52 protein-coding genes and 5 tRNA genes (1 of these 57 running past the window's edge) are annotated in these 55,457 nt (G+C 74.2%); 29 read left to right on the top strand and 28 right to left on the bottom strand.

Going from position 1 to position 55,457, the window contains the following annotated elements; genetic code table 11:
• Nucleotides 1–32: 32 nt before the first annotated feature.
• The 6 genes from AC5L3Z_RS18170 (at nucleotide 33) to AC5L3Z_RS18145 (ending at nucleotide 6,606) form a co-directional block, all read left to right on the top strand.
• Nucleotides 33–578: a plasmid pRiA4b ORF-3 family protein gene (locus AC5L3Z_RS18170; protein ID WP_494843513.1), complete on the top strand. Its 546-nt coding sequence runs from the start codon at nucleotides 33–35 to the stop codon at nucleotides 576–578.
• A 237-nt stretch (nucleotides 579–815) separates the two neighbouring features.
• Nucleotides 816–2,108, top strand: coding sequence for an ABC transporter substrate-binding protein (locus tag AC5L3Z_RS18165; protein WP_494843511.1), 1,293 nt, complete (start codon nucleotides 816–818; stop codon nucleotides 2,106–2,108).
• A gap of 110 nt (nucleotides 2,109–2,218) precedes the next feature.
• A complete protein-coding gene (locus tag AC5L3Z_RS18160; protein WP_494843509.1) occupies nucleotides 2,219–3,187 on the top strand; it encodes a carbohydrate ABC transporter permease in 969 nt (322 codons plus the stop codon).
• An 11-nt stretch (nucleotides 3,188–3,198) separates the two neighbouring features.
• Nucleotides 3,199–4,041, top strand: a complete 843-nt coding sequence (locus AC5L3Z_RS18155; protein ID WP_494843507.1) for a carbohydrate ABC transporter permease — start codon at nucleotides 3,199–3,201, stop codon at nucleotides 4,039–4,041.
• Nucleotides 4,038–5,471: a GH1 family beta-glucosidase gene (locus tag AC5L3Z_RS18150; RefSeq protein ID WP_494843505.1), complete on the top strand. Its 1,434-nt coding sequence runs from the start codon at nucleotides 4,038–4,040 to the stop codon at nucleotides 5,469–5,471. The genes AC5L3Z_RS18155 and AC5L3Z_RS18150 overlap by 4 nt, the downstream gene beginning before the upstream one ends.
• Before the next feature lie 88 nt (nucleotides 5,472–5,559).
• Nucleotides 5,560–6,606: a LacI family DNA-binding transcriptional regulator gene (locus AC5L3Z_RS18145; RefSeq protein ID WP_494843503.1), complete on the top strand. Its 1,047-nt coding sequence runs from the start codon at nucleotides 5,560–5,562 to the stop codon at nucleotides 6,604–6,606.
• A 133-nt stretch (nucleotides 6,607–6,739) separates the two neighbouring features.
• Here AC5L3Z_RS18145 and AC5L3Z_RS18140 read toward each other — a convergent pair whose 3' ends face one another.
• Complete coding sequence (locus tag AC5L3Z_RS18140; protein WP_494843501.1) at nucleotides 6,740–7,837, bottom strand: phosphotransferase family protein; 1,098 nt, start codon at nucleotides 7,835–7,837, stop codon at nucleotides 6,740–6,742.
• Nucleotides 7,838–7,985: 148 nt separating this feature from the next.
• Here AC5L3Z_RS18140 and AC5L3Z_RS18135 point away from each other — a divergent pair, with 148 nt between their 5' ends.
• A complete protein-coding gene (locus AC5L3Z_RS18135; RefSeq protein WP_494843499.1) occupies nucleotides 7,986–8,687 on the top strand; it encodes an ACT domain-containing protein in 702 nt (233 codons plus the stop codon).
• 88 nt (nucleotides 8,688–8,775) lie between these two features.
• Nucleotides 8,776–9,852, top strand: a complete 1,077-nt coding sequence (locus AC5L3Z_RS18130; RefSeq protein WP_494843497.1) for a GNAT family N-acetyltransferase — start codon at nucleotides 8,776–8,778, stop codon at nucleotides 9,850–9,852.
• A 40-nt stretch (nucleotides 9,853–9,892) separates the two neighbouring features.
• Here AC5L3Z_RS18130 and AC5L3Z_RS18125 read toward each other — a convergent pair whose 3' ends face one another.
• From AC5L3Z_RS18125 to AC5L3Z_RS18110, 4 genes are all read right to left on the bottom strand, one after another.
• Complete coding sequence (locus AC5L3Z_RS18125; RefSeq protein WP_494843495.1) at nucleotides 9,893–10,297, bottom strand: VOC family protein; 405 nt, start codon at nucleotides 10,295–10,297, stop codon at nucleotides 9,893–9,895.
• A gap of 32 nt (nucleotides 10,298–10,329) precedes the next feature.
• The gene (locus AC5L3Z_RS18120) at nucleotides 10,330–11,895 is read right to left on the bottom strand and encodes an aldehyde dehydrogenase family protein (RefSeq protein ID WP_494843493.1); all 1,566 of its coding nucleotides are present in this window, start codon (nucleotides 11,893–11,895) and stop codon (nucleotides 10,330–10,332) included.
• A gap of 459 nt (nucleotides 11,896–12,354) precedes the next feature.
• The gene (locus tag AC5L3Z_RS18115) at nucleotides 12,355–13,107 is read right to left on the bottom strand and encodes an LPXTG cell wall anchor domain-containing protein (RefSeq protein ID WP_494843491.1); all 753 of its coding nucleotides are present in this window, start codon (nucleotides 13,105–13,107) and stop codon (nucleotides 12,355–12,357) included.
• Nucleotides 13,108–13,441: 334 nt separating this feature from the next.
• A complete protein-coding gene (locus AC5L3Z_RS18110) occupies nucleotides 13,442–14,434 on the bottom strand; it encodes a hypothetical protein (protein WP_494843489.1) in 993 nt (330 codons plus the stop codon).
• Between the two features lie 568 nt (nucleotides 14,435–15,002).
• Here AC5L3Z_RS18110 and AC5L3Z_RS18105 point away from each other — a divergent pair.
• Complete coding sequence (locus AC5L3Z_RS18105) at nucleotides 15,003–15,512, top strand: DUF488 domain-containing protein (protein WP_494843487.1); 510 nt, start codon at nucleotides 15,003–15,005, stop codon at nucleotides 15,510–15,512.
• Between the two features lie 15 nt (nucleotides 15,513–15,527).
• Here AC5L3Z_RS18105 and AC5L3Z_RS18100 read toward each other — a convergent pair whose 3' ends face one another.
• From AC5L3Z_RS18100 to bioB, 3 genes are read right to left on the bottom strand one after another with little or no spacing between them, the layout of a single operon-like run.
• The gene (locus AC5L3Z_RS18100; RefSeq protein ID WP_494843485.1) at nucleotides 15,528–16,013 is read right to left on the bottom strand and encodes a GNAT family N-acetyltransferase; all 486 of its coding nucleotides are present in this window, start codon (nucleotides 16,011–16,013) and stop codon (nucleotides 15,528–15,530) included.
• 25 nt (nucleotides 16,014–16,038) lie between these two features.
• Nucleotides 16,039–16,242: a biotin synthase auxiliary protein BsaP gene (gene bsaP, locus AC5L3Z_RS18095; RefSeq protein ID WP_494843483.1), complete on the bottom strand. Its 204-nt coding sequence runs from the start codon at nucleotides 16,240–16,242 to the stop codon at nucleotides 16,039–16,041.
• An 8-nt stretch (nucleotides 16,243–16,250) separates the two neighbouring features.
• Nucleotides 16,251–17,246, bottom strand: coding sequence for a biotin synthase BioB (bioB, locus tag AC5L3Z_RS18090; RefSeq protein WP_494843481.1), 996 nt, complete (start codon nucleotides 17,244–17,246; stop codon nucleotides 16,251–16,253).
• 182 nt (nucleotides 17,247–17,428) lie between these two features.
• Between bioB and AC5L3Z_RS18085 the strand changes: the two genes are divergently transcribed.
• The 4 genes from AC5L3Z_RS18085 to AC5L3Z_RS18070 are packed head-to-tail and all read left to right on the top strand — an operon-like array spanning nucleotide 17,429 to nucleotide 21,576.
• Complete coding sequence (locus AC5L3Z_RS18085; protein WP_494843479.1) at nucleotides 17,429–18,565, top strand: 8-amino-7-oxononanoate synthase; 1,137 nt, start codon at nucleotides 17,429–17,431, stop codon at nucleotides 18,563–18,565.
• 57 nt (nucleotides 18,566–18,622) lie between these two features.
• On the top strand, nucleotides 18,623–19,327 hold the full coding sequence (gene bioD / locus AC5L3Z_RS18080; RefSeq protein WP_494843729.1) for a dethiobiotin synthase: 705 nt from the start codon (nucleotides 18,623–18,625) through the stop codon (nucleotides 19,325–19,327).
• Between the two features lie 54 nt (nucleotides 19,328–19,381).
• Entirely contained in the window at nucleotides 19,382–20,914 is a 1,533-nt protein-coding gene (locus AC5L3Z_RS18075; protein WP_494843477.1) for a sensor histidine kinase, read from the top strand.
• Nucleotides 20,911–21,576, top strand: a complete 666-nt coding sequence (locus AC5L3Z_RS18070; protein ID WP_494843475.1) for a response regulator — start codon at nucleotides 20,911–20,913, stop codon at nucleotides 21,574–21,576. The genes AC5L3Z_RS18075 and AC5L3Z_RS18070 overlap by 4 nt, the downstream gene beginning before the upstream one ends.
• Before the next feature lie 21 nt (nucleotides 21,577–21,597).
• Here AC5L3Z_RS18070 and AC5L3Z_RS18065 read toward each other — a convergent pair whose 3' ends face one another.
• From AC5L3Z_RS18065 to AC5L3Z_RS18050, 4 genes are all read right to left on the bottom strand, one after another.
• Complete coding sequence (locus AC5L3Z_RS18065; RefSeq protein WP_494843473.1) at nucleotides 21,598–22,398, bottom strand: ABC transporter permease; 801 nt, start codon at nucleotides 22,396–22,398, stop codon at nucleotides 21,598–21,600.
• Entirely contained in the window at nucleotides 22,395–23,318 is a 924-nt protein-coding gene (locus tag AC5L3Z_RS18060) for an ATP-binding cassette domain-containing protein (protein WP_494843471.1), read from the bottom strand. The genes AC5L3Z_RS18065 and AC5L3Z_RS18060 overlap by 4 nt, the downstream gene beginning before the upstream one ends.
• Nucleotides 23,319–23,806: 488 nt before the next feature.
• The gene (locus AC5L3Z_RS18055; protein ID WP_494843469.1) at nucleotides 23,807–24,970 is read right to left on the bottom strand and encodes a cytochrome P450; all 1,164 of its coding nucleotides are present in this window, start codon (nucleotides 24,968–24,970) and stop codon (nucleotides 23,807–23,809) included.
• Between the two features lie 9 nt (nucleotides 24,971–24,979).
• Nucleotides 24,980–25,651, bottom strand: coding sequence for a class I SAM-dependent methyltransferase (locus AC5L3Z_RS18050; RefSeq protein WP_494843467.1), 672 nt, complete (start codon nucleotides 25,649–25,651; stop codon nucleotides 24,980–24,982).
• Between the two features lie 178 nt (nucleotides 25,652–25,829).
• Here AC5L3Z_RS18050 and AC5L3Z_RS18045 point away from each other — a divergent pair, with 178 nt between their 5' ends.
• Nucleotides 25,830–26,663, top strand: a complete 834-nt coding sequence (locus AC5L3Z_RS18045; RefSeq protein ID WP_494843465.1) for a hypothetical protein — start codon at nucleotides 25,830–25,832, stop codon at nucleotides 26,661–26,663.
• A gap of 48 nt (nucleotides 26,664–26,711) precedes the next feature.
• Here AC5L3Z_RS18045 and AC5L3Z_RS18040 read toward each other — a convergent pair whose 3' ends face one another.
• Nucleotides 26,712–29,648, bottom strand: coding sequence for a M36 family metallopeptidase (locus AC5L3Z_RS18040; RefSeq protein ID WP_494843463.1), 2,937 nt, complete (start codon nucleotides 29,646–29,648; stop codon nucleotides 26,712–26,714).
• Nucleotides 29,649–29,878: 230 nt separating this feature from the next.
• Between AC5L3Z_RS18040 and AC5L3Z_RS18035 the strand changes: the two genes are divergently transcribed.
• A complete protein-coding gene (locus tag AC5L3Z_RS18035; protein WP_494843461.1) occupies nucleotides 29,879–31,072 on the top strand; it encodes an alkane 1-monooxygenase in 1,194 nt (397 codons plus the stop codon).
• Nucleotides 31,073–31,139: 67 nt separating this feature from the next.
• Here AC5L3Z_RS18035 and AC5L3Z_RS18030 read toward each other — a convergent pair whose 3' ends face one another.
• Both AC5L3Z_RS18030 and AC5L3Z_RS18025 read right to left on the bottom strand, forming a co-directional pair.
• A complete protein-coding gene (locus AC5L3Z_RS18030) occupies nucleotides 31,140–31,721 on the bottom strand; it encodes a TIGR03086 family metal-binding protein (protein ID WP_494843459.1) in 582 nt (193 codons plus the stop codon).
• A gap of 55 nt (nucleotides 31,722–31,776) precedes the next feature.
• Nucleotides 31,777–32,379, bottom strand: a complete 603-nt coding sequence (locus AC5L3Z_RS18025) for a TetR/AcrR family transcriptional regulator (protein WP_494843457.1) — start codon at nucleotides 32,377–32,379, stop codon at nucleotides 31,777–31,779.
• Between the two features lie 278 nt (nucleotides 32,380–32,657).
• Between AC5L3Z_RS18025 and AC5L3Z_RS18020 the strand changes: the two genes are divergently transcribed.
• The 3 genes from AC5L3Z_RS18020 to AC5L3Z_RS18010 all read left to right on the top strand — a co-directional run bounded on the left by AC5L3Z_RS18020 (nucleotide 32,658) and on the right by AC5L3Z_RS18010 (nucleotide 32,926).
• Nucleotides 32,658–32,730 (top strand) — tRNA-Gly (locus AC5L3Z_RS18020).
• Nucleotides 32,731–32,764: 34 nt separating this feature from the next.
• Nucleotides 32,765–32,835, top strand: a tRNA-Cys gene (locus AC5L3Z_RS18015).
• Nucleotides 32,836–32,851: 16 nt separating this feature from the next.
• Nucleotides 32,852–32,926: transfer RNA gene (locus AC5L3Z_RS18010), tRNA-Val, on the top strand.
• A 62-nt stretch (nucleotides 32,927–32,988) separates the two neighbouring features.
• Here the strand turns inward: AC5L3Z_RS18010 and AC5L3Z_RS18005 are convergent.
• Nucleotides 32,989–33,963, bottom strand: coding sequence for an ArsR/SmtB family transcription factor (locus AC5L3Z_RS18005; protein WP_494843455.1), 975 nt, complete (start codon nucleotides 33,961–33,963; stop codon nucleotides 32,989–32,991).
• A gap of 69 nt (nucleotides 33,964–34,032) precedes the next feature.
• On the opposite strand from AC5L3Z_RS18005, the gene AC5L3Z_RS18000 reads away from it, so the two are divergent.
• Nucleotides 34,033–34,851, top strand: a complete 819-nt coding sequence (locus tag AC5L3Z_RS18000; RefSeq protein WP_494843453.1) for an isocitrate lyase/PEP mutase family protein — start codon at nucleotides 34,033–34,035, stop codon at nucleotides 34,849–34,851.
• 107 nt (nucleotides 34,852–34,958) lie between these two features.
• Here the strand turns inward: AC5L3Z_RS18000 and AC5L3Z_RS17995 are convergent, their stop codons facing one another.
• Nucleotides 34,959–35,198: a DUF6458 family protein gene (locus AC5L3Z_RS17995; protein WP_494843451.1), complete on the bottom strand. Its 240-nt coding sequence runs from the start codon at nucleotides 35,196–35,198 to the stop codon at nucleotides 34,959–34,961.
• Nucleotides 35,199–35,382: 184 nt separating this feature from the next.
• Between AC5L3Z_RS17995 and AC5L3Z_RS17990 the strand changes: the two genes are divergently transcribed.
• Together AC5L3Z_RS17990 and AC5L3Z_RS17985 are read left to right on the top strand one after the other, a co-directional pair.
• Nucleotides 35,383–35,455 (top strand) — tRNA-Gly (locus AC5L3Z_RS17990).
• 9 nt (nucleotides 35,456–35,464) lie between these two features.
• Nucleotides 35,465–35,539 (top strand) — tRNA-Val (locus tag AC5L3Z_RS17985).
• A 296-nt stretch (nucleotides 35,540–35,835) separates the two neighbouring features.
• Here the strand turns inward: AC5L3Z_RS17985 and AC5L3Z_RS17980 are convergent.
• Entirely contained in the window at nucleotides 35,836–36,429 is a 594-nt protein-coding gene (locus tag AC5L3Z_RS17980) for a hypothetical protein (RefSeq protein ID WP_494843449.1), read from the bottom strand.
• A gap of 563 nt (nucleotides 36,430–36,992) precedes the next feature.
• Between AC5L3Z_RS17980 and AC5L3Z_RS17975 the strand changes: the two genes are divergently transcribed.
• The gene (locus AC5L3Z_RS17975) at nucleotides 36,993–37,997 is read left to right on the top strand and encodes a Rossmann-fold NAD(P)-binding domain-containing protein (RefSeq protein ID WP_494843447.1); all 1,005 of its coding nucleotides are present in this window, start codon (nucleotides 36,993–36,995) and stop codon (nucleotides 37,995–37,997) included.
• A 56-nt stretch (nucleotides 37,998–38,053) separates the two neighbouring features.
• Here the strand turns inward: AC5L3Z_RS17975 and AC5L3Z_RS17970 are convergent, their stop codons facing one another.
• Nucleotides 38,054–39,028, bottom strand: coding sequence for an Acg family FMN-binding oxidoreductase (locus AC5L3Z_RS17970; RefSeq protein WP_494843728.1), 975 nt, complete (start codon nucleotides 39,026–39,028; stop codon nucleotides 38,054–38,056).
• A 181-nt stretch (nucleotides 39,029–39,209) separates the two neighbouring features.
• On the opposite strand from AC5L3Z_RS17970, the gene AC5L3Z_RS17965 reads away from it, so the two are divergent.
• Nucleotides 39,210–39,848: a response regulator gene (locus tag AC5L3Z_RS17965; protein ID WP_494843445.1), complete on the top strand. Its 639-nt coding sequence runs from the start codon at nucleotides 39,210–39,212 to the stop codon at nucleotides 39,846–39,848.
• Between the two features lie 39 nt (nucleotides 39,849–39,887).
• Here the strand turns inward: AC5L3Z_RS17965 and AC5L3Z_RS17960 are convergent, their stop codons facing one another.
• The 8 genes from AC5L3Z_RS17960 to AC5L3Z_RS17925 form a co-directional block, all read right to left on the bottom strand.
• Nucleotides 39,888–41,561: a sensor histidine kinase gene (locus AC5L3Z_RS17960; RefSeq protein WP_494843727.1), complete on the bottom strand. Its 1,674-nt coding sequence runs from the start codon at nucleotides 41,559–41,561 to the stop codon at nucleotides 39,888–39,890.
• A 92-nt stretch (nucleotides 41,562–41,653) separates the two neighbouring features.
• On the bottom strand, nucleotides 41,654–42,664 hold the full coding sequence (locus tag AC5L3Z_RS17955) for an Acg family FMN-binding oxidoreductase (protein ID WP_494843443.1): 1,011 nt from the start codon (nucleotides 42,662–42,664) through the stop codon (nucleotides 41,654–41,656).
• 239 nt (nucleotides 42,665–42,903) lie between these two features.
• A complete protein-coding gene (locus AC5L3Z_RS17950; protein ID WP_494843441.1) occupies nucleotides 42,904–43,761 on the bottom strand; it encodes a universal stress protein in 858 nt (285 codons plus the stop codon).
• Complete coding sequence (locus tag AC5L3Z_RS17945; RefSeq protein WP_494843439.1) at nucleotides 43,758–46,160, bottom strand: phosphoketolase family protein; 2,403 nt, start codon at nucleotides 46,158–46,160, stop codon at nucleotides 43,758–43,760. Before AC5L3Z_RS17945 ends, AC5L3Z_RS17950 begins: the two co-directional genes overlap by 4 nt.
• 128 nt (nucleotides 46,161–46,288) lie before the next feature.
• On the bottom strand, nucleotides 46,289–47,119 hold the full coding sequence (locus AC5L3Z_RS17940; RefSeq protein ID WP_494843437.1) for a universal stress protein: 831 nt from the start codon (nucleotides 47,117–47,119) through the stop codon (nucleotides 46,289–46,291).
• Nucleotides 47,120–47,267: 148 nt separating this feature from the next.
• Entirely contained in the window at nucleotides 47,268–48,092 is an 825-nt protein-coding gene (locus tag AC5L3Z_RS17935; protein WP_494843435.1) for an oxidoreductase, read from the bottom strand.
• Nucleotides 48,089–48,652 (bottom strand): TetR/AcrR family transcriptional regulator, encoded by a 564-nt coding sequence (locus tag AC5L3Z_RS17930; protein WP_494843433.1) that lies wholly within the window; start codon nucleotides 48,650–48,652, stop codon nucleotides 48,089–48,091. Before AC5L3Z_RS17930 ends, AC5L3Z_RS17935 begins: the two co-directional genes overlap by 4 nt.
• A 228-nt stretch (nucleotides 48,653–48,880) precedes the next feature.
• Nucleotides 48,881–49,663, bottom strand: coding sequence for a PP2C family protein-serine/threonine phosphatase (locus AC5L3Z_RS17925; RefSeq protein WP_494843431.1), 783 nt, complete (start codon nucleotides 49,661–49,663; stop codon nucleotides 48,881–48,883).
• 81 nt (nucleotides 49,664–49,744) lie between these two features.
• Here AC5L3Z_RS17925 and AC5L3Z_RS17920 point away from each other — a divergent pair, with 81 nt between their 5' ends.
• The 6 genes from AC5L3Z_RS17920 to AC5L3Z_RS17895 all read left to right on the top strand — a co-directional run bounded on the left by AC5L3Z_RS17920 (nucleotide 49,745) and on the right by AC5L3Z_RS17895 (nucleotide 55,245).
• Nucleotides 49,745–49,981 carry an HTH domain-containing protein gene (locus tag AC5L3Z_RS17920; RefSeq protein WP_334525174.1) on the top strand — a complete coding sequence of 79 codons (237 nt, stop codon included), beginning with the start codon at nucleotides 49,745–49,747 and terminating at the stop codon, nucleotides 49,979–49,981.
• Nucleotides 49,981–50,559, top strand: coding sequence for a Clp protease N-terminal domain-containing protein (locus AC5L3Z_RS17915; RefSeq protein WP_494843429.1), 579 nt, complete (start codon nucleotides 49,981–49,983; stop codon nucleotides 50,557–50,559). The genes AC5L3Z_RS17920 and AC5L3Z_RS17915 overlap by 1 nt, the downstream gene beginning before the upstream one ends.
• Nucleotides 50,560–50,871: 312 nt before the next feature.
• Nucleotides 50,872–51,879 (top strand): diacylglycerol/lipid kinase family protein, encoded by a 1,008-nt coding sequence (locus AC5L3Z_RS17910; protein WP_494843427.1) that lies wholly within the window; start codon nucleotides 50,872–50,874, stop codon nucleotides 51,877–51,879.
• Nucleotides 51,872–52,873: a YihY/virulence factor BrkB family protein gene (locus AC5L3Z_RS17905; protein WP_494843425.1), complete on the top strand. Its 1,002-nt coding sequence runs from the start codon at nucleotides 51,872–51,874 to the stop codon at nucleotides 52,871–52,873. The genes AC5L3Z_RS17910 and AC5L3Z_RS17905 overlap by 8 nt, the downstream gene beginning before the upstream one ends.
• A 76-nt stretch (nucleotides 52,874–52,949) precedes the next feature.
• Nucleotides 52,950–54,440, top strand: a complete 1,491-nt coding sequence (locus AC5L3Z_RS17900; RefSeq protein WP_494843423.1) for a phosphatase PAP2 family protein — start codon at nucleotides 52,950–52,952, stop codon at nucleotides 54,438–54,440.
• Nucleotide 54,441: 1 nt separating this feature from the next.
• Nucleotides 54,442–55,245: an endonuclease/exonuclease/phosphatase family protein gene (locus tag AC5L3Z_RS17895; RefSeq protein ID WP_494843421.1), complete on the top strand. Its 804-nt coding sequence runs from the start codon at nucleotides 54,442–54,444 to the stop codon at nucleotides 55,243–55,245.
• A 200-nt stretch (nucleotides 55,246–55,445) separates the two neighbouring features.
• On the opposite strand, the gene AC5L3Z_RS17890 is transcribed toward AC5L3Z_RS17895, so the two are convergent.
• Nucleotides 55,446–55,457: the end of an alpha/beta fold hydrolase gene (locus AC5L3Z_RS17890; RefSeq protein WP_494843419.1), read on the bottom strand. 825 nt of this gene lie beyond the right edge of the window; the window shows 12 of its 837 coding nt (coding positions 826–837); the start codon falls outside the window, past its right edge; its stop codon occupies nucleotides 55,446–55,448.

Genomic DNA, 55,457 nt, shown 5'->3' with positions numbered 1-55,457 from the left:
CGGCAGCCTATGCGGTGGGAGGAGGGGGCAGCATGCCACGCCAGATCTTCCAGCTGAAGATGTCCCTCGCCGGGGTACGCCCGCCGGTCTGGCGGCGGGTGCTGGTGCCCGGCGGTTACACCCTCGACCGGCTGCACCGGGTGGTGCAGCACGCCATGGGTTGGCGCGACTGCCGACTGCACTCGTTCGAGATCGACGGGGTGCAGTACGGCGAGCCGGACCCGGACGGCGCGCTGTCGCTCCGCGACGAGCTGGACGTCCGGCTCGACGCGGTGCTCGGCAAGGGCAGCAGGTTCCGCTACGTCTACGACTTCGGTGACTGGTGGGAGCACGACCTGGTGGTGGAGGACGCCGTCACCGCCGATCCGGAGGAGCGGTACCCGTCCTGCCCGGACGGCGAGCGCGCCTGCCCGCCGGAGGGCGTCGGCGGCCCGTCGGGCTACCTGGTCCTGCTCGCGGCCCTGGCCGATCCGATGCACCCGGAGCACGCGGCGATGCGGGAGTGGGCGGGCCACGGCTTCGACCCCGCCGGGTTCGATCCGGGGCGGGCGAGCACGCTGCTGCGTCGCCTCTGCTGATCCCTTCCGGCCACCGGGCGAACGGTGGCGGGCGTTGGCGGTAACGATCTGGGAACGCTCCCATCGGTCTATTGACACCCCTAACCCCTCCCGGCACGCTCATGGGAGCGTTCCCAAGGCGTGGCGCGGATCACTACGCACCCGCCCGGCCGACCCGGCCCACCGGTCCGGCCCGGGAGCGCCAGCGCACCCCCCACCACACCCGAACCCAGCCTCACCACTGAAAGAGGGGTCAGGATGAGCGTCACCACGCGGCGTACCCGCCTCGCGGCCGCCGCCCTGGCCGCGGTCACCGCACTCGGCGGTCTCGCGGCCTGCGGCAAGGACGACGACGCCACGGCGTCCGGCGGGAAGCCCGCCAAGCTGGTCGTGGACACCTTCGGCGAATTCGGCTACGACGAGATCGTCAAGCAGTACGAGAAGGACACCGGCATCAAGGTCGAGCTGCGCAAGACCGCCCAGCTCAACGAGTACCGGCCGAAGATCGTCCGGGCGCTGGCCACCGGCAAGGGCGCGGCCGACGTGGTCGCCCTGGAGGAGGGCATCCTCAACGAGTTCAAGGCCAACCCGGCCAACTGGGCCGACCTGGCGCCGCTCGTGGCCGACCACAGCAAGGAGTACCTGCCCTGGAAGTGGGAGCTGGGCAAGGCGCCGGACGGCCGGCTGATCGGCCTGCCCACCGACGTCGGCTCGCTGGCCGTCTGCTACCGCCGCGACCTCTTCCAGGCCGCCAAGCTGCCGACCGAGCGGGACCAGGTCGCCGCGCTCTGGCCGGACTGGAACGCCTTCATCGAGACCGGGAAGAAGTACCGGGCGGCCACCGGCAAGGGGCTGCTCGACTCGGTCACCACGGCCTCCAGCGCGGTGATGTTCCAGCAGGGCGGTGACCTGTTCTACGACAAGCAGGACAACGTCGTCGCCGACACCAGCGCCTCGGTGAAGAGCGCCTGGGACACCGCGGTCGCGATGGCCGACGCCAACATCACCGCCGAGACGGCCACCTGGTCGCCGGAGTGGTCGGCCGGCTTCAAGCAGGGCACCTTCGCCGCGACCTTCTGCCCGTCCTGGATGCTCGGCATCGTGCAGGAGAACTCCGGCCCGGAGAACAAGGGCAAGTGGGACGTGGCGCCGGTCCCCGGCGGCGCGGGCAACTGGGGCGGCTCCTGGCTCGCCGTGCCGACCCAGAGCAAGCACCACAAGGAGGCGGCGAAGCTCGCCGAGTACCTGACCAACGCGCAGAGCCAGGTGGCGGCGTTCAAGGCCAAGGGCCCGCTGCCGACCAACCTGGAGGCGCTGAAGAACCCGGAGTTCCTCGCGTACACCAACGAGTACTTCAACAACGCGCCGACCGGCAGGATCTTCGGGGAGAGCGTCGCCAAGATCCAGCCGCTGCACCTCGGTCCGAAGCACCAGGCGGTGAAGGAGAACGCCTTCGAGCCGGCGCTGCGGTCGTACGAGAGCGGGCAGTCGACCAGGGACAAGGCCTGGGAGCAGTACGTCAAGGACGCCAAGACCCAGGGCGCCTTCTGAGCTGACCCCGCACGGCGGTGGCGTCCGGGTCTCCCGGGCGCCACCGGCCGCGTCCCGTCGCCCGTACCGCCCGCCCCACCGGCCCCGCCGGCGCCGGGAAAGGACACCGCATGAGCCTGTCGGCCACGACCGCGCCGCCGTCACCCACGGCGTCGCCGCCCCCACCCACCCGGCGCCGCAGCCGGACGTTGTCGCTCACCCGCCTCGATCTCAAGCTCTCCCCGTACCTCTACATCGCCCCGTTCTTCGTGGTCTTCGGCATCTTCGGGTTCTACCCGATGCTGCGCACCGCGTGGATGTCGCTGCACGACTGGGACCTCATCGGCGAGCACAGCTTCATCGGGGTGGACAACTACACCCGGCTCTTCACCGACGAGTACTTCTGGAACGCCACGGTCAACACCTTCGGCATCTTCCTGCTCTCCACGATCCCGCAGCTGCTGCTCGCGCTCTTCCTGGCGACCCTGCTCAACCGCACGCTGCTGCGCGCCCGGACGTTCTTCCGGATGGCGATCTTCATGCCGAACGTGGTCTCGGTCGCCGCCGTGGCGATCGTCTTCGGCATGCTCTTCCAGCGCGACTTCGGCCTGATCAACTGGCTGCTCGGCCTGGTCGGGGTCGACGCGGTCGACTGGGACGCGCAGCGGTGGAGCTCGTGGACCGCCATCGCCTCCATGGTCAACTGGCGCTGGACCGGCTACAACACGCTCATCCTGCTGGCCGGCATGCAGGCCATTCCGAAGGACCTCTACGAGGCGGCGGCCATCGACGGCGCCAACCAGTGGAAACAGTTCTGGCGGATCACCCTGCCGATGCTCACCCCGACCTTCGTCTTCGTGGTCACCCTCTCCACCATCGGCGGGCTCCAGCTCTTCACCGAGCCGCTCGTCTTCGCCAACGGCAACATCATCGGCGGCGACCAGCGCGAGTTCCAGACCCTGGCCATGTACATGTACGAACTGGGTATCGAGAACCTCAACACCGCCGGGTACGGCGCCGCCGTGGCCTGGGCGATGTTCGTGCTGATCGCGCTGGTCTCGCTGGTCAACTTCCTGCTCGTCCGCCGTACGGTCAAGTGAGGAGCGACCGGATGAACTCCGCTTCCCAGCGCCTCTGGCGCACCAGCCCGCTGATGTACGTCGCCCTCGTGCTGGCGGTGCTCTTCTCGATCTACCCCTTCTACTACATGGTCGTCATCGCCACCCGCAGCCTGGACTCGATCAACGACGTGCCACCGCCGGTCACCCCGGGCGGCGCGTTCGGCGACAACTTCGGCCGGGTGCTCGACAACGACGCGGCGAACTTCCTCACCGGCCTGCTCAACTCGATGATCGTGGCCGGCGTGGTGACCGTCTCGGTGGTGATCACCGGGTCGCTGGCCGGCTTCGCCTTCGCCAAGCTGCGCTTCCGGGGCCGCAACGTCCTGCTGCTGTCGATCATCGTGACCATGATGATCCCGACCCAGCTCGGCCTCATCCCGCTCTGGGGCATGATCCAGGACCTCGGCTGGTACGACACCCTCTACGCGGTGACCGTGCCCTTCCTGGTCAGCGCCTTCGGCGTGTTCATGATGCGGCAGTACGCCACCCAGGCCATCTCCGACGAGCTGATCGAGGCCGGCCGGGTCGACGGGGCCAGCACCTTCCGGATCTACTGGAACATCGTGCTGCCCGCGCTGCGCCCCGCCGCGGCCGTGCTCGGCCTGCTCACCTTCATGGAGACCTGGAACTCCTACCTGTGGCCGTACGCCGTGCTCACCCCCGAGAACCCGACCCTGCAGGTGTCGCTGGCGTTCCTGTCGTACGCCTACTACACCGACTACTCGCAGGTGTTCGCCGCGACCGCCATCGGTACCGTGCCGTTGGTGATCGTGTTCGCCCTGTTCGGCCGCCAGATCATTGGCGGGATCATGGAAGGTGCCGTCAAATCGTGAGCAACCCACACCACCCGCCCGCAGTCGGCGTACTCGACCAGGGGCCGGAACTGACCTTCCCGCCCGGCTTCCTGTGGGGCGCGGCGACCGCCGCGTACCAGATCGAGGGGGCGGCCACCGAGGGTGGCCGGACCCCGTCGATCTGGGACACGTTCAGCCACACCGAAGGGCGGGTCGTCGCCGGGCACACCGGGGACGTGGCCTGCGACCACTACCACCGGATGCCCGACGACGTCCGGCTCATGGCCGAGATGGGACTGAAGTCGTACCGGTTCTCGGTGGCCTGGCCCCGGGTGCAGCCGAACGGCTCCGGCCCGGCCAACCAGCAGGGCCTGGACTTCTACCGCCGGCTCGTCGACGAGCTGCTCGCCCAGGGCATCGAGCCGTGGCTCACCCTCTACCACTGGGACCTGCCCCAGCCGCTGGAGGACGCCGGCGGCTGGCCGGCCCGGGACACCGCCGCCCGCTTCGCCGACTACGCCCAGCTCGTCGCCGACGCACTCGGCGACCGGGTGCGGTACTGGACGACGCTCAACGAGCCGTGGTGCTCGGCTTTCCTCGGCTACGGCTCGGGCGCGCACGCGCCCGGGCGCTCCGACGGCGCCGACGCGGTCCGGGCCGGGCACCACCTGATGCTCGGGCACGGGCTCGCGGTGCAGGCGCTGCGGGCGTCCCGGCCGCAGGCGCAGCTCGGCATCACCGTCAACCTCTACCCGGTCACCCCGGCCAGCGACGCGCCCGGCGACGTCGACGCCGCCCGCCGGATCGACGGGCTGGCCAACCGGTTCTTCCTCGACCCGGTGCTGCGCGGGTCGTACCCGGCCGACCTGACCGCCGACCTGCGCGAGGTGACCGACTTCGGGCACGTCCGCGACGGTGACCTGGCGGTCATCTCCACCCCGCTGGACCTGGTCGGGGTCAACTACTACAGCCGGCACGTGGTCGCCGCCCCGATCGAGGGGGCCGAGCCGGAGAAGTACTGGCGGGCGCCGTCGTGCTGGCCGGGCAGCGAGGACGTCCGGTTCGTCACCCGGGGCGTCCCGGTCACCGACATGGACTGGGAGATCGACGCGCCGGGCCTGGTGGAGACGCTGCGCCGGGTCCACGACGAGTACACCGACCTGCCGCTCTACGTCACCGAGAACGGCTCCGCCTTCGTCGACGCGGTGGTCGACGGGCGGGTCGACGACGTCGACCGGCTGGCGTACTTCGACGCCCACCTGCGCGCCGCCCACGAGGCGATCGGCGCGGGGGTGCCCCTGCGGGGCTACTTCGCCTGGTCCCTGATGGATAATTTCGAATGGGCGTGGGGTTACACCAAGCGGTTCGGCATGATCTGGGTCGACTACGACACCCAGGCCCGCATTCCCAAGTCCAGCGCCAGGTGGTACGCCGAGGTCATCCGACGCAACGGTCTGGCCGCACAATAGGCGAAGCCAGCCAGTTCCACGGGCGGCCCCGCGTCCACCCGCTCCCCACGGGTGGTGGCGGGTCCGCCCGACGTCGGAGGAGCAGACGATGACAACGCAGCGCACCCGGTCGCTCGGGCGCCCGACCCTCGACGCGGTCGCCGCCCGCGCCGGCGTCGGGCGCGGGACGGTCTCCCGGGTGGTCAACGGCTCGCCCCAGGTCAGCCCCGAGGCCCGGGCCGCCGTGCAGCAGGCCATCGCCGAGCTGGGATACGTCCCGAACCGCGCCGCCCGGGCGCTGGTCACCCAGCGCACCGACTCGATCGCCCTGGTGGTCTCCGAGTCGGGGGAGCGGGTCTTCACCGAGCCGTTCTTCGCCGGCATCGTCCGCGGGGTCAGCTCCGGGCTGCTGGAGACCCCGTTGCAGCTCTGGCTCGCCATGGTGCAGTCCCCGATCGAGCGGGAACGCGTCGAGCACCACCTGACCAACCAGCACGTCGACGGGGTGCTGCTGCTGTCGCTGCACGACTCCGACCCGCTGCCCACCCTGCTGGAGGAGCGCGACCTGCCCACCGTGCTCGGCGGCCGGCCGGCCCGGATGCTCCAGCCCGGCGCCCAGCCGTCCTGGTTCGTCGACGTGGACAACGTCGATGGCGCCCGGCAGGCGGTGGAGCACCTCGCCGCCCGGGGGCGGCGGCGGATCGCCCACCTCGCCGGCCCGCAGGACATGGGCGCCGGCCTGGACCGGCTGACCGGCTACCGGGAGGCCGTCCAGGCCGCGGTCGGCCGGGTCGACCCCGCCCTGATCGCGTACGGGGACTTCAGCGAGGGCAGCGGCGCGGTGGGCATGCGGCAGCTGCTGGAGACCTGCCCCGACCTGGACGCCGTCTTCGTCGCCTCCGACCTGATGGCCTTCGGCGCGCTGCGCACCCTGCGCGACGCGGGTCGCCGGGTCCCCGAGGACGTGGCGGTGATCGGCTTCGACGACGCCCCGATCGCCCAGCAGTCCGACCCGCCGCTGACCACGGTGTTCCAGCCGGTGGAGGAGATGGGCCGGCAGATGGCGAGGTTGCTGGTCGCCCGCATCCGCGGCGACGAGATCCCCAACCCCCATCTCCTCCTGGAGACCAAACTCGTCGAACGCGCCTCCGCCTGACCCGCGGCGACGGGCAAGATCGCGCTGGATCCTGGAAGTAGTGGTGTCCGGGTCAGGGTGAGGGCACTACATCCAGGAAGTAGCACGATCAAGCGGGCGGCGGGCGGCGGGCCTGCGTTCTACGCGGAGCTCGTCACCTGTCGCGGAGCGCGCGCAGGCCGTGGTCGACCAGCGGTGACACCATCTCGCCGATCCGGTCGAAGCCGGCGCCGAGGGTCTGACCGAGGGTGTGCCGGTAGTGGATGCCCTCGCAGATGACCGCCAGCTTGAAGCAGCCGAGCGCCACGTGCCAGTGCAGCGGCCCGACGTCGACGTCGCTGCGCCCGCCGTACCGGTCGATCAGCTCGACGCCGGTGGGGAAGCCGGCCCGGGGGCCGATGCCGTCGGCGACCGGGTTGCCCTCGGCGAGGTCGCTGTCGCCGAGCACGTCCCAGTAGGTCAGCAGCAGGCCCAGATCGGCCAGCGGGTCGCCCAGGGTGGCCATCTCCCAGTCCAGCACGGCACGTACCGTCACCGGGTCGACGGTGGCGAGGAGGTTGTCCAGCCGGTAGTCGCCGTGCACGATCCGCCCGGTGTTGACGCCCTCCGGCACCGACGCGGCGAGCGCGTCGCGCAGCTCGTCGATGCCGGGCAGCGGGCGGCTGCGGGAGCGGTCGAGCTGACCGGCCCAGCGGCGCACCTGCCGGCCGAGGTACCCCTCCGGGCGGCCGAAGTCCGCCAGCCCGACCCGCGCCGGGTCGACGGTGTGCAACGCGGCGAGGGTGTCCATCATCGCCAGGGCCAGCTCGCGCCGCTGGTCGGCGCCGAGTGGGTCGGTCTGCGCGCGGCTGCGGAACACCTCGCCGCGGACCCGCTCCATCAGGTAGAACGGCGCGCCGATCACGTCGGCGTCCGCGCAGTGCAGCAGCGCCGCCGGGACCGGCACGTCGGTCTCGGCCAGCGCCGAGATCACCCGGAACTCGCGGGCCATGTCGTGCGCGGTGGCCAGCACGTGCCCGAGCGGGGGGCGGCGCAGCACCAGCTCCTGCCCACCGGCGTGCAGCAGGTAGGTCAGGTTGGACTTGCCGCCGGCGATCAGCGTGGCCCGCAGCGGCTCGGTGGCCAGCTCCGGCCGGTGGGTGCCCAGGTAGCCGGCGAGCCGGTCGAGGTCCAGGCCCTTCGGCGACCGGGCGGGCGCCGAACCGGTCGGGGCAACGGATGCCGGGTACGCCTCGACGGCCGGTTCGGTCATCCGAATAGTTGATGGCAGCTCAGCTTTCTTGTCAAGGCTGGAGTTTCCGCCCGGGACATGCCGCTGCAACAGGGGCGAAATGGTCAAACGGCAGGCTGGGACCAGCCTGCCGGCCGCGACGGCCGGCCCGCCGAGCGGAGGAAGAGACATGTTGCTGAGAGTTCGGGTGACCCTGCCGGACCGGCCCGGCACGCTCGGCCAGGTGGCCCGCACGCTCGGCGTCTCCGGCGCCGACATCGTCCAGGTGGTGGTCCTGGAACGGCTCGGTGGGCGGGCCGTGGACGACTTCACCGTGGTCTGGCCGGGCGCCGCCCGGGTGGAACGCCTGATGGCCGGCCTCGCCGCGATCCCCGGGGTACGCGTCGACGGGGTGTGGCGGGCGATCGGCGCCCCGACCACCACCGGTCAGGACGCCGAGCTGCTGGCCCAGGTCGCCGCCAACCCGACCGACGGGGTGGCCACCCTGGTCGACGCGGTGCCGGGGCTGCTCGCCGCCGACTGGGCGGTCGCCGCGGTGGTGCCGGTGGATTGGGCCTCGCGTACCGGTGGGGGGACGGCGACCGTCGGGCACGCCAGCTGGCGTGCGCCGCGACCGCCGGCGCTGCCCGAGATCACCCCGCTGCGGGCCCGGGCGCTGACCGGTGTGGACGGTGTCCACTACGCGGTGGCGCCGTTCGGCCGGGCCGGGCTGGTGCTGGTGGCGGCGCGGGAGCACACCGAGCCGCTGACCGCGGCCGGTTTCCACGCCACCGAGGTGGACCGGCTGGCCCAGCTGGTCCGCGCCGGCGCGGTGATCCTCGGCGACCGGCTGGACCTGGTCGGCGCGCCGCCGGTGACCAGCGTCACCTGAGCGCGGGCAACGGTCGCCGGGCCGTCACCGTCGGGCAACGGCACGGCAACAGCCGCCCGGCAGGGTCGTAGCGGGGAAGGGAGCGGACATGGCTTTGTGGCGGATCCGAGCGACCGTGGACGACCGGCCGGGCTACCTGTCGGTGCTCACGGCGAGTCTGGCGATGCGAGGGGTCAACATCCTCACCGTGCAGGTGCACACCACCGAGGCGGGCGCGGTCGACGATTTCCTCGTCGACGCGCCGGACACATTGGACCAGGGCGAGCTGCTGGCCGCTGTCGAGCGGGGCCGGGGACGGGACTGCTGGGTGGCGCGCAGCGAGGCGCGCGGCCTGGTCGACCAGCCGACGCGGGTGCTCGGCCTGGCCACCGGGCTGGTGCGCGACCCGGACGCGACCGGTGCGGCACTGCGCGTGCTGCTCGGCGCGGACGAGGTGACCTGGCGGGCGACGCCGGTCGCCCCGCACGCCGGGGTGGGCGCGGCGACGATGCTGCTCGCCGACCCGTCCGGCGGCTCGTTCACGCTGCGGCGGGCGGCGCCCAGCTTCACGCCGGCCGAGTACGCCCGGGCGCAGGCCCTGGTCGAGTTGGCGACCACCGCGTCCCGACGCTCCACCGACCAGGTGATCCTGGTCCTGCCCGACGGCGCGGAGCTGGCCGTACGCCCGGCCACCGGCGACGACCTGGCCGCCGTGGTCGAGCTGCACGAGCGCTGCTCGGCGCGCAGCCGGCAGCGGCGCTACCTGGGCGCGTCGGCGTCGCCCAGCCGGTTGCGCCGACTGCTGACACCGAACCGGGGGACGACCCTGGTGGCGACGGCCGGCTCCGGCGCGGCGGCGGAGCCGGTCGTCGCGATGGCGAACCTCCTCGCCGAGGGGGACGAGGCCGAGGTGGCCCTGCTGGTCCGGGACGACTGGCAGCGGCGCGGGCTCGGGTCGGCGCTGCTGCGGCGCCTGGTCGGGCACGCCCACCGGGCCGGCTACCGGGCCCTGGTCCTGCACACCCGGGCGGAGAACGCCCCGATGCTCCGGACCGTGGCCCGGCTGGACCGGCCGACGACGACGGACCGGGACGGCGGGCTGGTCACCGTGGTGCTGCCGCTGGACGTCGACGCGACGCGACGCGGGCGCTCGACCACGGGTGTGCCGGGCCCCCGCCGGCCGTAGGCCGGCCCGGGCCCGGCCGGCCCGGCCGCCGCCGGGGGTGTCAGCCGAAGACGGGCCCGGCGCGGCGGTGACCCGATACGCAGAACCGGTTCCCCTCGGTGTCGGCGAGGACGACGTACGGCGGCTGCCCGGGCTCGGGCTCGGCGGGGTAGTGCCGCCAGTCGATGCGCCGGGCGCCCAGCCCGAGCAGCCGCTCGACCTCCTCGTCCAGGTCCCGTTCCCCCGCGTGCAGGTCGAGGTGGACGCGGGGGAACTCCTCCACCGGGCTCCGGCTGACGTCCATGGCGATCGCCGCGCCGGGCTGCCCGGGTGGTGGCTCGACCACGATCCACCCGTCGCCGTCGTAGCGCGGTGGCCGGCGCACGTACCCGAGGGCCGCGGCCCAGAACCGGCCCGCCCGGTGGTCGTCGGTCACGCCCAACGAGATCTGCTCGAGTCTCGACATCGATCGAGGTTAGCCCGTCGGGCGCGGCCGGGTCAGGTGGCCGGGTAGCTGCTGTAGTCGGGGAAGTTGCCGTAGAGCCGGCCGTCGCCGCCCACGGTGACCGCCTGCACCAGCAGGTCACCGCCGACGAAGGCGCCCTTCCAGGAGGCGCCCCGGCCGCCGAACGGCTCGTCCCGGTCGCCCCGCGAGCGGGGCTTGTTGATGCCCACCTTGAACGCCTGGAGGTCGACCGCGAGCTTGGCCGCCTCGTCGGTGTCGTCGCAGGCCAGCGAGGCGACCAGCGCGCCGTTGGAGGCGTTCATCGCGGCCAGCAGCTCGTCGGTGGTGTCCACCACGACGATGGTGTCGACCGGCCCGAACGGCTCGGCGTGCATCAGCCGGGACCGGCCGGGCGGGGCGAGCAGCACCGCCGGCGCCACGTACGCCGAGGTGTCCTGCCCGTCGAGGAAGGGCGCGCCGTCGAGCTTGCCGCGGTGCAGGGGCACCGCGCCGCCGCGTACCGCCTCGTCGACCTTGCGGCGCAGCTCCTCGGCCTTGGCGCCGCTGATCAGCGGGCCGAAGTCCAGTTCGGGCAGCGGGTCGCCGGCCGACCAGTCGTCGCCGACGGCGAGCGGGTGTCCGAACCGGACCGAGCGCACCACCGGCAGGTACATGTCGAGGAACTCGTCGACCAGGTCGCGCTGGACCACGAACCGCGGGTACGCGGTGCAGCGCTGCTTGCCGTACTCGAAGCCCTTCTTCAGGTGGGTGGCGAGCAGGTCCCACTGGGAGAAGTTCCAGATGCCCCAGGCGTTGAGGCCCTCCTGCTCGATGAAGTGCCGCTTGTCGGTGTCGAGCAGCGCGGCGGCCACCTTGCCGCCGTTGGAGCGGCCACCCACGAAGGCCACCGCGCCGATCTCCGGCGCCCGGACCAGCACCTCGGAGAGTTCCTCGCCGCTGCCGGAGAGCAGCGTGGCGGGCAGCCCGGCGCGGTGCATCAGCGCGTGCGCCACGGTGAGGCAGACCGCGCCGCCCTGCGACGGGGTCTTGGCGATGACCGCGTTGCCGGCGAGCAGCTGCACCAGCTCGGCGTGGACCAGCACGCTCATCGGGTAGTTCCAGGAGGCGATGTTGCTGACCGGCCCGGGCAGCGGCTCCCGGCCGTCGGCGAGCATCCGGTCGATCTCGTCGACGTACCAGCGGACGCCGTCCAGGGCCCGGTCCACGTCGGCGCAGGCGAGCCGCCAGGGCTTGCCGATCTCCCAGACCAGCAGCAGGGCGAGCAGGTCGCGGTGCGCGGTGAGGGAGTCCAGGGCGTCGGTGACCCGCGCCTTGCGCTCGGCCAGCGGGGTCGCGGCCCAGTCGCGGTGCGCGGCGGCGGCGTGGGCGACCGCGGCGCGGGCGGTCTCGGCGTCCAGCTTGGGCAGGTTGACCAGGACGGTGTTGTCCACCGGGGTGCGGACGGGGCCGGGCGTCCCGACGGCCCGCCACTCGCCGGAGACCAGGTTGTGCAGGGTGGTGGCGCCGTCGGTGTCGGGCCCGAAGGCCTCCGGTGCGGCGGCGACCGCGCGGGCGAGGGTGTCGGACCAGGCGGTGCCGTCGGCGAGTCGTAGAGCCATCGCGTTTCTCCTCAGGGTCGGACCGGGGAGCGGCGGCGTCGATGGCACCGCTGGTGTGGCGTACTGTCCCGCGCCGTCGCGCGGGTGGGCAACAGTACGTTCGTATGCCGGAACGCCAGCTCCGCCGTCCGTCGGCCGGTGGATGCGGGTCCGGCCGCGCGTCACGGCGCTGAGCTGGGCGTACGAAGCCAAGCGATCGGCGAGTGTCGATGATGTGATGAATCTCCGGGCGACGTCGACCGGGTTACCCGTCAGTACGGACCATCGGTCCGGACGGATCAACGCGGGGTCGCTCCGGCGGTGCGCGCCGGGCGGAGAGCGCGCCGGGAGCCGGGGTCCGGGCGCGCGGGCGGGCGGGGATTCGGGCGCGTGGGCGGGGAGGTCCGGGTCCGGGGCGGCGGGAAGACGACCGGCCGCCGGACGGGTGTCCGACGGCCGGTCGTGTTGTCGCCGCTCTGATCAGCTGGTGAAGGTGACGTTTTCCCGGCGGCGACGCATCGCCACCAGGGTGGCGCCGCCACCGATGAGGCCGACGCCGACCAGGGCCATGGTGGTGGCGGCGGCGCCGGTGATGGGCAGCCCGCCCAGGTTGTCGTCACCGCCGCCGTTGCCGCCGTTGCCGCCGTTGCCGCCGTTGCCTGCCGACGGCGAGGCCGACGAAGAGCTGGACGTCGACTCCGACGGGTCGACCGACCCACCCGGCGTGGTCGGCGTCGCCGGGGTGCTGGGCGACTGAGACGCGCCCGTGCCGGTGCCGGCGCAGGTGTGGCTCAGGTTGAACTTGTCGGCCTGGCCGCTGATCGTGGCGCTGCCACCGGTCAACTTCCAGCCGGCCGGCGTGAACAGGTAGGCGTGCTTGACCTGCTTGTCCCCGCCGTTGGCAGAGAGGAAGTCGGGGTAGGCGTCCGTGGAGTCCGGCACCTTCACCGTCACGGTGCTGCCCGCGCTGTTCTTGAAGGTGAGGGTGAGGCTCTCGAAGTTGCCCGCCTTGTTGGTGGGGAGCACGAAGTGCCAGCCGTCGTGGCCGGCGGGCAGGCCGTCGAACTTCGGGTCGCCGCACTGCTGGGTGCCGAAGCCGGCCGCCGTCGAGCCCACGTGGCCCGGGTGGAGCGGAGCGGTGCTGCTCGCCCACGCCGGGGTGGCGAAGGCGAGGCAGGCCGTGGCGGCGGCTGCGGTGAGGGCCGCGCGCGCCACGTGCCGACGCTGTGGCATGTGGAATCCTCCGAGATCGGTAGAGGGGACGGCACATGATCCCATGCACGGCATCGAGAGTTCACATCGGATGTTCGGTCTGAGCTGGGCCGACGCGCCGGTGATGCGGTAGGAATCCGGCAGATCGGGGCCCGTTTCGCCGCGTGTCGGTGTAACGCGGACGGGACGCCGGACGCTCCGTTCCCGTCGCCGTACTGCCAGACCGGCGCGCCGGTGACCGCGACGGACATCCCCCCAACGCCACCCGCGCGCCCGTCGGTCACCGTCCCCCGCGCGGTCGCCTGACCAGATCTTGGACAGTTGCCGCTCGGTCCGGACGGCAACTGTCCAAGATCTACAGGTACGGTCGCCAGCCGGCGGCGGTGAGGGCCCGGCGGAGAGTGGTGGCGACCTCGGTGGGGCGGGTGCGGACGAGCCAGGCCGGGAAGCGGAGGATGCGGTCGCCCGACGTCCAGACGTCGTTCTGCCGTTGCATGTCGGCGGCCCAGTGCCGGACGTCCATGTGGTGCGCTCCGTCGATCTCCACGTGCAACCCCCACTCCCGCCAGTACGCGTCCAGCCAGCGGGTCCGCCCGGTGGCGTCGGTGCGTCGATGTTGCAGGTCGGGCCGGGGCAGGCTGTGGCGGCGGCACAACCGGACGAAGTCGATCTCCGACAGGGCCTCCGCTCCGCCGGCGATGTCGGCGACGGTCTGCCGGATCAGGAGGCGACGGGGGGCGCGGGGCAGCGCGTCGACCACCGCCCGGATCTCCTCCGGCGTGACCCGGCGCTGTTGGCAGCCGGCGGCGAGCGTCGACTGTGCCTCCTCGACGTCGCGCGCCCAGCCCACCGCGTCCACCAGTGCCCGAGCCGTCGTGGTGCGGGTGGGACGGCCGAGTTGCAGATGTGCCTCGGGCAGCACCGACGTGCGGTGCACGATGACGGGCGCCATGTCGATCGGCATCCGGCGCAGCACCGTCCGGGCGGCGCGGCGCGTCGCGGGTACCAGCACGTGCAGCGGCTCCCGCCGTAGTCCCCGCACCCCCGCCTCGGTGGCGGCGGTCGTACCGGCCAGCACCGCGTTCGGGCCCGCGGCGAGTACGGCCACCCACAACTGCTGGTCCCGGGTCAGCCGACCGTTGCCGGTGAGCAGGATCCCGCGGCAGATCGAACGCCAGCGGCCGGAGCGGACCAGACCCCGAACCGTGCCTTCGGTCAGGAGCCGGGTCGCCTGGGCGGTGGTGACCACGCCGGCCTGCTCGAAGGCGAGCCAGTCCAGCGCGTCGGCGTCGTCGGCCGGAAGAGTGAGCACCACCCGACCCTCGTCGGCGAGCCCCGACCACGCCACCAGATCTTGGACAGTTGCCGTCCCGGTCGGACGGCAACCGTCCAAGATTCAAAGCGGGCGGTGGTGCTCTTCGTCGTCTACGACGGGGTACGCACCTGACCGGCCCGCGTGGGGGACGGCTCGCGCCTGACCGGCCTGGGCCGCGAAGGCTCGCGTCTGACCGGGCCGTCGTCAGCGGTGGGCGGCCAGCGCCGGCGCGCCGGCGCCCTGCGTACCGGCCCGGGTTGGTCACGTTGGCGCAGCGCGACCAGCCCCCGCGGCGGCGAGCAGCCCCACCGACAGCCAGAGCCCGACCTCCCCTGCGCCGCAGTCGGCCAGCCCGCCCGAGAGCAGCGACCCGACCGCCTGATAGGGGTGGTCGGGTCAGTCGCTGGCAAACTCGACACCTGGCAGCCGCGGGTGGGTGAGCACTCCCTCCGCCAGGAGCCGCACCACGTCACGGAGGATGTCGCCTCGCCACGCCCGGGGGCAGCACCTCCTCGACGTTGCGCGGATCCTGCCGTCCGCTCGGCGGGTACGCGGTGCTGGTTCGGGGGATGCTGGGGGTGTGGCGGCAGGGTTGCTGACGGTGGGACACGGGGCGAGCGGTCGGGCGCGGTTGGGTGAGCTGCTCGCCGCGGCAGGGGCCACGCTCGTGGTGGACGTGCGGCGGTTCCCGGCCAGTCGGACCAACCCGGACGTCCGGCGGGAAGAGCTGGAGCAGTGGCTGCCCGCGGCGGGGATCGACTACCGGTGGGAGGACCGACTCGGCGGACGACGGCACGTCCCCGCCGGGCAGCCCGAGCCGGACAGCTGGTGGACCGTCCCGGCCTTCCGGGCGTACGCGGCGTACACCCGGACCCCCGACTTCCGGGCGGCGCTGCGCGCGGTGCTGGCCGACGCGGCGGCCCGGACCACCGCGGTGATGTGCAGCGAGAGCGTGTGGTGGCGCTGCCACCGCCGGCTGATCGCCGACGTCGCGGTCCTCGGCCACGGCGTCCCCGTGCGCCACCTGATGCCCGACGGTCGGCTCAGCCCGCACCGGCCCGCCGCCGGTGCCCGCCGGGCCCACGAACAGGACCTCGTCTGGGACGGCTGAGAAGGGCCGCCAGCGTCAGTCGGCGAGTTCGTCGGCGAGCAGGTCCATCAGCAGGCCGTCCTGCCAGCGGCCGTCCGCGCCCCGCTCGTAGCGGCGCAGGATGCCGACCGGGCGGAAGCCGACCTTGGCGTAGGCGCGGATGGCCGGGGTGTTGGCCGCCGCCGGGTCGATGGTGAGCCGGTGGTGGCCGTGCTCGTCGATCAGGTGCCGGGCCAGGGTGCGGACGGCGTCCCCACCCAGCCCGGCGCCGTGCACGGCCGGGTCGAGGAAGATGTCCAGCGCGGCGTGCCGGTAGTCCGGGTCGGACTCCTCGAACCACTGGATCGCCCCGACGACCCGGCCGTCGTGCTCGATGGCGTACACCGTGAGGTCGTCGTCGGCGAGGTCGGCGCGGACGGCCGCGGCGAGGTCGTCGCCCCCGCGCCACCAGCGGCGGACCTCGGGGGCGGCGCGGATCGCGGCGAGGGCGGACACGTCGGCGTCCGTCACCGGACGCAACATGACCGACCGCCCCCGCAGCACCGGTTCAGCCCCGCAGCTCGCCGTGCTCGACGCAGGCCGCCGACCAGCCGACCGGCAGCACCTGCACCTTCATCCGGCGCCGGCAGTGCCCGCAGTACCGGGGCGGCTCCAACGCCCGCGCCGTCGCGCACCCCGGGTGCGGGCCCGCCGCGGCGGATTCGCCGCAGCGGTCGCACCAGGTCGCCGTGGGTTCGGCCAACTCGGTCACCGGCTACCTCACAGGGTGACGGAGAGCGCCTTGACGGGCATCTTCAGGTCGTCCAGCAGTTCCAGGTCGGCGGTCGCCGGCCGGCCCAGCGTGGTCAGGTAGTTGCCGACGATCACCGCGTTGATGCCGCCCAGCAGGCCGTCGCGGGTGCCCAGGTCGCCGAGGGTGATCTCGCGACCGCCCGCGTACCGGAGGATGGTGCGCGGCATGGCCAGCCGGAACGCGGCGATGGCGCGCAGCGCGTCCTTGCCCTCCACCACCGGACGGTCACCCAGCGGGGTGCCCGGGCGGGGGTTGAGGAAGTTCAGTGGCACCTCGTGCGGGTCCAGCTCGGCGAGCTGCGCGGCGAACTCGGCGCGCTGCTCCACCGTCTCGCCCAGGCCCAGGATGCCGCCGCAGCAGACCTCCATGCCGGACTCGCGGACCATCCGCAGCGTCTCCCAGCGCTCCTCCCACGAGTGGGTGGTGACCACGTTGGGGAAGTAGGAGCGGCAGGTCTCCAGGTTGTGGTTGTAGCGGTGCACGCCCATGTCGACCAGCTCGTCGACCTGCTCCTGGCTGAGCATGCCCAGCGACGCGGCGACCTGGATGTCGACCTCCGCCTTGATGGCGGCGACCCCTTCGCGCATCTGCTTCATCAGGCGGGCGTCCGGGCCGCGCACGGCGGCCACGATGCAGAACTCCGTCGCCCCGGTCGCCGCGGTCTGCTTAGCCGCCTCGACCAGCGAGGGGATGTCCAGCCAGACCGACCGGACCGGGGAGGTGAACAGGCCGGACTGCGAGCAGAAGTGGCAGTCCTCCGGGCAGCCGCCGGTCTTCAGCGAGACGATGCCCTCGACCTCGACCTCCGGGCCGCACCAGCGCATCCGCACCTCGTGGGCGAGCTGGAGGGCGGCGGGTACGTCTTCGTCGGGCAGGTTCAGCACGGCGAGGACGCCGGCCTGGTCGAGGCCGACACCGTTCTCCAGCACCTGGGTGCGGGCCTGGTCGAGGATCTCTGGCATGGCTCGTACCCTACAAGGCCGCCCGGCGGGGAGAAATGGCCGCTTCCCCCGGCCCCGCCGGTTCGACGAGGTCGGGCGGCCGGCGAGGCCGAGGTCGAGGCGGACCGAGTGGAATCGCGGGGCCCACGGCGGGGGGTGGTAACTTCGCCCGGCGGAACTGGCCGACGGCGTGGGGAGTGACGGTGGCGGACTGGCTGGCGGCGCTCGACCGCCGGGCCCAGCTGCGGGCCAAGGCGGGGCTCACCCGCACCCTGCGGCCCCGCGCCGCCGGCGACGCGGTCGTCGACCTGGCCGGCAACGACTACCTCGGCCTGGCCACCCACCCCGAGGTCGTCGCCGCCGCGGCGCGGGCGTTGTCCGCGTACGGGCTGGGGGCGACCGGGTCGCGGCTGGTGCGCGGCTCCACCGCCGCCCACCACGCGTTGGAGGACGCCCTCGCCGCCTGGCTCGGCACCGACCGGGCCCTGGTCTTCTCCTCCGGCTACCTGGCCAACCTCGGCGCGGTCCGGGCCCTGGTGCGACCCAATACGCTGCTCGTCTCCGACGCCCACAACCACGCTTCCCTGATCGACGGTTGCCGGATCTCCGGCGCGGAGACGGTGGTCACCCCGCACGCCGACGTGCACGCGGTGGCCGCCGCGCTCGCCGCCGCCCCCGGCCGGCCCGCCGTCGTGGTCACCGAGTCGGTCTTCTCCGTCGACGGCGACCTGGCGCCGCTGGCCGCGCTGCACGCCGTCGCCCGCCGGCACGGCGCGCTGCTGCTGGTCGACGACGCGCACGCGCTCGGCGTCACCGGCCCGGCCGGCGCCGGCGGGGTCGCCGCCGCGGGTCTCGCCGGCCAGCCGGACGTGGTGGTCACCGCGACCCTCTCCAAGGCGCTCGGGGGCGCCGGTGGGGTGGTCGCGGGTCCGGCGGAGCTGGTCCGACACCTGGTGGAGACCGGCCGGACGTTCATCTTCGACACCGCACCGCCGCCGGCGGTCGCCGCCGGGGTGCACGCCGCCGTCGCGCTGGCCCGCGCCGGTGACGACCTGCGGGCGGAGTTGGCCGACCGGGCCGCCCTGGCGGTGCGCCGGCTGCGTGCGGCGGGGCTCACCGTGTCGGCCCCCGACGCGGCGGTGGTGTCGGTGACCGCGCCCGGGCCGGAGGCCGCCACCGCCTGGGCGGCGGACTGCCGTGACCGCGGTGTCGCGGTCGGCTGTTTCCGCCCGCCGTCCACCCCGGACAACCGGTCCCGGCTGCGGCTCACCATCTCCGCCGGGGTGTCGCGGGCGGACTTCGAACGGGCTTTGGAGATCATCGTGGAGTGCGCCCCATGAGCGTGGTGCCGTGAACGGGCCGGAGGTGTCGGCGTGACGACGCCGTGGAAGGGTGCGGTGCTGGTCACCGGCACCGACACCGAGGTGGGCAAGACGGTGGTGACCGCGGCGGTCGCGGCCGCCGCGCAGGCCGCCGGCCTGCGGGTCGCGGTGGTCAAGGCCGGCCAGACGGGTACGGCCACCGGCGAGCCCGGTGACGTGGACTCGGTGACGCGGCTGGCCGCCCCGCTGACCGGCCGCACCCTGGCCAGCTATCCGGACCCGCTCGCCCCGCTCGCCGCGGCCCGGGTCGCCGAGCTGGAGCCGCTGGAGCTCTACACCGCCGTCGACGCGATCCGCGAGGAGGTCGACAAGCACGACCTGGTGCTCGTCGAGGGGGCCGGCGGGCTGCTCGTACCGATGGGGTTGCGTCCCTCCGGTGAGCCGTGGACGGTGGCCGACCTGGCGGTCTCGCTCGGCGCCCCGGCCGTGGTGGTGACCCGCGCCGGGTTGGGCACCCTCAACCACACCGCGCTGACCCTGGAGGCGCTCGAACGGCGGGCCATCCCGGCCGGCGTGGTGATCGGCGCCTGGCCGACGGAGCCGGAGCTGGTCCACTGGACCAACCTCACGGACCTGCTGCCGAACCTGCTCGGCGCGCTGCCCACGGGCGCCGGGTCGATGGACCCGGGCGTCTTCCGGCGCTCCGCGCCCGGCTGGCTCACGCCGGCCCTCTACGGGGTGCTGGACGACTGGCGGGCCTGGGCCGAGGACATCAGCTGACCACCTGACCTTCGTCGGTGCCCGGGCCTGTCGGGCGTCGGTAGCCTGGCCGACGTGCGCGAACGTGGAATCCGGCGCCGGCAGGTGGCCGGCGACCTGGCGCTCTGGGCCGGGCTCGCCGCCCCGGTGGCGTACGCCCGGCTGACCCCGCCGTACGAGCGTTGGGTGGTACCGCTGCTGGTCGGCTCGGTGCTGCTGCTGGCGGTGGCGGTCGCGGTGGGCCGGCGGCTGCCGGCGGTGGCCGTGGTGCTGGTGCTGCTCGGTTCGGTGGTGGACGGCAACTTCGTCTTCGCCCTGATGGTGTTCAGCTACCTGGCCGGGCGGCGCGACGAACGGGCCGCCCCCGCCGGGGCGCTCTTCGCCGCGGTGGCGGCCGGTGGCACGGTGCTGCACCTGGCGCTGCTGGACACCGGCATGGCCACCTGGTTCCTGCTCAGCTGCGTGCTGCTGGGCGCCGGGGTGTTCCCCTGGCTGGTCGGCCGGTACCGGCGGCAGCAACAGGCGCTGGTGCTGGCCGGGTGGGAGCACGCCGAGGCGGTGCAACGGGAGCAGCGGGGCGCCGCCGAGCGGATCCGGCTGCGGGAGCGGGCCCGGATCGCTCAGGAGATGCACGACTCGCTCGGTCACGAGCTGAGCCTGATCGCGCTGCGCGCCGCCGCCCTGGAGGTCGCCGGGGACCTCGACCCGCGACACCGGGCCGCCGCCGGTGAGCTGCGGGCCAGCGTGGCGGGGGCCACCGAGCGGCTGCACCGGATCATCGGGGTGCTCCGCGAAGCGGACGCCCCGGCCACCACCCGCCCCGCCCGGGAGAGCGTCGCCGACCTCGTCGAGGGTGCCCGCGAGGCGGGCATGGCGGTGCGCCTGCAGGCCACGCCGGACGTCGCCGACCTGCCGGAGCTGACCGCGCACGCCGCGCACCGGGTGGTCCGGGAGGCGCTCACCAACGCCGCCCGGTACGCCCCCGGCGCCCCGGTCACCGTGACCCTCACCGGTGCCGAAGGTCTGATGCGGGTGCGGGTGGTGAACGCGCCACCGCCGGCCGGCCCGCTGCCCGGGCCGCCCGCGAACGGCTCCGGCCTGGTGGCGCTCCGCGAGCGGGTACGGCTGGCCGGCGGCACCCTCGACGCCGGCCCGACCGGCGACGGGGGCTTCGCGGTGGCGGCCGGGTTGCCGCTGGCGGCCGGTGCCCCGGATCTCCCACCACGTCCCGAACCCGGGGACACGGGACGGCCCGGGGAGCCCGGACGACTGCGCGACGCCCGGCGCGGGGTGCGGCGCAGCCTGCTCGCCGCGCTGGCCGCGCCACCGGCGGTGGCGCTGCTGCTCTCGCTGGTCTACTACCCGGTCGTCACCACCGGGGCGGTGCTGGACGGCCCGACGTTCGAGCGGATGCGGATCGGCACGCCCCGGGCGGAGCTGTCCGGGCTGCCCCGCCGGCAGGTCGAGCCGCCCGTCGACGCGCCGAGGCCGCCCGCCGGGGTGACCTGCGAGTTCTACACCGACGGCGACTTCCCGCTGGCCCAGCCGACCTGGCGGCTCTGCTTCGCCGACGACCGCCTGGCCAGCAAGGGACGGACGACGACATGACCGCCGACGACGGGCCGGTCAGGGTGCTGCTCGCCGACGACGAGGCGATGGTCCGGGCCGGGGTGCGGGCCATCCTCGCCGCCGACCCCGGTATCGAGGTGGTCGCCGAGGCCGGCGACGGGCGGGCCGCGGTGGAGCTCACCCGGGCCCACCGACCCCGGGTCGCGCTGCTGGACATCCGGATGCCGAAGCTGGACGGCCTCGCCGCCGCCGCGGAGATCCGGCGGCTGGTGCCCGCGACGGCCACCGTCATGCTCACCACGTTCGGCGAGGACGAGCACGTGGCCCGGGCGCTCGGTCACGGCGCCAGCGGCTTCCTGCTCAAGGCCGGCGACCCCCGGGAGCTGATCACCGGGGTACGGGCGGTCGCCGACGGCGGGGCGTACCTGTCGCCGCGGGTGGCCCGGCGGGTGATCGAGCTCAACGGCGACCGGATGGCCCGGGTGCCGGCGGCCCGGGACCGCACCGCCGGGCTCACCGACCGGGAACGCGAGGTGCTCGGCCTGGTCGGGGCGGGGCTGTCCAACGCCGAGATCGCCCGCCGGCTCTTCCTCACCGAGGGCACCGTGAAGGGCTACCTGACCAGCATCTTCACCCGGCTGGACGTGCGGAACCGGGTGCAGGCGGCGATCATCGCGTACGAGGCGGGGCTGGCCGGCTGACCGGCCGGCCCCGCCCCTGGCTCAGGCGTCGCGGCGGCGCAGCGCGGCCCGGCCGAGCGCCAGCGCCGCGACGGCCCAGCCGGCCAGCAGCGCCAGACCCACCACCGGCGGGTACGGGTCGGTCTCCCCGGCCAGGAAGTGCCCGCCGGCGACGCCGGGGAAGGCGTCGGAGATCCGGGTGAGCACGGTGATGTCCGGTTCCCGCAGCGACAGCGGCACGATCATCAGCACGGCGAAGAGCACGGTCAGGGTCAGCACCGCGCTGCGCAGCGCCGCCCCGAGGCCGAGGGCGAACACCCCCACCAGCGCCAGGTACGCCGCCGTGGCCAGCACGTCGCGGAGCGTGCCGGCCAGCGGCGCGCGACCCCACTCGCCGAGCAGCGGACCGGCCGCGAGGACCCCGACCAGGCCGAGCAGCAGCCCGAAGGCGAACGTCACCGCGCCGGCCACGGCCGCCTTGGCCAGCAGCATCCGCCCCCGCGACGGGGTGCCCTGCAGGGTGCTGCGGATGGTGCCGGTGGCGTACTCGCTGGTGATGGCGAGCAGGCCGAGCGCCAGCACCGCGTACTGGGTGAGTTCCAGCGCACCGAAGAGCACACTGCCCACGGTGACCACGCCCCGGTCGTCGGCCGGGTCGTCGTTGGTGTTGGCGTTGGCCGCGTAGATGGCCAGCTGCGCCGAGGTGGCGGCCATCAGCAGCACGCCGGCCAGCAGGGTCCACCAGGTGGCCCGCACCGACCAGAGCCGGGTCCACTCGGCGGCCACCGCGCCGGCGAGCCCGCCGCCCCGGCCGGCCGGGCGGTTGGGGGAGAGCGAGGTCACCGCGCACCTCCCGCCGCGTACTCGACCGCGTCGCCGGTCAACCGCAGGAACGCCTGTTCCAGCGTGACGGCCACCGGGGTCAGCTCGTGCAGCGGCACGCCCAGCTCGTACGCCAGGTCGCCGATCCGGGCGGCGGTGGCCCCGGCGACGGCGAGGTCCCGGGCGCCCTTGACCGTGACCGTGCACCCCTCGGCGGTGAGCCGTGCGGCCAGCGCGGAGAGCGCCTCCGGGCGTGGCCCGCGCACCCGCACGGCGGCGGTGGCCGCCGTGGCGAGCACCTCCGCGACGGGCGCGTCGGCAATCAGGCGTCCCTTGCCGATCACCACCAGGTGGGCGGCGGTCTGCTCCATCTCGCTCATCAGGTGGCTGGAGAGCAGGACGGTCCGTCCCTCGGCGGCGAGGCCGGCGGTGAGCTGCCGGATCCAGCGCACGCCGTCCGGGTCGAGGCCGTTGACCGGCTCGTCGAACATGAGCACCGGCGGGTCGCCGAGCAGCGCGGCGGCGATGCCGAGCCGCTGCGCCATGCCGAGCGACAGGGCCCGCCCCGGCTTGGCGGCGGCCCGGTCGTCGAGGCCGGCCACGGCCAGCACCTCGTCGACGCGGCCGGCCGGGATGCCGTTGCTGCGGGCCATCGCCAGCAGGTGCGCCCGGCCCGCCCGGGCGGGGTGGATCGCCCGGGCGTCGAGCAGCGCCCCCACTTCCCGCAGCGGATGGCGCAGCTCCCGGTACGCGCGCCCGCCGACCAGGGCCCGGCCGGCGGTCGGTTGGTCCAGGCCGAGCACCATACGCATGGTCGTGGACTTGCCCGCGCCGTTGGGGCCGAGGAATCCGGTGACCCGCCCGGGTGCGATGTCGACGGTCAGGTCGTCGACGGCCGTCACCGCCCCGAACCTCTTCGTCAACCCACGTAATGTGATCATGCGTTGACGGTAGGAACCGGCGGGCCGGCCTCGCCGCTGCCGATCGGCCTCCGCCCCACCCGACTTTCGTCAGGTGCTCCTGTCGCGCCGTGTGCCGTGTGCCGTGTGTCGTATGCCGTCGCACCGGCGGCCGGGGTCGGACGGCGCACCCGATTACCGGGAACCGCTCGGGTGCACCCGCCGGTCGGGCCGTTGTGGGGGTCGTCCGGTCGGCCGGCCGGACGACCGTGCTGCTCGTCCTTCAGAGCTGATGTCACGAACGACATCAGGCGCCTGGACGTTTGATGTCGTTCGTGACATCAGCTCTAAAGGATCCGGGCAAGGTGGCCGGCCCGGCCACGGGCCGGCGCCACCGGGTGGAGAGGGCCGCGTCGGCGTGGGGCGGTGCGACCGTCGGCGGTGCGACCCTCAGCGGTGCGACCCTCAGCGGTGCGACCGTGGGCGGTGCGACCGTCAGCGGGCCGCGATGTCCGGCACGGGCGGAGCGGTCAGCGCCGGCGGATCACGAAGGCGTCCGGCATCCGGAAGGTGAGGTTGTCCGGGCACCACGGTGGACGTACCACGGTCACCCCGTCGAGCAGCGGGGCGGCCTCGGCCACCACCACCGCCGCCTCCATCCGGGCCAGTTGCGCGCCGACGCAGCGGTGCGCGCCCGCCCCGAAGGCCAGGTGCCGGCGGGACCCGCGCTGCCCCGGCCGGAACGCGTCCGGCGTGGCCACCACCTCCGGGTCGCGTCCGGCGCGGGCCAGCCAGAGCACCACGCTGGTGCCCGCCGCCACCGCGGTCCCGCCCAGCGTGGTGTCCACCGCGGCCACCCGCCGCCAGGTCACGATCGGCGGTTCCAGTCGCAGCCCCTCCTCGACCACGTCGGCGACCGAGACGGTGCCCGCGCGCAGCCCGGCGCGGACCTCCGGCTCGCCGGTGAGCCGGTGCAGCAGCAGGGTGAGGAACTGCGAGGTGGTCTCCTGGCCGGCGACCAGCAGGAAGAACAGCGCGCCGACCACCACGTCGGGGGAGTGCCCGGCGGCCCGCAGCGACGCGGCCAGCCCACCCCCGGTGGCGGCGAAGTCTCGCAGCACGGTGTGGAACCGGCCCACTTCGGTGGCGAGGGCCTGCTGCCGGTCGGCGTCCAGCGGTGCCCAGAACAGCTCCAGCGCGGCCCGGGCGAACTCCTTGACCGTGCCGACCGGGGCGTCCGGCAGCGCCACCAGGCGGGCCAGCGCCAGCAGTGGGAGGTCGGCGGCGAGGGTGGCGTACAGGTCGACCGGCTCGCCGGCGTCCAGCGCGTCGGCCAGCCGCGCCACCCGAGCGCGGACCAGGTCGGTCAGCCAGGGTCGCAGGGCGGCCACCCGGTCCGGGTGCAGCGCCTCGGCGACGATGCCCCGGATCTGCGGGTGACCGGGCCCCGAGTTGTTGGCCAGGGTCGGTGGCAACCGGAAGCGGTGCCGGGCGAGGATCCGCAGGGCCGCCACCGGCATCGGGGTCACCGCGTCCAGGGCGTTCTCCGGCCGCCAGGTCGCCGGGTCGGCGAGGACCTGCCGGACCAGCGCGTGCCGGGTCACCACGAGATGGTCGACCCCGACGTGGTCGGCGACCGTGGCCACGTCGGGCCACCGTTCGTCGACGGACTCGTCCCAGCTCCGGAACAGCACGCGGACACGCTAACGGGCGGCTCCGGGCAGGGCCGCGTTCAGCTCCCAGACGGTGGTGCGCTTCACCCGTACGCTCTCCAGCGCCTCCGACACGGGGACCTCGTAGGCGGCCAGCTCGTGGAACCGTTCCCGGGGCAGGAAGGCCCGGCCCGGGTCGCCGACCAGCACCCGGGCGCCGCCGGAGCGGGCCGCCCGCAGCAGGAAGCGCAGCATCCGCCGCGCCATCGCCTCGCTGTAGAAGACGTCGCCCGCGAGCACGACCTCGGCGTCGCCGGCGTCGCCGTCGAGGATGTCGCCCAGCTCCGCGTCGACGCGTACCCCGTTGGCCTCGGCGTTGAGCGTGACCGCCGCGACGGCCCGCTCGTCCACCTCGACGGCGCGGACCGCGGCGGCGCCGGCGCGGGCGGCGGCGATCGCGACCAGGCCGGAGCCCGAGGCCAGGTCGAGCACCCGGCGGCCGGCGACCAGCTCCGGGTGGTCGGTGACGTACCGGGCCAGCCCCTGCCCGCCGGCCCAGGCGAAGGCCCAGAACGGGGGCGGCTGGGCGCTGCGGAACTCGCCCTCGGTCAGCTCCCAGAGCCCGATCGGCTCGTCGGCCTGGTGCAGCCGTACCTCGGGGACGAAGGCCACCGGGGTGAGCCGGGCGTGCAGCCGGACGAAGGCCGCGGAGAGGTCGGACATCCGAGGATTCTCCCCCGGCCGGCCCGCCCGGCGTGTCGCGGGTCGACCGTGACCGGTTCACCACTGTCGGTGATAACCGGCCCCGGACTTCACGATCTACGCGAACACGCCCGTCTACCGGCTTCCCCTGCCCGCTCATAGCGTGGCGGGTGGACAGGACCGACGAAAGGACGAGGCGGTGGTGACGGTGTGGCGGAACGCGCTGCGGGTCGGGGTGGTGCTGGCCTGCCTGTCGGGGACAGGGCTGGCGGCGCCCGTGCCGGCGTCGGCGGCGCCGGGCTTCGCCACCGAGCTGAGCGGCCTGCCCGAGGAGTTCACCGCGGGCGACCAGGTGCGGACGGTCTCCGCGGTGGTGTCCCGCGACAGCGGGCGCGGGTGTGTGAAGGTCCGCTGGTCGATGGTGCTCACCGTCGCCGGCGGCCTCCGGCTGGACCAGGTGAAGATGGACCGGGTCGAGGAGTCCGGCTCCTTCCCGCTGGAGATCCGCGCGGAGGGAGCCGTCGCCCGGCTCACCGACCGGCAGCTCGACCCCGGCACCCTCTGCCCGGACCGCACGGTCACCGCCCGCTACCGGGTGGCCTTCGCCGAGGACGTCACCCGGGGACGGTTGACCCTCGCCGCCGAGGCGTACGACGCCGGCCTGCGACTGCTCGCCAGCCGGACGGCGACCCGGGAGGTGGTGGGTCTCGCGACGGCGGACACCCCGACCCCGGAGCCGTCCGGGTCGACGGTGCCGGCCGAGCCGACGGTGGAGCCGACGGAGGAGGCGGCCGCCCCGACCGAGGAGGCGGTGGCCGAGGTGCCCCCGCCGGCCACGGCCAACCGGGCGGCGTCCCGCCCCGGCGGCTTCGGGCTGGTCCAGGCCGCCTTCCTGCTCGGCGGGCTGCTGCTCTTCCTCGGCGTGGGGCTGCTGCTGCGGCTGCGGCAGCTCACCCGAACGGCCGACGGGGCGCCGGAGGGCGGGCGGCCGTTCGAACGCGCACCGGGCCGCTGGACGTCGCCCCGGCGCTGATCCGGGGCCGCCGGGGCCGGGCGGCGGACCGCCCGACCCCGGCGGGGGTCACTTCGAGAACACCTGGAACTCGGCGACCCGGACCTGGTCGCGGGCCGGGCTGTTGGTCGCGCAGTCGGTGCTGGTCGCCGGGTCGTCGTCCTGCTCACCGGCGTACGCCGGCCCACCGGTGCACTGGCTGGTCAGCACCTCCAGACGCAGGTGGGTGGCGAGCGTCGTCGGCACCGGGAACGAGCGCAGGTTGATGTCCCGGGTGTACGCCCGGTACTTCCCGCCCGGGAACGCGTCGGCGGGGCTGGTGTGGATCCGTTCCCAGCGGGCCGGGTCGGCGCAGTCGGTGGTCTTCGCGTTGCAGGCGAGCACGGCGAACGAGCGCAGGGCGCTCAGCGCGTTCTGCCCGCCCGCGTCGGCGTCCCCGGTGATCGCCGGGCGGAGCATGGCGCTCACGTTGACCCGCTTGACCACCTGGGGCGCGTCGCCGGGCAGCGCCACGGTGACTCCCTTGCCGGCCACCCCGGTCAGCGACGCCCAGTTGGTGGCCTCGGTGTCGTCGCCGATCCGGTCCAGGTTGACCCCGTCGCCGGTGATGGTGGCGCCGGAGGCGGTGGAGGCCAGGTTGCGGCTCAGCCGCAGGTCGACGTACCCCTGTCGGCCCGCCTCGGCGACCACGCTGAGCCGCTGGTGGCCGAAGCCGGGCGCGACCGCCAGCAGCGGGTACGTCCCGGCGACCGCCTCGAAGGTGTCCGGCAGCGGGGTGGCCGGGTCGGTGTCGGCGATCGGGGTGGCCCGGGCCTCGTAGGCGCCGACGTAGAGCCGGATCGGCGCCTCGGCGCTGTCGCCCTTCGGGCGCAGGGTGAGGGTGGCGTTGCCGCCGGCCGGGCTGGCGAAGCTGGGCGTCGGGTCGGTGTCGGTGGCGCCGTTGGTGACGGCGTCCCGGCCCATCCCGGAGCGGGCGAACTCGGCCCAGATCAGCTCCTGGTTGGCCCCGCCGAAGCGGAGCAGGTCGGCGGTGAGCAGGTTGTCCCGCATGTCGAGCATGCTGACCTGGCTGGCGGCCTGGAGCAGGAACGAGTCGAAGACCAGCTGCGCCCAGCGCCGGTTGCCCGGGCACTGCTCCGCCGCGACCTTGCCCTGCGCGCACGCCAGCTGCCGCTGCGGGGTGCCCAGGCCGTACCGCTTGACCAGGGCGGAGCGGATCCGGAAGTTGGTGGCGCTCCAGATCTCGCCGTCGGCGTGCACGGCCGGGCCGGCGGTGTTGTAGCCGACGTCGGAGTAGTTGAGCGGGCTGCGGCTGAAGTCGTGGTTGCGGATGCCGCTGACCAGGTTGCCGGTGACGTACCCGCCGGTGACGAAGGGCGTTTCGCCGGGGGCCCGCAGGCCGTGCTCGTAGAGGTACTCCGCGGCGAGCAGGTCGCTCCACGACTCGCCCATGGCGCCACCCTGGTGGCCGCCGATGCCGCTGTCCGGGCCGGCGATCATCCGGTTGGTGATGGCGTGGGTGTACTCGTGCCCGATCACCGTCATGTCGTAGTCGCCGTCGACGCACGGCGGGTACGGTCCGCCGGCCTGCGGCTGCCACAGGTACATGTTGGTGGTCGGCGGGAGGCCGTCGCGGGGCGTGCCCTGGTTGGCGTTGTTGCGGTTGCCGCTGAGCGCGCCCTGCTGGGCCCGCCCCTGCTCGGCGTCGCCGCCGAGGCCGGCGGGGGTGAGGTTGACCGCCTGGAGGTTCCAGGTCGCCTCGGTGAAGCCCAGGTGCCAGGCCCAGTCGTGCATCCGGTTGTGCATGGCGAAGAGGTTCGCGACGGCGGCGTCGGCGTCGTTGCGCTGGGCGGAGGTGAAGACCGCCGGGTTGCAGCGGGCCTGGTGCCACTGGTCGGTGAAGGGGTACTCGTAGCGGCGTTCCGGGCTGGCCGGGGCCGGGAGCATCGGGCTGCCCGCGCCCCAGGAGACGACCGTGTTGGCGGAGTTGCCGCGGGTGGTGGCGGTCGTCGTGCCGGTGGCCGCGTCGACGTCCCAGGGCTGGCCGGTGGCCGGGTCACGGAAGGCGGCGGCGCAGCCGGGCGCGGGGTCGCCGCACCAGCGCACCCGCTCGTCGGTCCCGGGGGCGGCACCGGTGGGTGGGGTGGCCGGGTAGACCGCCCAGCTCGGGTTGTCCGAGTCGAAGTCGACCAGGTCCTCCCGGACCAGCACCTTCCCGGTGATCCCGTCGACGTAGGTGGTGAAGGCGGTCGGGTGGTCGCTCTCCGATCCGATCAGGCTCACCTCGTAGGCGGCCCGGTTGCCGTCGAGCGGGGTGGGCACCGCGACCGGCCGGACGGTGTGCCGGGCCACCTCGGCGGCGGCCAGGCCGGCGTCGGCGAGGGCGGCGGCGTACGCCTGCTCGTCGGTGAGGGTGGCCGGGGCCGGCGCCGAGGTGTCCCGGGTCAGCGAGGAGCTGACCGAGAGCACCGCGCGGTCGGCGAGCGCCACGGTGACCAGGCCGTCGTGCCCGGCGGGCAGGTCGCCGAAGCGCTGCCGCAGGGTGACCACCGCGCCGTCGCCGATCGGGCGGACGAGCACCCGGTCCATGGCGGCGACGGCCGCCTCGTCGAGGCCGAACAGGTCGCGGTTGTCGGTCAGGTAGCGCCGGGCGGCCGCTTCCGGGTCCGCCGGCAGGCCGGTGGCGAGCGGGGTACGGGTGGGGCCGAGCGCGTGCGGGGTGCCGAGCCGGTTCCACCGTACGCCGCTGTCGAGCCGGCGGGCGGTGCCGCGCTGGCGGGCGTCGGGCGCGGCCGTGCCGGCGCGGTTGTCGACGTCGGCGGCCTCGTGGTGGCCTTCGGCGAACGGGCCGGAGCGGCCCGGTGGCGTGGCCGACGCGTCGCCCGGCGCGGCGGCGGCGTTGGCGCCGCCGGGCAGCAGGGCGGCGACCACGGCGGCGGTCGCCAGTACGGGGACGAGCCGGCGTCGGCGCCGGCTCGTCGGTGCTGTCCACTCCGGTCTGGGCACGGGACCTCCTCGTGGGAGCGAGGGCCGGCGCGACGCCGGCCCGGGCAGGCGTGGTTACGCATGCGCATCTGTGGATACCAGTCCCGCCCGGGCCGCACAAGGTCACTGGTGACGGTGGGTGTCCCGGAAGTGACGGTCGGCGCTGAAGCCGCTTTACAAAATCCCATCCCTTGTAAAACGACGTGACTGGTGACACAGTCAGGAGCAGACGACGAGATCGGAGGTTGGCGATGGCCATCGGCACCGACGCGACGGTTTCTCCCGGCACCTGGCGCGACCCGCGCAAACCGCTCTGGCCGCTGGCCCTGCTCGTCCCGGTGCTGCCCTTCCTGGGCTGGCTGGGCTGGCGGAGCACCGGCGGCGCGTGGGCCTGGTGGCTCACCCCGGCGGTGGTCTTCGGGCTCATCCCGGCGATCGACCTGCTGATCGGCGACGACCGCCACAACCCGCCCGAGGAGGAGGTGCCCCGGCTCCAGGCCGACGGCTACTACCGCTGGCTCACCTACCTCTACCTGCCCGCCCAGTACGCCGCGCTGGTGCTCTGCTGCGCGGTGTGGGCCCGGGGCGACCTGTCCTGGGTCGGCGCGGCCGGGCTGGTGGCCACCGTCGGCGTGGTCAACGGCATCGCCATCAACACCGCCCACGAGCTGGGACACAAGCGGGAGACGGCGGAGCGCTGGCTCTCCAAGGTGGCCCTGGCGCCCACCGCGTACGGGCACTTCTACGTCGAGCACAACCGGGGCCACCACACCCGGGTCGCCACCCCGGAGGATCCAGCCAGCTCACGGCTCGGGGAGAGCTTCTGGGCGTTCTGGCCGCGTACCGTCTGGGGCAGCCTGCGGTCGGCGTGGCGGCTGGAGACCGGCCGGTTCCGCCTCCGCGGCCGGAGCCCGTGGACGCACCGCAACGACATCCTCAACGCCTGGGCGATGACGGTGGTCATCTTCGGCGTGCTGGTGATCGCCTTCGGTCCGGTGGTGCTGCCGTTCCTGCTGCTCCAGGCGGTGGTCGGCTTCTCCCTGCTCGAGGTGGTCAACTACCTGGAGCACTACGGGCTGGCCCGGCAGCGCAACGCCGCCGGCCGGTACGAGAAGGTCGACCCGCGGCACAGCTGGAACAGCGACCGGACCGTCACCAACGTCTTCCTCTTCCAGCTCCAGCGCCACAGCGACCACCACGCCAACCCGCTGCGCCGCTACCAGACCCTGCGCAGCTTCGACGTCTCACCACGGCTGCCGGCCGGCTACGCCACGATGGTCGTGGTCGCGCTGGTGCCGCCGCTGTGGCGGCGGGTGATGGACCACCGGGTGATCGCCCACTACGGCGGCGACCTCGACCTGGCCAACGTCCACCCGTCGGCCCTGCGCCGGCTGCGGGAGCGCCAGCGTCGTCGCCCCGCGGCCACCCAGGGGTACGCCCGCTGACGCCCCACCCCGAACACGCCGGCCGGACGCCTCCGCCCCCACGCGGCGTCCGGCCGGCGTTCGTGGGTCAGGCCGGCGGGGCCCAGTCCGGGTCGCGGCCGAACGCGGCGATCAACCGGTCCTGCGGGTCGGCGTCGGCCGGCACGTCGACCCCGGTCCGGACCAGGTCCGCCTGCTGGTAGTCGGAGATCCGCCCGGCGAACCACCGGGCGCAGACGTCGACCGCGTCGGCGTCCAGCCGCGGGTCCGCGCCGATCGCCACCGCCAGGTCCCACCCGTGTACGAGGTGCTCGGCGAGGAGTTGGTGCAGGTACTCCTCCGCCGGGGTCTCACCGGCGGAGAGGTGGACCGTGCGGTCCAGCGCGCCGGGGTGGTTCGCCGCCACCTCGGCCTGACCGGCGGCCTGCCGGGCGGCCTCCGCCGGGTCGTCGCCGAGCTGGTCGCCGTCGAACCGGTCACCGACCTCCGCGATGGTCCGGCCGGCGAGCAGCGGCACCGTCCACCGGTCCTCGGTCACCACGTGGTTGACCAGCGTGCGCACGTCCCAGTCGGCGCAGGGCGTCGGGTCCGACCACTGCGCCGGCGCGACCTGCTCCACCCGGTCGGTGAACTCGGTCAGGCTGCGTCGGTAGGCCTCCAGCAGGTCCATGCCGCCGATTGTTCCGGCTGCTCGTGCCGGCCCGCGCGGTTTTGCGCCGGGCGGGTCAGTCGAGTTGGGCGGGGTCGAGACCGAGTTCCCGGGCGGTGGCCAGGCGGATCCACTCGGCGAACTGGCGCCGTGAGATCACCCGGTCGTGCACCGCCAGCTGGACGGCCAGGCCGTCCATCACCGCGTGGATCCGCCAGGCGGCGCCCGCCGGGTCGGCGCAGTCGAAGGTGCCGTCGGCCACCCCGTCCGCGATGACCTCGGCCAGCTCCTGCCGCCAGCGCAGGTCCAGCCGGCGGGAGACCTTCTCCACCTCCGGGGTGCGCAGCGACTCCGACCAGCCGTCGATCCACATGGACCAGGAGGTCGACCGCCCGGCGGGGGTGTAGAGGCGGAGCATCCGGCGTAGCTTGGTCAGCGGCGGGGCGGAGGACCGGACCACCGTGTCGAGCCGGGCGAGGTCCTGCTCCGCCGCGTAGGCGAACGCCTGCGCGAGCAGCCGTTCCTTGGTGGCGAAGTGGTAGAAGACCAGGGCCTGGCTCACCCCCGCGGCCTGGGCCACGTCGGCCGTCCGGGTATTGGCGAGTCCGCGCTCGACGATCACGTCGCAGGCCGTGCGGAGGAGGGAATCCAGGCGGACATCCGCGGCACGTCTCGTCACGCGGTTACGGTAACCCACGGGTGTGACCACAGCGGGTGACGGAGCCGGCCGGCGGGGCCGTCCGACGGTCGGAAGCCGGACAGCTCCTTCCCGGCGCGTCGGCTATGGCGACGCGCCGGCGGGCCTCCGTCCGGACGTACGCCCCAGGAGCCCAGGTCAGGTTCCTAGGAAGCTTGAGCGGGTGTGGCGCCCGCCGCGCCGACGGCGGCCCCGATTTGGCAACCACCCGGCGGCTCGGCTAAAGTTCTCATCCGTCGACCGGTAACGCCGGATGACAAGCGGACGTAGCGCAGCTGGTAGCGCATCACCTTGCCAAGGTGAGGGTCGCGGGTTCGAATCCCGTCGTCCGCTCGGAGATGCCGCCACGCATGACGGGGGCAACCTCGGTGGGGTGGCCGAGAGGCGAGGCAACGGCCTGCAAAGCCGTGTACGCGGGTTCAAATCCCGTCCCCACCTCGGTAACAAAGAGCTAGGGCGATTGGCGCAGTGGGAGCGCGCTTCCTTGACACGGAAGAGGTCACTGGTTCAAACCCAGTATCGCCCACCAGCGGAAAGGCTCGTCACTCGACAGGGTGACGAGCCTTTCTCGTTCCGCCGTACCGGACGGCCTCAGGTCGAGGCGTTGAGCAGCGCCTCCCCGACGACACTCCGGCTGCTCAGCATGCAACGCCCCTGCCGGTGGGTGACGACCAGACCGGCGGCGCGCAGCGCCGCCAGGTGCTGCGACACCCCCGCCAGGGAGAGCCCGGTCCGCCGGGCCAGCTCCGTGGTCGACCGCGGCGCGTCGAGCTCCGCGAGGAGCCGGGCCCGGCCCTTCCCGAGCACCGCGCGCAACGCGTCCGGCGCCGTCGTCGGGCACTCCCACAGGGTCCCCAGCCCCTGCGCCGGGTACGCCAGCTGAGGCAGGTCACCGGCGGCGATGCTGAGCACCGACGGCCACACGAAGACCGAGGGGACCAGGACCAGGCCCGTCCCGTCCGGTACGTCCGGCGCGGTGCAGTGCCGCTGGCTGATCAGCAGCGCGTCGCCCTCCCAGCGGACCCGCTCGTGCAGGTCGTTGAGGAGTCCGGCCGCGCCGTCCTCGGCGAGCCGGCGGGCCCGCCGGAGCACCTCGGCGTCGAGCAGCGCGCGGATCCGGGGCCAGTCGGCGGCGAGCGCGACCCGCCAGTACGTCCCGATCTCCTCCGCCAGCACCCGCAGCCCGGCGTCCGGGTCGGCGTACAGGTCGGCCAGCGCCGGTGGGCGGGTGCCGGGGTAGAGGTCCAGGTGGGCGCGAACGGTGGCGGCCGGGGTGGCGCGCAGCGCCGTCAGCTCCTTCCCGAGGTCCGGGGTCAGGCCGGCCGCCGGTGGGGTCAGGAAGTCGGCCAGGTAGCCGGGGCCGGCCGGGACGAGGTGCCAGAGCAGGCTGCGGTCGAACAGCCCGGCCCGCGCCAGCCGGGGTCGGACCCGACGCACCCACGGCAGGTGGACCGCGTGGTCGCCGGGGTCGCGCAGCACGCGGACGCTGGCGACGACCTCCCAGAGGCAGGAGACCGCGAAGCGGATCCGGGCGACGGCGCTCGCCGACAGGCCGATCGCTACCACCGGACCCCCTTGGTTTCAGCTGGGACTGAAACACTACGGCCGGCGCCGGTCCGCTCCCAGACTGACCGGGTGACCGATCAACACCGCAGAGCAGAGCTCTTCCGTTCCCTGCACGTCCCCGGCCGGCCGCTCGTCCTCGTCAACGTGTGGGACGCGGCGAGCGCCCGGATCGTCGCGGCGGCCGGCGCCCCCGCGATCGCCACGACCAGCGCCGGGGTCGCCTGGAGCCTGGGCGCGCCCGACGGCGACCGCCTGGGCCGCGACGCGGCCGTCGACCTGGTCGGCCGGGTGGTCGCCGCGGTGCCGTCACCGGTCACCGCCGACATCGAGTCGGGGTACGGCGACACCCCCGACGAGGTGGCCCGGACGATCCGGGCGGTGATCGGGGCGGGCGCCGTCGGGGTCAACGTCGAGGACGCCCGGCACGACGGTGCCGGCCCGCTGCGCGAGGTGGACGACCAGTGCGCCCGTCTCGCCGCCGTCCGCGCGGCGGCCGACGGGACCGGGGTGCCGCTCTTCGTCAACGCCCGGGTCGACACCTTCCTCCGGGGCGCCGGCGGCGTCGAGGAGACGGTGGCCCGGGCCCGGGCGTACCTGTCGGCCGGTGCGGACGGGGTGTTCGTGCCCGGCGTGGTCGCCCCGGACGTCATCGCCGCCCTGGTGGAGGCCGTACCGGCGCCGCTCAACGTGCTCGTCGGGCCGGGCGCCCCACCGGTGGCGGAGTTGGCGGGGCTCGGTGTCGCCCGGGTCAGCCTGGGCTCCTCCGTCGCCGAGGCGGCGTACGCGGTGGCCCGCCGGGCGGCGGACGAGGCGTACGCCACCGGCACGTACGCGGCGCTCGCCGACGCGGTCGAGTACGGGGTCCTGAACGACCTGATGGCCGGCTGACCCCGTACGCGGAGGGAGCGTCGACCACCAGCGGTGGTCGACGCTCCCTCGGGTTCGTCGCGCGCGGACGATCAGCCCCGTCGGCCGGACGCGGCGGGCCGGTGCGGTCAGAGCGGCGGCGCGATGTCCCGGCGCTCCTCGACCCGCCGGTACTCCGTCGGCTCGGTCGTGGTGACCACCGCGCGGCGGCGGCCCCAGACCAGCGTGGTCATGATGAGCCCGAGCAGGCCGGCCGCCATGAGGATCCAGCCGACCACGTCGAGGTTGACGCCGCCGACGCTCGCGTCCAGCGCGAAGGTGAGGATCGCACCGACGGCGAGCAGGAAGATACTCGTTCCGATTCCCACGACAGCCTCCTTCAGGGGATGTGGTGTGCTGTCGAGGGAGGTCAGTACCCCGCCGGTGACCAGCGCAACCATGGCCCTCCATGCGCCGGGTGGATCGGTACGCGCGGATGCGGGCGGGGCGGCGGCGCGGCCGATCTTGTCGTCGGGTAGAGTTCTGTCCGTCGCCGGGGAAACCGGGCGGCACGCGGACGTAGCGCAGCTGGTAGCGCATCACCTTGCCAAGGTGAGGGTCGCGGGTTCGAATCCCGTCGTCCGCTCTCGACCACGGGCGATTGGCGCAGTGGGAGCGCGCTTCCTTGACACGGAAGAGGTCACTGGTTCAAACCCAGTATCGCCCACCAGGCGTACACGATCCGTCGTGAGAAGCCCCGGCTCATCAGAGCCGGGGCTTCCGTCATTCCCACCCCCGCCGCCCCTCGCCCCCCGGGTGCCATCGCCCTCGTGATCATGAAGTTAGCGGCGGTGTGGATCTCCATTCCTGCCGATAACTTCATGATCACCGGGGTGGGGTTGGGTTTGGGGACAGTTGTTGTCGCTCCAGCGACAACAACTGTCCACGATCCGGTCGGCGGGTGGGCAGACGGCGCTGGCCGGCACCCCGGGTTCGGGGTGCCGGCCAGCGGTCGGTTCGTGTGCGTCAGTTCCAGTGCTTGGCGACGAGGTCGGCGGCCTGCTGCTCCCACTGTGCGTAGTGGAAGGGGTAGGCCGAGACCTGCACGGTCTGGGCGGCCTCGGTCAGCGGCATGTCCTGCCACCCGTCGACCTGCTTCAGACCCTTCAGAAAGGCGAGGGTCGCGTACTCCGGGTCGGTGATCTGCTCCACCGTGCCCCAACCGCTGGAGGGACGCTGCTGGAACAGGCCCTGCGAGTCGTGGTCGTTGCGCTCACCCAGGTGACCCAGGTTCTCCAACTTCGACTCCTGCAGCGCCGTGGCGATCGCCACGACGGCGGCGCGCTCGTCCATGTCAGCCTTCTTCGTCGCCGCGATGATCGCCTTGACATTCCTGGTCTGCTCGGCGCCGAGGTCGATGCGCGACTGCTTGCCCTGCACACCGTGCGGGATCAGCTTGCTCTTGTCCACGCCCGGCTTGTCGGCCTGCACCGCGGCGGCGATGGTCGTGGCGTTCGGGGTGGTGGTGGGCTCGCCGTGGTTCAGCGGGCCGGCGGCGAGGCCACCGGCGACGGCGAGACCGGCGATACCGAGAATGCTCTTACGCATGATCGTGTTCATCAGAGAAGCTCCAATTCGGGGGTCGACGACGCGTCCCCATGGGGGTGGGGACACGGCGTGAGCACACGACAGGCGCTCAAAAGATCAGGGGGAAAGTCTTCAACCAGCGGGCCAGCAAGCCGGAGGGCTCGCGGCGCCGGACTGTGTGTAACGACTACCGGCCGGCTGTCATTCCGGAGGAGCGGAGGCTGCTCGCTCGCGGGCCGGGGGAGGTAACGACCACCGGCCGTCATTCCGCCAAGGGGCGGGGCTGCTCGTGCGATCGTCCAGGGGATGTAACGACCGGAGACCGGTGGCCATTCCACCAGCGGGCGGGCCACCCGGGCCGGCAGCAGATGCTGCTGCGGTCGTACAGGAGATGTAACGACCCCGGCCCCGCCACGATTCCAGCCTGAGGATGCCCCCGGTCACGGGACGCCCCGCGCCGAACCGGACAGACGGCACCATCACCCCGTCCCTGGCAGAACGCCCGAGCCGGAATTCCACCCCAAGCGCGGCGGAGCGCTTCTGCCGTCGGCAGATCCGCTACCGGTTGACAGGGGACACCGGGGAGGCTGGGGCCCATGAGGCTCCTGGTGCTCGGTGGTACGGGATTCGTCGGCGGTGCGGTGGTGGCCGAGGGGGTACGCCGCGGCTGGTCGGTGACGGTGTTCAACCGGGGGGTGCACGGCGTCGTCCCGCCGGGCGTACACCGGTTGCGGGGTGACCGGACGGCGCCGGACGGGTTGGCGGCCCTCGCGGGCGGCCGGTGGGATCTGGTGGTCGACACCTGGGACGGCGCGCCCCGGGCGGTCCGGGACGCGGCGCGCGCGCTGGCCGGCGCGGTGCCGCATTACGCGTACGTCTCCAGCGGGTCGGTCTACGCCCAGCCCGTGCCGGACGGCGTCGGTGAGGACGCCCCGGTGGTGGACGCCGCCCCCGACGCCGCCGGCGGCGACTACCCGCGGTGCAAGGCGGGCGGGGAGCGGGCCGCCGTGCAGGTGTTCGGCGATCGGGCGTTGCTGGTGCGGGCCGGGCTGATCCTGGGCCCGGGGGAGGACATCGGCCGGCTGCCGTGGTGGCTGCACCGGGTCGCCCGCGGCGGCGACGTGCTCGCACCGGGACCGCAGGACCTGCCGGTGCAGTACGTCGACGTGCGGGACCTGGCGGCGTGGACGTTGGACCGCGGCGTCGAGGGCGTCGGCGGGGCGTTCAACGTGATCAGCCGGACCGGGCACGCCACGATGGGCGAGCTGCTGGCGGCGGCCGTCGCGGTGACCGGGTCCGACGCCCGGCTGCGCTGGACCGACCCGGAGCCGATCCTGGCGGCCGGGGTGGTGCCCTGGAACGACCTGCCGATCTGGGTCCCGCCGGGTCACGAGTACCGCTGGATGCAGGAGCGGGGCGTCGACAAGGCGTACGCGGCGGGGCTGACCTGCCGTCCGGCGGCCGAGACCGTCGCCGGCACCTGGCGGTGGCTGCGGCAGGTCGGCGCCGTCCCGCCGCGCGCCGGGCGTCCGGCGCGGGAGCCGGTGGGGCTGGACCCGGAACGGGAGGCGGTGCTGCTCGGCGCCCTCCACCCGGCCTGACCCCCGCGCGCCCCGCGCCGCCCGTCCGGCGCAACCGGTCGGGCCGGCGGGACCGCTCAGGCCGACACCACGGGCAGGTCCAGCACGTCGTCCACGTCGCGCCGGGGGGTGACCACCCCGGGCTGGCCGTACCCGATCCGCATCACCATCTGCGGGGTGCCGTACCGGCCCAGCGACAGGCGCAGCTGCTCGCGGGCGCCCGGCACCTCGATCGGCTGGGAGAGCAGCGACACGCCCAACCCGGCGTCGGTCGCGGTCAGCAGCACCCGTTGCAGGGCCTGCCCGGCGAGGACCTGGTCGGCGGCGGTGTTGCCCGCCGCGCCGAGGACCGCGACCAGCGGCTCCGGCTCGAAGTCCCGACCGGGTGCGCGGTCGCGCCCGCCGAAGCCGCGCGACGGCAGCAGGTCCTGCGGTTCGCCGCGCGGTCCACCGGCGGCGGCCGGCACCCCGTCGGGGGCGGGCTCCCGGCGCATCCACTCCGCCCGCTCGTCCCGGTAGCGGGGGTCGCGCTCCAGCACCCGGTGGGCACTGTGGGCGATCTCGGCGAAGGCGTTGACCGCGCTGGTGCCGATCACCAGCTCCAACCAGCACTGTTCGGCGCGGGCCGCCTCGCCGAGCCGCCAGCGGACGTCCGCGGGCACCGGGTCGGGCCAGAACGGGGCCCGGTTGCTGAACCGGCGGGGGACGGCCGCGTGCAGGCTCTGCTCGGTCGGGGTGGCGCGGCGTGGCCGGTCGGGGACCAGCCGGGCCACCACGTCCGGCTCCGCCGGGTACGGCCGCAGCCGCACCGTGGCCGGGGTGCCCGCCATCGCCAGCGCAAGGCGCAGGTTGAACAGCGCCGCGCCGCAGGCGAGCCGGGCGGCCCAGCCGCTCGGGTCGGTGGCGGGCAGCCGCCGCGCCGGGTCGACCGACAGTTCGATCCCGCCGTGGCGCAGCCGGAACCGCCACGGCTGACAGTTGTGCAGGGAGGGTGCGCGGACGGCGTCCTCGACGGCGGCCCGCAGCTGCGCGACGGTGAAGCCGGTCTCCATGGTCATGCTCCTTCCGTGGCAGGTCATGCCGTCGGTGGTTCCACTCCACCGTGCGTCACCGCCAGCGGTGGCGGGCAGGGCCGGACGTCCCGTCCGCCCGGGCACCCCTGCCCGCTCCGAGGCGGCAGGGTAGGGACCTTCGGCCCGTGCGGGTGGTGACCCGGGCGGGTAGAAACGAGGCATGATCCGGGTGTTCCTCCTCGACGACCACGAGGTCGTCCGTCGTGGCCTCGCCGACCTGTTGCAGAGCAGCGGCGACATCGAAGTGGTCGGTGAGTCGGGCTCCGCGCCGGAGGCCGCCCGCCGGATCCCCGCCCTGCGGCCGGACGTGGCGATCCTCGACGCCCGGCTGCCCGACGGCAACGGCATCGACGTGTGCCGGGACATCCGGGCCGTGGACTCCTCGATCAAGGGCCTGATCCTCACCTCGTACGAGGACGACGAGGCGCTCTTCGCCGCGATCATGGCGGGTGCGTCGGGTTACGTGCTCAAGCAGATCCGCGGCACCGACCTGGTCGACGCGGTGCGCCGGGTCGCCGCCGGCCAGTCGCTGCTCGACCCGGCGATCACCACCCGCGTGCTGGAGCGCATCCGCAGCGGCGTCGAGCAGCCCCGCGAGTTGAAGACGCTCACCGAGCAGGAGCGCCGCATCCTGGAGTACGTGGCGGAGGGGCTGACCAACCGGGAGATCGCCGGGAAGATGTTCCTGGCCGAGAAGACGGTGAAGAACTACGTCTCCAGCGTGCTGGCGAAGCTGGGCCTGGAGCGGCGTACCCAGGCCGCGGTGCTCGCCGCCCGGCTGCTCGGCAAGGGGCACTGACCGTCCGCCGCGTCGGCGTCGGCCAGCCGACGTCGCCGGTCAGTCCCGCAGTGGGACGCACCAGTTCAGCTCGGTGCCGTGCGGCTCCACCCGGCGTACCTCGAACCCGCCGCCGTGCCGCTCGGCGCGTTCGCGCAGGTTGACCAGGCCGCCCCGGGCGGCGGCCGGGTCGCAGCCCACGCCGTCGTCGGTGACGGTGACGGCCACCTGGTGGGCGTCGACGCGGACGGCGACGGCGACCCGGCGCGCCTGGGCGTGCCGGACCGTGTTGGAGAGCGCCTCGCGGAGCACGGCGGTGAGGTCCGGTCGGACGGGGTCGGGCACGGCGCTGTCGATCGGCCCGTCCAGCTCCAGGACGGGACGGAAGCCGAGGGATTCGGCGGCCAGGTCGACGGCCTCGCGGATCTCGGTGCGCAGCGCCGCGCTCATCGGGGTGCGCAGCTCGAAGATGGTGCGGCGGATGTCCCGGATGGTGGCGTCCAGGTCGTCGACGGCCGCGTTGATGCGCTTGGCGACCTCGGGCCGGGCGGCCATCGGGGCGGCGCTCTGCAGTTGCAAACCGGTGGCGAAGAGCCGCTGGATCACCACGTCGTGCAGGTCGCGGGCGATCCGTTCGCGGTCCTCCAGGACCACCAGCAGTTCGCGTTCCTCCTGGCCGCGGGCGCGCTCCATGGCCAGCGCCGCCTGGCCGGCGAAGCTGCCGAGCAGGGTCACGTCGTCGTCGGTGGCCCGGCCGGCGCCCGGCCGGTGGGCGATGACCAGCACGCCGTGCAGGGTGTCCGCCGCGGCGAGGGGGGAGACCACCGCGGGTCCGGCGACCACCGGCACCGGCCACGGCGCGGCCTCGGCGAGGTTCGCCACCAGTTCGTGCCGGTGTTCGGTGACGGAGCCGGCGAAGCTGGTCTCGCCGGCCGGCAGCACCGCCGCGACCAGCTCCCGGGCGGCCCCGTCGGCCGAGTCGACCACCTCGACGGTGAACTGGCCGGCGTCGGAGTCGTAGAGCAGCACCAGGGCCAGCTCCGCCTCGGCGACCTCCCGGGCCCGGCGGGCGACCAGGGTCAGCGCGTCGGTGCGGCGTACCTCACCGAGCAGCACCGAGGTGATCTCGGCGGTGGCGGCGAGCCAGCGCTCCCGCCGGTGGGCCAGCGCGTAGAGCCGGGCGTTCTCGATGGCCACGCCGGCCGCCGCGGCGAGGGCGACCACGATCTCCTCGTCGTCCTCGCTGAACTCCGGCGCGCCCTGCTTCTCGGCCAGGTACAGGTTGCCGAAGACCTGGTCGCGGATGCGCACCGGCACGCCGAGGAAGCTGTGCATCGGCGGGTGGTGCGGCGGGAAGCCGTACGACTCGGGATGCTGGGTGATGTCGGGCATCCGCACCGGGCGCGGCTCGTCGATGAGCAGGCCGAGCACGCCCCGCCCGTGCGGCAGGTCCCCGATCGCGGCGTGCAGCTCCGGGTCGATGCCGTGGACGATGAAGTCGTGCAGCAGCCGGTCCGGCCCGATCACGCCGAGCGCGCCGTAGCGGGCGCCGACCAGCTCGCAGGCGGACCGCACGATCCGTTGCAGGGTGCTGCGCAGGTCGAGGTCGGAGCCGATGCCGACGACGGCGTCGAGCAGGGCGCGCAGCCGCTCCCGGCTGGTCATCACCTCGCCGACCCGGTCCAGCATCTCCTGGAGCAGCTCGTCGAGGCGGACCCGGGACAGCGGGCTCAGCCCCAGCGAGGGAGTGGGGTGCTCGGCGCGGGGCTTCGGTGCACTGGCCACCGGGGGATGCTATCGCCCGGTGGCCGTCCGGGAGGAGGCCGTCACGAGCGCTGGTCGCGTACCGCCGCGGTGTCGACCACCTGTTGCACCGGCAGCCGCGGCGTGTGCGGCGGGCCGGCGTGTGCCGGGTCCGCGATCCCCAGGCGCAGCACGAGGTACGGGAAGCCGAGGCCACGAAGCAGCTGACGCAGGGTCTGCCGGGTGCCGGGCACCTCCACCACCCCGGACAGCGGCATCATGGACACCCCGAGCCGGGTGGCGGTGAGCCAGGCCGCGGAGAGCGCCTCGCCGGCCCGCAGCCAGCTGTCCGGCTCGTCCTCGTCGCCGAAGAGCAGCGCGTACACGGCGGCCTTGTCGTGGCCGGGGCCGATCGGCAGCTCGCCGACGGGCCCGAAGTCCCGCCCCGGGACCGTGGTCTGCGGCTGCTGCTCCGGCAGCACCTCCGGCGGGAGGCCGGTGCCGGTGCCGGCCCGGCTGGTCCAGTACCGCAGCTCCTCGCGCACCTGCGGGTCCTCCGCCTCGACGGTGTCGGCGTGCGACGCCGCCGCGGCGAGCTCCAGCACCTGGTCGCCGTCGAGGATCTGCAACCGGACGCCCTCGGCGCTCACCGCCCGGGCGATGTCACCGACCGCGCTGGTGGGCACCGGCTCGTCGCTGACCGGTCGGCGGTCGGTGTGCCGGACCTGCATGCACTGCACCATGCGCATCGCGTCGGGGTCGGCTCCCGACCGGTCCAGACCGGTCAGCCGGGCGAGCAGGTCCGGCTGCGCCGGGTCGGGCAGCCGCTCCACCACCGCCGTCCACCCCTCGGCGGCGAGCGCCAGCCGGGCGTGGTGCAGCGCCGTCCCGCAGCTGAGCGTCGAGAGGCGTCCCTCCGGGTCGGTGGCGGCCAGCTGGCGGTCCCGGACCACCCACAGCTCCAGGGCGTCCGGCAGGACCCGCCAGCGCCACGGCTGCGTGTTGTGCACCGAGGGGGCGTGTCCGGCGGTGGCGGCCGCCTCCGCGAGCGCGGTGGTCAGCGGCCGGTCAGCGGCCGGCGTCTCGTGGCTCATCGTCAGGACCTTTCCGTGTCCCCGTCGTGCCCGCCCCGACGTCGCGCGGTGCGGGGCCTACCGCTCCATCCTGCGTCACCGCCCGACGGTCCGCACGGGACTCAGGTCCCGTCGTGCGGGCCTTCCGGCCCGCCCGGTTCCTCGGGATCGCCCCGTCCGGCCCCGATGCGGGCGACGACCCGGCGTACGGGCGGAGCGGTGTGGACCCGGAGCGCGGCGGCCAGCGGGGGTCGCCGCGGTCAGAGTTCCCGGGCGACCGCCACCGGGCAGTGCGCGTGCTGGAGGAGCTGCTGGCTGACCGAGCCGAGCAGCATCCCGCGCAGCCCGCCCCGGCCACGGCTGCCCACCACCGCCAGCTGCGCGTCCCGGCTCGCCTCGACCAGGACGGCCGCCGGGTTGCCGGGCGTGACGTCGACGGTGACCGCCACGTCGGGGAAGACCTGCAGGCACCGCGTCACGGCGTCGTGCACGGCGGCCCGCTCCCGCGCGGCCGCCGCCTCGACGTCGTGATCCGGGGCCCGACCGGGCGGCTCGGAGACCCGGACGACCCGCAGCGGCGCCTCCCGCCGGGCGGCGTGCTCCACGGCGAAGCGGAGCGCCACCTCGGCGGGCTCGGAATCGTCGACGCCGACCACCACCGGGCCCACCGCGCCGGCGCCGGTCTCCCGGACGACCACCACCGGGCAGTGCGCGTGCGCGGTCACCGCCAGCACCGTCGAGCCGGTCAGCAGCCCGGTGAAGCCGCCGTGGCCGCGGCTGCCGAGCACCAGCAGCCCCGCCCGCGCGGAGCGTTCCTGGAGCACCAGCGCGGGCGGGCCGTCGTGGACCTCGCCGTGCACGGTGACCGTGGGGCGGGCCGCGGCGGCGTCGGCGGCCGTCTTGCGGACCAGATCCTCGACCTGCCGGCGGGCGGTCTCGTCCGGCCAGACACCCGGGGCCGGTCCCGGCCCGATCCAGCCGGCCACGCTCAGCCACTCGAAGACGTACGCCAGGTGGACCGGCCGGGCGCTGCGTTCCGCCTCGTCGAGCGCCCAGTCCAGGGCGACGGTGGCGTCGGTGGAGCCGTCGTAGCCGACCAGGATCTCCGTCGAGGTCACTGTCCGGCCCGCAGCCCGGGGTCGGTCTCCCGGATCCACCGCCACTCGGCGACCCGCGGGTCGTCCTCACCGAACCGGCGGGTGTAATCCCGACACGACTGGCGGGCGTCGACCATGTCCTGACGCAGGTGGGCGGCGCGCGAGGCGAGCCCGGGCACCCGGTCGATGACGTCGATCACCAGGTGGAAACGGTCCAGGTCGTTGAGCATCACCATGTCGAACGGCGTGGTGGTGGTGCCCTCCTCCTTGTATCCGCGCACGTGCAGGTTCTCGTGGTTGGTGCGCCGGTAGGTCAGGCGGTGGATCAGCCACGGGTAGCCGTGGTAGGCGAAGATGATCTGCTTGTCCTTGGTGAAGATGGTGTCGAACTCCTTGTCCGACAGCCCGTGCGGGTGTTCCGAGGCGGGCTGGAGCCGCATCAGGTCCACGACGTTGACCACCCGCACCTTCAGCTCGGGCAGGTGCCGGTGCAGCAGGTCCGCGGCGGCCAGCGTCTCCATCGTCGGCACGTCCCCGGCGCAGGCGAGCACCACGTCGGGCTCGGCGCCCTCGTCGTTGCTGGCCCAGGCCCAGATGCCGAGGCCGCGGCGGCAGTGCTGGATCGCCTCCTCCATGGACAGCCAGTTCGGCGCCGGCTGCTTGCCGGCGACCACCACGTTGATGTAGTGCTGGCTGCGCAGGCAGTGGTCCATGGTGGAGAGCAGGGTGTTGGCGTCCGGCGGCAGGTAGACCCGGACCACCTCGGCCTTCTTGTTCATCACGTGGTCGATGAAGCCCGGGTCCTGGTGCGAGAAGCCGTTGTGGTCCTGCCGCCACACGTGGCTGGAGAGCAGGTAGTTCAGCGAGGCCAACGGCTGCCGCCAGGTGATGCCCCGGGTCACCTTCAACCACTTGGCGTGCTGGTTGACCATCGAGTCGACGATGTGGATGAACGCCTCGTAGCTGGTGAAGATGCCGTGCCGGCCGGTGAGCAGGTAGCCCTCCAGCCAGCCCTGGCAGAGGTGCTCGGAGAGGACCTCCATCACCCGCCCGTCGGGGGAGAGGTGGTCGTCGTCGGGCACCGTGCCGGCGACCCAGGCCCGGTCGGTGACCTCGAACGCCGCGCCGAGGCGGTTCGAGGCGATCTCGTCCGGGCCGAAGAGGCGGAACGTCTCCGGGTTGGCGGTGATCACGTCGCGTACCCAGGGGCCCAGCGCGCCGGTGGCGCCGGCGATGGTCTCGCCGTGCCGCTGCACGTCGACCGCGTACTCGCGGAAGTCGGGCAGGTTCAGCTCGCGCAGCATCATGCCGCCGTTGGTGACCGGGTTGGCGCTCATCCGCCGGTCACCCTTCGGGGGCAGGGCGGCCAGTTCGGCGACCGGGGCGCCGGTGGCGTCGAAGAGCTCCTCCGGTCGGTAGCTGCGCAGCCAACGCTCCAGCTCGGCCAGGTGCTCCGGGTTCTTGCGCACCGCGTCGATCGGCACCTGGTGGGCGCGGTAGGTGCCCTCGACCTGCTCGCCGTCGACGTCGCGCGGGCCGGTCCAGCCCTTCGGCGTACGCAGGATGATCATGGGCCAGCGGGGGCGTTCGACGGTGCCGCCGGAGCGGGCCCGGCGCTGGATGGCGGCGATCTCGTCGCACGCCCGGTCCAGGGTGGCCGCGAGGAGCTGGTGCACCTTCGTCGGGTCGTCGCCCTCGACGACGTACGGCTGGTGGCCGAAGCCGCGCATCATGTCGAGCAGGTCCTCGCCGGGGATCCGGTCCAGCACCGTCGGGTTGGCGATCTTGTAGCCGTTGAGGTGCAGGATCGGCAGCACCGCCCCGTCGCGGGCCGGGTTGAGGAAGACGTTGGAGAGCCAACTGCCGGCCAGCGGGCCCGTCTCGGCCTCGCCGTCACCGATGACGCAGGCGACCAGCAGGTCGGGGTTGTCGAACGCCGCGCCGTAGGCGTGGCTCAGCGCGTACCCCAGCTCGCCGCCCTCGTGGATCGAACCCGGCACCTCCGGTGCCACATGGCTCGGGATGCCGCCGGGGAAGGAGAACTGGCGGAACAGCTTCGCCAGGCCCGCCTCGTCACGGCCGACCCCGTGGTACAGCTCGCTGTAGGTGCCCTCCAGCCAGGTGTTGGCCACCAGGGCCGGGCCGCCGTGGCCGGGGCCGGTGATGAACATCGCCGACAGGTCACGGGCGACGATGATCCGGTTGAGGTGCGCGTAGAGCAGGTTCAGCCCGGGGCTGGTGCCCCAGTGGCCGAGCAGTCGGGGCTTGACGTGCTCGGGCGTCAGCGGTTCGCGCAGCAGCGGGTTGTCCAGCAGGTAGATCTGCCCGACGGTGAGGTAGTTCGCCGCCCGCCAGTAGGCGTCCAGCCGGCGCAGCTCGTCGTCGGTCAGTGCGCTGTGCGGGTCGAGAGCGGTCTCCATGCTGCGTCAGCCTCTCGCACGTCGGGGACTTCTGCATTCCGGAAGCGGACATCCGCCCCGGGGCCTGTCCAGCGTCGCCCGGCCCGGCGCGCGGCGATCAGGGCCGTTGGTCCCGCGACCGCAGGGCGTCATGACCCGTCCGGCGGCGTGTCGGCCAGGCCGCGGACGATGATGACCGGCGACGGCGCGTGGTACAGCAGGGACTGGCTCACCGCGCCCAGCATGCCGCGCCACGGTTCGTCGCCCCGGGCGCCGACCAGCGCCAGCTGCGCCGACCGCGACTGCTCGACCAGGACATCGCCGGGTTCGCCACGTACGGTGTGGCACTCCGTTGCGACCGTGGGATGGTGCCGGCCGGCCCGGGCCACCGCCTCGAGGAGCACGTCGTCGCCGTCGTCGGCGCGTCCCGGCTCGAGCACCCGCACCGCGAGCAGCCGGGCCTCCCGGCCGGCGGCGCAGTCGAAGGCGAAGTCCAGCGCGGTCCGCGAACTCGTCGACCCGTCCACCCCGACCAGCACCGGCCCGGAGACGGCCGGCTCGGGGCGGACCACCAGCACCGGGCAGCCGGCCCGGGCGGCGAGCTGCACGCCGGTCGCGTCGGCCGGCACGCAGTCCCCGCAGCCGGCCATCCCGCCGTCGCCGATCGCCAGCAGGAACGCCGTGTCGGAGCGGCGGATCAACGCGGTGACCGGAGCGCCCTCGACGATCTCGCCGCTGACCGTCACCGTCGGTTCGACCTCGTGGGCGACCTCGGCGGCCCGGTCGATGAGCCCCTCGGCCTGGTCGCGGGGCCGGGATACCGAGGGCTCCTCGAACGCCGCCTGCCAGTTGAAGGCGTGCAGCAGCACCAGGTCCCGGCCGTGCGCGGCGGCCTCCCGGGCGGCCAGCCGGACGACCTCCATGGCCTGCGGCGACGGGCTGATGCCGGCCACGACCGGCGTACCGGCGGATCCGGTCATCCGGCTCACCTCCCGGGCGCCCCGTACCGTACGGCCACGCCGACCCCACCGACGCTAGTCGCGCCACCGCCCCGCCGGGCCGGGATCGGCGCACTCGGGCAGGCCCGGACCGACGCCGGCGTGTCGGGGCGGCGGGGTGCCGGACGCCTCAGCGGAACTGGACCCGGGCCACCGCGTCGAAGACCCGCGCGCCGAGCAACCGGCGGGTGTGCACCATCGTCCAGGCGGCGGCGGTGACCAGGTAGCGGGTGCGGGGCCGGCCGGCGGTGACCGCCCGCTCGATCACCCGGGCCACCGCCTCCGGCGTCGCGGTGAGCAGCCGGTTCGAGTACGACCTGGCCATCGCCGCGTCGACCGAGGCGACCATCTTCCGGTACGGCCCGTCCTGCTCCGCACCCGCGCCGAGCGACTCGGCGGCCACCGCGCCGAACCCGGTGCGGATCAGTCCCGGCTCGACGATCGCCACGTCGATGCCGAACGGCCGCACCTCCTGGCGCAGCGCGTCGGAGATCGCCTCGACCGCGTACTTGCTGGCGTGGTAGTAGCCGCCGCCGGGGAAGACCAGCCGGCCCCCCATCGAGCTGACGTTGACGATCCGGCCCCGACCGGCCCGGCGCATGCCGGGCAGCACGAGCTGGGTGAGGCGGCTGAGCCCGAAGACGTTCGTCTCGAACTGGGCCCGCACCCGATCCATCGGGGCCTGCTCGATCGGGCCGTACTCGCCGTACCCGGCGTTGTTGACCAGCACGTCGACCTGGCCGTGCTCGGCTTCGACCGCGGCGACCGCGGCGCGCATGGACGCCTCGTCGGTGACGTCGAGGGGGAGCAGCCGGGTGCCGGTGTCGGCCAGGTCGGCGATGGCCTCGACCTTGCGGGCGGTGGCGTAGACGGTGAGCTCCGGCCGGCGGGCGAGCTGCCGCACGGTGGCGCGGCCGATGCCGGAGGAGGTGCCGGTGATCAGGACGGTGGTCATGACGGGGCTCCAGGCTGGGACAGCCCGGCGACGACCAGCGCGACGCCGTCGCGCAGCCGTTGCCGGGGCAGGTCGGGGTCGGTGAGGTCGGCCTCGAGGCCGCGGGTGAGCGCGACCAGCACCTCGGCGACGGAGCGGGCCCGGGGCCCGGCCGCGTCGGCGAGCGCGCCGGCCACCACGTCGGTCAACTCCCGGGTGTACGCCTCGACGAGGTCCCCGGTGAGCCTGGTGCTGGCGTCGAGCAGTTCGGCGGCGTGCCGGCTGTCCCGGTGCAGCTTCAGGGTCAGTTCGAGCTTGGCGCCGAGCACGCCGCACAGCCGCTCCCCGGTCGTTGACGCCGGGTCGGCGGCGGCGGCCCGGGCCTGGGCCAGCGAGTCGGCGAAGAGCCGCTCGGCGAGCCGCCGGTAGGCGTCGTCCTTGTTGCGGACGTACTGGTAGACGGCGGGACGGGAGATGCCGGCCGCCGCCGCGATGTCGTCCATCGTGGTCCGCCGCACCCCGTGCCGGGTGAAGCACTCGTAGGCGGCAGCCAGGATCACGTCCAACCGTTCACTCGACACGCTGACAATAATTGCACAGAACGTCAGCTCGTCACAAGCGCCCTGCAAGGGGCATGCGCGCTGGCGGCCGGCCCGAACCCACGAGCGGAACCTCAGGTACGCCATGGCGGGCGTTTGACAGCAATGGCGTTCCACTCGCGCAGTCGTCCGGCGTTGCTGGGCGCGTGACGGGTGGCGGTGGCGGCGTGGCCCGGGGGGAAGTGGGCCGGTGTGGGTGGCCTGGGGGCCTCAGTGGGGGGCCGGGTGGACCCGGAGCACCACGGCGGTGGCGTTGTCGTCGCCGCCCGCGGCGAGGGTGGCGGCGAGCAGGTCGCGGACCGCCCGGGTCGGGTCCGGACCGGCCAGGTGTTCGCGCAGCGGGTGGTAGTCGAGCTGGTCGCTGACCCCGTCGGTGCAGAGCAGCCAGGTGTCACCGGGGCGCAGCGGGACGGCGAGCAGGTCGGCGGTGGGCGCGTCGGGGTGGCCCACGTAGCGCAGCAGCTGGTAGCGGGCCCGGGCCGCCTCGGGGGAGTCCGCCGCGTACCAGCCGTGCAGCAGGCCCAGCCAGGCGGCCGTGTGGTCGACGGTCGTCAGCTCCAGGAGGCCGTCGCGCAGCCGGTAGGCGCGGGAGTCGCCGAGCTGGACGACCCAGGCCTGCTCGCCGTCGGGCTCGGCGAGCAGCGCGGTCAGTGTGCAGCCGGTCAGCTCGGCCAGTCGCGCGCCGGCGGCGCGTACCCGGGACTGGGTCTCGGCGACGGCGGCCCGCAGCTGCCGTGGCCCCGTCCCCGGCCAGCTGGCGTGGACTCCCTCGACCAGGGTGGTGATCGCCGTGCTGCCGGCGACCCGGCTGCCCTGCCCGGCGCCCATCCCGTCGGCGACCGCGACGAACGGCAGCGCCGGGTCCACGTGCAGCACGTCGAAGTTCGCCGGATAGCGGTGACCGACCACGCTGCCGGCGGCGATCTCCAGCTCGACCGCGCCGACCCGGTGTCGCAGCGCGGTGGGGCGGTCGGGGGAGGGGCGGCGGCGCACCGGCCGACGCTAACACCGCAGCCGGCCGGAGATGTGTCAACCAGAGTTGACAACGTGGCGCTGTCAACGTACGTTGACAGCATGAGTCAGGCGACGGAACTCGCGGCGGCAGCCGGCAGCACCGATCCGAAGATCGGGCTGCGGGCGGTGCTCGCCCTGCGCCGGCTCCTCGAACGGCTGGAGGTGGTCCAGGTGGACAACGCCCGACGGCAGGGCTGGTCCTGGCAGGAGATCGCCGACGCGCTCGAGGTGAGCCGGCAGGCGGTCCACAAGAAGCACGCCGGGCGACCGGCGGTCCGCGGCAACTGGGAGGCGTGATGTTCGAACGGTTCACCGACCGGGCCCGCACGGTCGTCAGACGGGCGATCGAGGAGGCCCGGGCCGAGGGGCAGCGCCCGGTCGGCACCGAGCACCTGTTGCTGGCCCTGCTCGCCGACCCCGACGCGCTGGCCGCCCGGGTGCTCACCGACGCCGGCGTGAGCGTCGGCGACCTACGCGCCCGCGTCGCCCGGCACACCGCCGACGACGGCGCCGGCCTCGGCGCGGCGGACGCCGCCGCGCTGCGGGAGATCGGCATCGACCTGGCCGCGATCGTGGCCCGGATCGAGGAGTCGTTCGGCCCGGACGCGCTGCGGGCGGCGGCGCCGGCGCCCCGCCGACGCTGGGGCCTGAAACGGTACGTCGAGGGCCTCTTCTCGCCCCGCTCGAAGAAGGCGCTGGAGCTGTCCCTGCGCGAGGCGCTGCGGCTGCGCCACCGCCACATCGGCACCGAGCACATCCTGCTCGGGCTGCTGCGCGAGGGCGGCGGACTCGGCGCGCTGGTGCTCGCCGAGGCGGGGGTCGACCTGGACGACCTGCGCCGCCGCGTCGAGGTCGCGGCGCGGACGGCGGCCTGACCGCTGTCCGGCGACGACGGCGAGCGGTTCCACGCCGCGGCGCAGTGGCGGACCGGCCGGAGTCGCACCACGAGCGGCCCCCGGGGTCCGGTTCGGTCACCTGCGAGGCGGCGACCGGCCGGCCCCGGCCCGGCGGGGACGCGGCGGTGACCTGCGGGTCGGCCGGGTCCGCCGGGTGACCGACATCGCGGATCGGGCGGCCCGGGGCGAACGGGTCGATCGGTGGCGGCGCCGCTGAAACCTGTTTGCGGCACACGCGACGTCGGGCCGCGTGGGCTCGCTGACCGACCGGTGTTGCTGCACACTTGCGCCGTGGATGGTGGACAGGACAGGCGCCCGGTGACCGCTGACGATGTCGCACCGCGCTCGGCGGTGGTGGTCAACCCCGCCAAGGTGACCGATCTCGATGATTTCCGGCGTACGGTGAACGACGCCCTCGGCGCGGCCGGCTGGCCCGAGCCGACGTGGTACGAGACCACCGTCGCCGACCCGGGCCGGGGCCAGACCGAGGCGGCCGTGCGGGCCGGCGCGCAGGTGGTCTTCGCCTGCGGCGGCGACGGCACGGTGATGGCCTGCGTCAGCGGGCTGGTCGGCACCGACGCCGCCCTGGCCGTGCTGCCCCAGGGCACCGGCAACCTGCTCGCCGCCAACCTCGGCCTCTCCACCGACCTGGCCGCCGGGCTGGAGGTCGCCGTCGAGCGTGGGCTGCGCCGGCTCGACGTCGGTGCGGTCGACGACCGGTACTTCGCGGTGATGGCCGGGATGGGCTTCGACGCCCAGATGCTCCAGGACACCTCCGAGACCACCAAGGCGCGGATCGGCTGGCCGGCGTACGTCATGGGAGCCGCGAAGCACCTGCGGGACCGGCCGATGCGGGTCTCGATCCGGATCGACGACCGGCCGCCGCTGCGCCGCCGGGCCCGCTCGGTGCTGGTCGCCAACGTGGGCCGGCTCCAGGGCGGCGTCCGTCTGCTCACCGACGCCGAGCCGGACGACGGCTGGCTCGACGTGGCCGTGCTCACCCCCCGTACGCTGCGGCACTGGCTGGCCCTCAGTTGGGCGCTGATCCGCCGGCGTGGCAGCGTGCCGCGGATGGAGGTCCTCCGGGGCCGCCGGGTCGAGATCACCAGCAACCGGGCGCAGCCCCGCCAGCTCGACGGCGACCTGATCGAGCCCGGGCGGACGCTGACTGTCGAGGTCCGGCCCGAGGCGCTCTGGCTCTGCGTGCCGCGGCCGGAGCGCCACCCCGACCTGGCGATGGACGCCGACGCGGCGGCGGAGCGCGGCGAGGAGTTGATCGAGGAGGCGCGCCGTGAGTAGCACCAGGCTCGTGCCGGAGACCCGGCTGATGTCCTCCGACGAGCTCTCCGCCGACGACGCCTGGCACACCCTGCGCCGCCAGGGCGGCTGGTCGCTGCTGCGGGACGCCTTCATCCGGTTCCGCTACGGCGACGGATTCAGCCACTCCCGGGCCTTCGCGTTGCAGCTCTGCCTCGCCGTGGTCCCGTTCATGATCGCGCTGACCGGTCTGATCACCGAGCTGGGCGTGGAGGAGGGCGGCCAGGTGGTCGCCGACACCGTGCTGGCGCTCACCCCGGGCCAGAGCGAGCAGGTGGTCCGGGAACTCCTCGGCGACGGCGAGCGCACCGAGGACGCGGGCGAGCTGGCGCTGACCCTCGGTCTGCTCACCGGCCTGGTCGCGCTGACCACCACCATGGCGCAGATCGAACGGGGCGCGAACCGGATCTACGGCGTGGAGCGGGACCGCCCGGCCCTGGCCAAGTACGTCCGGGCCGCCGTCCTCGCGGTCACCGCCGGCGTGCCGGCGCTGACCGGGTTCCTGATCCTGGTCGGCGGCGGGGCGATCGGCGAGTCGGTGCAACGGCACTACGAGTGGGGTGATGTCGCCGGCGGCGTCTGGGACGTGGTGCGGTGGCCGCTGAGCCTCGCGCTGACCGTGGTCGCCGTCTCGGTGATCTTCCGGCGCGCGCCCCGGCGCAACCAGCCCGGGCTGTCCTGGCTCTTCTTCGGCGGCGGCATCGCCACCGCGCTCTGGTGGCTGGCCAGCCTGCTGCTGGCCGCGTACGTGCGGTTCAGCGACGGGTTCGGGCAGACCTACGGCGCACTCACCGGGATGATGGCCCTGCTGCTCTGGGCCAACCTCACCGGCATGGCGCTCTTCGGCGGGCTCTCCTTCGCCGCCCAGCTGGAGGCGATGCGGATCGGCGTGCACGAGCCGGCCCAGCCGGACCTGTGGGAGCCGGAGACCGAGCGGGAGCCGCTGCTGGACACCGGGGAGATGACCTCGCTCTGACCCGCCCCGCCGCCCTGCGGGTGTACGCGAAGCGCCGATCGGGTACTGCGCGTCGCCAGGAGATAGGGAGGCTGCCGTGAGCGCGGTGAAGGACGTCTTGGCACGACCCCTGGGTCATTTCACCGAACGGACGCTGGCCGGCCTGGCGCTCGTGCTCTGCACCGGCGTCGGCTTCGGTCTGCTGCTGGTCCTGGTCCGGGTCCGGTGGTCTCCGCTCTACGACGTCGACCACGGCGTGGCCGCCGGGCTCAACGACCTGGTCGCGCCGCACGGGCCGCTGGTGACCGTGCTGACCGCGCTGACCGACCTCGGCGGCCGGGCGGTGATCATCTGGCTGGTCTCGGTGGCCGTGATCGGCCTGCTGATCCGCCGCCAGAGCCGGCTGGCGGTCTTCCTGATCGTCACCGGCGTCGGCGCGCTGATCCTCGACCCGGCGCTGAAGACGCTGGTCGACCGGCTCCGCCCCGAGGTGGAGGTGCCGATCGGCGCCTACTCGGGGAACAGCTTCCCCAGCGGGCACGCGCTGGGCTCCTTCGTCGCGTACGGCGCGCTGCTGCTGGTCTTCCTGCCGGCCATGGCGCCGCGCTGGCGCAGGCCCGCCATCGCCCTGGTCGCCACCGTCGTGTTCCTGATCGGCCTGACCCGGATCGCGCTCGGCGTGCACTTCGTCTCCGACGTGCTGGGGGCCTGGCTGCTCGGCGCCGCCTGGCTCGGCGTCACCGCGTACGCCTTCCGGCTGTGGCGGCTGGAGCGCGGCCGGCGGCTGCCGACGCTGACCGAGGGGCTGGAGCCGGAGGCCGCGCACGAGGTGGCACCGGCGCCCGACGAGGCGCACCTGCTGCCGCACCCCCGGGCCGCGGTCTTCGAGCTGCTGGTCGGCTGGGTGCTGATCCTCGGCGCGCTCTACGGCTTCGGCATCTTCGTCAGCTACCACGCCGGCGGGACCTTCTTCGCGACCCTCGACACCGACGTGCCGCGGTGGTTCGCCGAGCACCGCACCCCGGGCCGGGACGACGTCAGCTACTGGTGGAGCAAGGCCGGCGACACCCACGCCATCCTGCTCATCTCGCTGGTCTTCTGCCCGCTGGTGCTGGCGATCTGGCGTCGCTGGCGTCCGGTGCTCTTCGTGGCGCTGGCCATGTTCGGCGAGCTGAGCCTCTTCCTGGCCACCGCCGCGGCGGTGGACCGCCCGCGTCCGCCGGTGGGCAACCTCGACGGGCCGATGCCGACCTCCTCCTTCCCGTCCGGCCACATCGCCGCCACCATCTGCGTCTGGGCGGCGATCACGCTGGTCGTCCTGCCGCGCACCGACCGGTGGTGGCGCTGGCTCTTCGTGGCCCTGGCGGTGATCATGCCGGTCGGCGTGGCGATCTCCCGGATGTACCGGGGCATGCACCATCCGACGGACTTCATGGGCGCGATCCTGCTGAGCGCGCTCTGGATCGGGTTGCTCTACTGGGTGGTCCGCCCCAACGCCGACGTCGCGGAGGGCAACGTGCCGGCCATCGAGTCGGAGCAGCTCCACGAGCTGGACGACGAGCTGGCCAAGGCCGCCCGGGTGGACTGACGTGCTGCGGGTGATGACCTGGAACATCCGGACCGGCGGCCGGGACCGCGACGGTCCGGGCCGGCTGGACCGGGTGGTCCGGGTGGTCACCGGGCAGCGTCCGGACGTGCTGGCGGTGCAGGAGCTGCGTGGCTTCGACGCCGGCGGGGTGCTGGCCGACTTCGCGGGCCGGGTGGGGATGCGTCCCCACCTGGCCCGGTCCTTTTTCGGCCAGCCGGTGGCGGTGCTGGTCCGGCCGCCGTGGCGGGACGTGGCCGCGGCCCCGCTGCGCCGCCCCTTCCACCACGCCGCCCAGCGGGTGGTGCTGGCCACCGACGCCGGCCCGGCGACGGTGCTCAGCGCGCACCTCGACCCGTACTCGGGGTTGCGGCGGCGGGTGGAGGCCGGTTGGCTGGCCGCGGCGGTTCGCCGGGCGCCGGGCGAGCTGGCGCTGCTCGCCGGCGACCTGAACACCCTCGACCCGGGCGACGACCACGCCGAGCGGGTGGCCCGGCTGCCGGCGGCGTACCGGCGGCGGCACCTGCGCCGCGACGGGCACACCGTGGAGACCCGGGCGGTGGCCCGGCTGCTCGCCGCCGGCCTGGTCGACCTCGGTGCCCGGCCCGGTGTCGCCGAGGCGGGCCTGACGGCGCCGACCCGGCACGGCGGCGGGGCGGAGTTCTCCGGCATGCGGTTGGACTACCTCTTCGCCACGCCCCCGTTGGCCGCCCGGGTGCGGGACTGCCGGGTGCTGCGCGGCGGGGAGACCGAGTACGCCTCCGACCACTATCCGGTCGTCGCCGAACTGGCCCTGGACCCGGCCTGACGCGCCGCCGTCCCACCGGCGGCGTGGTCCCGGGACAGGACCGGCCCGCCGCGGGCGAGGGCGGCGTGGAAGTCAGCTCAGAGGACCAGGTTGAGCAGGACGGTCAGCACGACCGAGGCGAGCACCGAGAAGAGGATCATCAGGAGGCAGCCGAGCCCCCCGCCGAGCGGACGGATCTCCGTGTTGCCGATGCGCATGGTTCACCTCGTCAG

The organism is Micromonospora sp. LZ37, from assembly GCF_059359015.1.
Note: the sequence above shows the minus strand (reverse complement) of the source record. Positions and strands in the feature narration are given on the sequence as shown.

Coding starts and splice junctions, on each gene's coding strand:
- AC5L3Z_RS18165 (WP_494843511.1), top strand. CDS start 816: ATGAGCGTCACCACGCGGCGTACCCGCCTCGCGGCCGCCGCCCTGGCC.
- AC5L3Z_RS18100 (WP_494843485.1), bottom strand. CDS start 16,013: ATGTTGCGTCCGGTGACGGACGCCGACGTGTCCGCCCTCGCCGCGATC.
- AC5L3Z_RS18030 (WP_494843459.1), bottom strand. CDS start 31,721: ATGGACCTGCTGGAGGCCTACCGACGCAGCCTGACCGAGTTCACCGAC.
- AC5L3Z_RS18145 (WP_494843503.1), top strand. CDS start 5,560: ATGACAACGCAGCGCACCCGGTCGCTCGGGCGCCCGACCCTCGACGCG.
- AC5L3Z_RS18155 (WP_494843507.1), top strand. CDS start 3,199: ATGAACTCCGCTTCCCAGCGCCTCTGGCGCACCAGCCCGCTGATGTAC.
- AC5L3Z_RS17965 (WP_494843445.1), top strand. CDS start 39,210: ATGATCCGGGTGTTCCTCCTCGACGACCACGAGGTCGTCCGTCGTGGC.
- AC5L3Z_RS17980 (WP_494843449.1), bottom strand. CDS start 36,429: ATGAACACGATCATGCGTAAGAGCATTCTCGGTATCGCCGGTCTCGCC.
- AC5L3Z_RS18140 (WP_494843501.1), bottom strand. CDS start 7,837: ATGACCGAACCGGCCGTCGAGGCGTACCCGGCATCCGTTGCCCCGACC.
- AC5L3Z_RS17915 (WP_494843429.1), top strand. CDS start 49,981: ATGTTCGAACGGTTCACCGACCGGGCCCGCACGGTCGTCAGACGGGCG.
- AC5L3Z_RS17955 (WP_494843443.1), bottom strand. CDS start 42,664: ATGAGCCACGAGACGCCGGCCGCTGACCGGCCGCTGACCACCGCGCTC.
- AC5L3Z_RS18035 (WP_494843461.1), top strand. CDS start 29,879: ATGGCCATCGGCACCGACGCGACGGTTTCTCCCGGCACCTGGCGCGAC.
- AC5L3Z_RS17935 (WP_494843435.1), bottom strand. CDS start 48,092: ATGACCACCGTCCTGATCACCGGCACCTCCTCCGGCATCGGCCGCGCC.
- AC5L3Z_RS18170 (WP_494843513.1), top strand. CDS start 33: ATGCCACGCCAGATCTTCCAGCTGAAGATGTCCCTCGCCGGGGTACGC.
- AC5L3Z_RS18070 (WP_494843475.1), top strand. CDS start 20,911: ATGACCGCCGACGACGGGCCGGTCAGGGTGCTGCTCGCCGACGACGAG.
- AC5L3Z_RS18160 (WP_494843509.1), top strand. CDS start 2,219: ATGAGCCTGTCGGCCACGACCGCGCCGCCGTCACCCACGGCGTCGCCG.
- AC5L3Z_RS17920 (WP_334525174.1), top strand. CDS start 49,745: ATGAGTCAGGCGACGGAACTCGCGGCGGCAGCCGGCAGCACCGATCCG.
- AC5L3Z_RS17970 (WP_494843728.1), bottom strand. CDS start 39,028: ATGGAGACCGGCTTCACCGTCGCGCAGCTGCGGGCCGCCGTCGAGGAC.
- AC5L3Z_RS18060 (WP_494843471.1), bottom strand. CDS start 23,318: ATGATCACATTACGTGGGTTGACGAAGAGGTTCGGGGCGGTGACGGCC.
- AC5L3Z_RS18120 (WP_494843493.1), bottom strand. CDS start 11,895: ATGGCTCTACGACTCGCCGACGGCACCGCCTGGTCCGACACCCTCGCC.
- bioB (WP_494843481.1), bottom strand. CDS start 17,246: ATGCCAGAGATCCTCGACCAGGCCCGCACCCAGGTGCTGGAGAACGGT.
- AC5L3Z_RS17940 (WP_494843437.1), bottom strand. CDS start 47,119: ATGACCGGATCCGCCGGTACGCCGGTCGTGGCCGGCATCAGCCCGTCG.
- AC5L3Z_RS17975 (WP_494843447.1), top strand. CDS start 36,993: ATGAGGCTCCTGGTGCTCGGTGGTACGGGATTCGTCGGCGGTGCGGTG.
- AC5L3Z_RS18050 (WP_494843467.1), bottom strand. CDS start 25,651: ATGTCCGACCTCTCCGCGGCCTTCGTCCGGCTGCACGCCCGGCTCACC.
- AC5L3Z_RS18130 (WP_494843497.1), top strand. CDS start 8,776: ATGGCTTTGTGGCGGATCCGAGCGACCGTGGACGACCGGCCGGGCTAC.
- AC5L3Z_RS17945 (WP_494843439.1), bottom strand. CDS start 46,160: ATGGAGACCGCTCTCGACCCGCACAGCGCACTGACCGACGACGAGCTG.
- AC5L3Z_RS18125 (WP_494843495.1), bottom strand. CDS start 10,297: ATGTCGAGACTCGAGCAGATCTCGTTGGGCGTGACCGACGACCACCGG.
- AC5L3Z_RS18135 (WP_494843499.1), top strand. CDS start 7,986: ATGTTGCTGAGAGTTCGGGTGACCCTGCCGGACCGGCCCGGCACGCTC.
- AC5L3Z_RS18115 (WP_494843491.1), bottom strand. CDS start 13,107: ATGCCACAGCGTCGGCACGTGGCGCGCGCGGCCCTCACCGCAGCCGCC.